This is a genomic window from Longibacter salinarum (genome assembly GCF_002554795.1).
Classification (GTDB): Bacteria; Bacteroidota; Rhodothermia; order Rhodothermales; family Salinibacteraceae; genus Longibacter; species Longibacter salinarum.
Window position 1 is genome coordinate 57,672 of the sequence record NZ_PDEQ01000011.1, and the last position, 48,953, is coordinate 106,624.

Annotated in this window: 34 protein-coding genes (1 of these 34 only partly in view); 7 read left to right on the forward strand and 27 right to left on the reverse strand. The window is 60.9% G+C overall.

Annotated elements, in window-relative coordinates:
• From CRI94_RS16555 to CRI94_RS16615, 13 genes are all read right to left on the reverse strand, one after another.
• A protein-coding gene (locus CRI94_RS16555; RefSeq protein WP_098078750.1) for a NuoI/complex I 23 kDa subunit family protein crosses the window boundary here: on the reverse strand, positions 1–570 show its 5' portion. Its footprint begins 150 nt before the window's first position; the window shows 570 of its 720 coding nt (coding positions 1–570); it begins with the start codon at positions 568–570; the stop codon falls past the left edge of the window.
• 346 nt (positions 571–916) lie between these two features.
• Positions 917–1,321, reverse strand: coding sequence for a hypothetical protein (locus CRI94_RS16560; RefSeq protein WP_143815462.1), 405 nt, complete (start codon positions 1,319–1,321; stop codon positions 917–919).
• A 242-nt stretch (positions 1,322–1,563) separates the two neighbouring features.
• The gene (locus tag CRI94_RS16565; RefSeq protein ID WP_098078757.1) at positions 1,564–3,966 is read right to left on the reverse strand and encodes an ABC transporter permease; all 2,403 of its coding nucleotides are present in this window, start codon (positions 3,964–3,966) and stop codon (positions 1,564–1,566) included.
• Between the two features lie 151 nt (positions 3,967–4,117).
• A complete protein-coding gene (locus CRI94_RS16570) occupies positions 4,118–6,523 on the reverse strand; it encodes an ABC transporter permease (RefSeq protein WP_098078763.1) in 2,406 nt (801 codons plus the stop codon).
• Between the two features lie 36 nt (positions 6,524–6,559).
• A complete protein-coding gene (locus tag CRI94_RS16575; RefSeq protein ID WP_098078767.1) occupies positions 6,560–6,826 on the reverse strand; it encodes a hypothetical protein in 267 nt (88 codons plus the stop codon).
• Positions 6,827–6,872: 46 nt separating this feature from the next.
• Positions 6,873–9,269 carry an ABC transporter permease gene (locus CRI94_RS16580; RefSeq protein ID WP_098078773.1) on the reverse strand — a complete coding sequence of 799 codons (2,397 nt, stop codon included), beginning with the start codon at positions 9,267–9,269 and terminating at the stop codon, positions 6,873–6,875.
• A 68-nt stretch (positions 9,270–9,337) separates the two neighbouring features.
• Complete coding sequence (locus tag CRI94_RS16585) at positions 9,338–10,036, reverse strand: ABC transporter ATP-binding protein (RefSeq protein WP_098078777.1); 699 nt, start codon at positions 10,034–10,036, stop codon at positions 9,338–9,340.
• Positions 10,037–10,107: 71 nt separating this feature from the next.
• Positions 10,108–12,486 (reverse strand): ABC transporter permease, encoded by a 2,379-nt coding sequence (locus tag CRI94_RS16590; protein WP_098078781.1) that lies wholly within the window; start codon positions 12,484–12,486, stop codon positions 10,108–10,110.
• Positions 12,487–12,548: 62 nt separating this feature from the next.
• Positions 12,549–14,927, reverse strand: coding sequence for an ABC transporter permease (locus tag CRI94_RS16595; protein ID WP_098078785.1), 2,379 nt, complete (start codon positions 14,925–14,927; stop codon positions 12,549–12,551).
• Positions 14,928–14,981: 54 nt separating this feature from the next.
• The gene (locus tag CRI94_RS16600; protein WP_098078789.1) at positions 14,982–15,743 is read right to left on the reverse strand and encodes a PDZ domain-containing protein; all 762 of its coding nucleotides are present in this window, start codon (positions 15,741–15,743) and stop codon (positions 14,982–14,984) included.
• Positions 15,744–16,537: 794 nt separating this feature from the next.
• Positions 16,538–17,233 carry an SDR family oxidoreductase gene (locus CRI94_RS16605; RefSeq protein WP_098078792.1) on the reverse strand — a complete coding sequence of 232 codons (696 nt, stop codon included), beginning with the start codon at positions 17,231–17,233 and terminating at the stop codon, positions 16,538–16,540.
• A gap of 107 nt (positions 17,234–17,340) precedes the next feature.
• On the reverse strand, positions 17,341–17,964 hold the full coding sequence (folE, locus tag CRI94_RS16610; protein WP_342751898.1) for a GTP cyclohydrolase I FolE: 624 nt from the start codon (positions 17,962–17,964) through the stop codon (positions 17,341–17,343).
• Between the two features lie 87 nt (positions 17,965–18,051).
• Positions 18,052–18,477, reverse strand: coding sequence for a 6-pyruvoyl trahydropterin synthase family protein (locus CRI94_RS16615; protein ID WP_098078801.1), 426 nt, complete (start codon positions 18,475–18,477; stop codon positions 18,052–18,054).
• A 277-nt stretch (positions 18,478–18,754) separates the two neighbouring features.
• Here CRI94_RS16615 and CRI94_RS16620 point away from each other — a divergent pair, with 277 nt between their 5' ends.
• Positions 18,755–21,415, forward strand: a complete 2,661-nt coding sequence (locus CRI94_RS16620; RefSeq protein WP_098078805.1) for a DUF748 domain-containing protein — start codon at positions 18,755–18,757, stop codon at positions 21,413–21,415.
• 307 nt (positions 21,416–21,722) lie between these two features.
• Here CRI94_RS16620 and CRI94_RS16625 read toward each other — a convergent pair whose 3' ends face one another.
• Positions 21,723–22,805 (reverse strand): serine hydrolase domain-containing protein, encoded by a 1,083-nt coding sequence (locus tag CRI94_RS16625; RefSeq protein WP_098078809.1) that lies wholly within the window; start codon positions 22,803–22,805, stop codon positions 21,723–21,725.
• 286 nt (positions 22,806–23,091) lie between these two features.
• Between CRI94_RS16625 and ggt the strand changes: the two genes are divergently transcribed.
• The 4 genes from ggt (at position 23,092) to CRI94_RS16640 (ending at position 30,559) form a co-directional block, all read left to right on the forward strand.
• Entirely contained in the window at positions 23,092–24,897 is a 1,806-nt protein-coding gene (gene ggt, locus CRI94_RS16630) for a gamma-glutamyltransferase (protein WP_098078813.1), read from the forward strand.
• A gap of 591 nt (positions 24,898–25,488) precedes the next feature.
• Positions 25,489–25,626 carry a hypothetical protein gene (locus tag CRI94_RS17795; RefSeq protein ID WP_179862375.1) on the forward strand — a complete coding sequence of 46 codons (138 nt, stop codon included), beginning with the start codon at positions 25,489–25,491 and terminating at the stop codon, positions 25,624–25,626.
• An 88-nt stretch (positions 25,627–25,714) separates the two neighbouring features.
• On the forward strand, positions 25,715–28,912 hold the full coding sequence (locus CRI94_RS16635; RefSeq protein WP_098078817.1) for a twin-arginine translocation signal domain-containing protein: 3,198 nt from the start codon (positions 25,715–25,717) through the stop codon (positions 28,910–28,912).
• A gap of 276 nt (positions 28,913–29,188) precedes the next feature.
• Positions 29,189–30,559, forward strand: a complete 1,371-nt coding sequence (locus tag CRI94_RS16640; protein ID WP_098078821.1) for a CRTAC1 family protein — start codon at positions 29,189–29,191, stop codon at positions 30,557–30,559.
• An 89-nt stretch (positions 30,560–30,648) separates the two neighbouring features.
• Here the strand turns inward: CRI94_RS16640 and CRI94_RS16645 are convergent, their stop codons facing one another.
• From CRI94_RS16645 to rfbF, 12 genes are all read right to left on the reverse strand, one after another.
• On the reverse strand, positions 30,649–31,416 hold the full coding sequence (locus CRI94_RS16645; protein WP_098078877.1) for a class I SAM-dependent methyltransferase: 768 nt from the start codon (positions 31,414–31,416) through the stop codon (positions 30,649–30,651).
• A gap of 5 nt (positions 31,417–31,421) precedes the next feature.
• Positions 31,422–32,018 (reverse strand): dephospho-CoA kinase, encoded by a 597-nt coding sequence (gene coaE, locus CRI94_RS16650; protein ID WP_098078880.1) that lies wholly within the window; start codon positions 32,016–32,018, stop codon positions 31,422–31,424.
• A 159-nt stretch (positions 32,019–32,177) separates the two neighbouring features.
• Positions 32,178–32,522, reverse strand: coding sequence for a histidine triad nucleotide-binding protein (locus CRI94_RS16655; RefSeq protein ID WP_098078883.1), 345 nt, complete (start codon positions 32,520–32,522; stop codon positions 32,178–32,180).
• A gap of 639 nt (positions 32,523–33,161) precedes the next feature.
• Positions 33,162–35,624: a methyltransferase domain-containing protein gene (locus CRI94_RS16660; RefSeq protein ID WP_098078825.1), complete on the reverse strand. Its 2,463-nt coding sequence runs from the start codon at positions 35,622–35,624 to the stop codon at positions 33,162–33,164.
• Positions 35,625–35,653: 29 nt separating this feature from the next.
• Positions 35,654–36,454: an FkbM family methyltransferase gene (locus CRI94_RS16665; RefSeq protein WP_098078829.1), complete on the reverse strand. Its 801-nt coding sequence runs from the start codon at positions 36,452–36,454 to the stop codon at positions 35,654–35,656.
• A complete protein-coding gene (locus CRI94_RS16670; RefSeq protein ID WP_098078832.1) occupies positions 36,451–38,676 on the reverse strand; it encodes a hypothetical protein in 2,226 nt (741 codons plus the stop codon). The genes CRI94_RS16665 and CRI94_RS16670 overlap by 4 nt, the downstream gene beginning before the upstream one ends.
• A complete protein-coding gene (locus CRI94_RS16675) occupies positions 38,669–39,466 on the reverse strand; it encodes a PIG-L deacetylase family protein (protein WP_179862376.1) in 798 nt (265 codons plus the stop codon). Before CRI94_RS16675 ends, CRI94_RS16670 begins: the two co-directional genes overlap by 8 nt.
• A 111-nt stretch (positions 39,467–39,577) precedes the next feature.
• On the reverse strand, positions 39,578–40,948 hold the full coding sequence (locus CRI94_RS16680; RefSeq protein WP_098078843.1) for a glycosyltransferase family 4 protein: 1,371 nt from the start codon (positions 40,946–40,948) through the stop codon (positions 39,578–39,580).
• A complete protein-coding gene (locus tag CRI94_RS16685; RefSeq protein WP_098078846.1) occupies positions 40,945–42,279 on the reverse strand; it encodes a class I SAM-dependent methyltransferase in 1,335 nt (444 codons plus the stop codon). Before CRI94_RS16685 ends, CRI94_RS16680 begins: the two co-directional genes overlap by 4 nt.
• 55 nt (positions 42,280–42,334) lie before the next feature.
• The gene (locus tag CRI94_RS16690; protein WP_179862377.1) at positions 42,335–43,444 is read right to left on the reverse strand and encodes a glycosyltransferase family 2 protein; all 1,110 of its coding nucleotides are present in this window, start codon (positions 43,442–43,444) and stop codon (positions 42,335–42,337) included.
• A complete protein-coding gene (locus CRI94_RS16695) occupies positions 43,444–44,487 on the reverse strand; it encodes an NAD-dependent epimerase/dehydratase family protein (RefSeq protein ID WP_098078854.1) in 1,044 nt (347 codons plus the stop codon). The genes CRI94_RS16690 and CRI94_RS16695 overlap by 1 nt, the downstream gene beginning before the upstream one ends.
• Positions 44,488–44,551: 64 nt before the next feature.
• The gene (rfbF, locus tag CRI94_RS16700) at positions 44,552–45,397 is read right to left on the reverse strand and encodes a glucose-1-phosphate cytidylyltransferase (protein ID WP_098078857.1); all 846 of its coding nucleotides are present in this window, start codon (positions 45,395–45,397) and stop codon (positions 44,552–44,554) included.
• A 347-nt stretch (positions 45,398–45,744) separates the two neighbouring features.
• Here rfbF and CRI94_RS16705 point away from each other — a divergent pair, with 347 nt between their 5' ends.
• Positions 45,745–46,185, forward strand: coding sequence for an archease (locus tag CRI94_RS16705; protein WP_143815463.1), 441 nt, complete (start codon positions 45,745–45,747; stop codon positions 46,183–46,185).
• A 127-nt stretch (positions 46,186–46,312) separates the two neighbouring features.
• Entirely contained in the window at positions 46,313–47,758 is a 1,446-nt protein-coding gene (locus CRI94_RS16710) for an RtcB family protein (protein ID WP_098078864.1), read from the forward strand.
• A gap of 979 nt (positions 47,759–48,737) precedes the next feature.
• Here CRI94_RS16710 and CRI94_RS17840 read toward each other — a convergent pair.
• On the reverse strand, positions 48,738–48,953 hold a 216-nt coding region (locus CRI94_RS17840; RefSeq protein WP_218919417.1), incomplete at its 5' end, for a hypothetical protein.

Sequence of the window (48,953 nt, forward strand, 5' to 3'; positions counted from 1 at the left end):
CTTCACGCTGTGGAGGTTGTTGTCGTGCTTGAACTCCCACTGCTGGCCGAACTGGCGGTTCTTGTACTGGTCGAGGTACTCCAGCCGGTCCTGCATCTGCTCCTTCGGCTTCAGCAGACGCTCGAGCCCGAAGATCGCTTCGTCGCGACTCTGGAACGTCATGTCGTATTCTTTCGACATGATGATGGCCTCTTCCGGGCAGACCTCCTCGCAGAAACCACAGTAGATGCAGCGGAGCATGTTGATTTCAAACCACTCCGGTTCGCGCTCCTTGACATTATCGACCTCGTGCGACTGCATCGAGATCGCGAGCGGCGGGCAAGCGCGAGCACATAGGTTGCACGAGACACAGCGCGGGCGGCCATTCTCTTCGACGAGAACCGGACGTCCGCGGTAGCTGTCCGGCGGATACCACTGCTCCTCCGGATATTGCAGCGTGTACGTCGGCTCGTCGGTGATTTTGCTGAGCGAGAAGCCGAGGCCTTTGAACAGTTCCGGGAAATACAGATTCTCCCAGAAGTTCAGCTCGCGCTCGTTATCCTTTTTGGTGTTTACCGGCGTGCCAGGCATGGGGCGTTGCGTTGGTGATCGAGTCCCGGAAGGGGAGAGGTGTCCGATAGGAAACCATTACACGCACCAATAAGCGCAATGGATTCCTGAGGGTCAACTACCTGTCTCGATTGCACCCGGACTTCGAAGTTTCGGTTCACGGTTCAGGGTCCACGGTTCACGGTTCAGGGTTCACGGTTCAGGGTTCACGGTTCAGGGTTCAGGGCGCCCGGATAACACTTCAACACGTCGACACAGGAAAAACGCCCGGAGCTCTTAGGGTGGTAGAGCGTCCGGGCGTGGGCCGGGCCGTTGACTAAACGTCATGAGTCGCCTTGAGGTCGGGTTGAGTGACGTGGGGGCGCGGTTATCTGCCGGAAATGAACGCGTCGGCCGTGTACTCGGAGAGGCTCTCGAATGCCCGCGCCTCGGCCTGCTCGTCCCGGGCCTCATTGGCGGCCGCCCGCTCGGCTTCGATCGCAAACATGGCGGCCCGCTGCGTCGTCTGGGCCTGCTCGAGGGGATTCCACTGCGGACCGGTGGTTGCGGAGATGCCCATGAGAAGGATGAAGAGGGCGCCGACGAGCCAAAGCCGGTCGAGAAACGCCGAGCGACTCTCGCGCTCAGCCCGAAGACGGTCCCAGCGGGCTCGGCGAACGGCATGATCGACGGGCGTCCAGTTGGGCCGGGCAAATGTGTCGTTGGATGGGGCAAGCCCATTCAGAAACGACTTCTTTCTTGTAGTGCGATGGTGCTGCATTGAGGGAGTCATGACGGAAGCGCGTCTGCATCGTATGCCTGTTTACTTCAATTTCTAAGACGTATGAAGGCGCGTTGAAGGTTACAGCCAATCTCACTTTTCTCGCCTACGTCCGCCCTTTTTTATTTCAATGCACGTGCCGCGCTACGAACCCCCGTAGCGCCCGCTGGAATCGCGGTTCTTTTGGCATCCGAACCGAGCATGTGGGCGATGTCGCACAGGTTCTGTGCTAAAACGCGCACGGGCACGTCTCCTCAGTCTGTTCGGAGTGCCTTCGTCGGGTCAAGCCGAGCGGCCCGGAATGCCTGAACGCTCACCGTGACAACAGCCGTAACCATGGCGCCGAGTCCGGCGATGAGGAAAACGCTTGCGCCGAGGGAAATGTGTGATGCGAAGGTGTCGAGCCACCGAGACATTAGAACGTACGCGACGGGCATCGCCACGACAACGGCCAGCGCCACAAGCCGAACGAACTCTTTCGTCAGCAGCCCGACCACCTGCGCAGCCGTTGCGCCGAGCGCTTTTCGAATGCCGATCTCTTTCGTTCGTTGACGCGCCGTGAAGGCTGCCAGACCGAAGAGCCCCAGACACGCGATCAGGATGGCGAGCGCGCTGAAGAGCGCGAACAGAATACCGAGTCGTTGTTCTGCCCGATATGAGCTGGCAAAGCGCTGATCCGCGAAGGCGTACTCGAAGGGCCACGCAGCATGGACATTCTCCCACGTCCCTCGGAGGTCCGCCAGCGCGGCCTCGGTCTGAGCCGCATCGACCCGAACGTACAGCGTGCTGTAGTCGTCGGGCTCGATGTAGAAAATCATCGGTTCCACCTGTTCGCGTAGCGTGGCGAAATGCACGTCGTCCACAACGCCGATGAGGGGGGCCGGCGAGAACGGCCAGTCACCCCAGGCCCGAATTGTTCGCCCGACGGCCTCCTCCGCCGACAATACATCGGGGGCTTGCCGCTGCATGAGACGCAACGCCGTCCGGTTCACTACGTACGCCGTCGAGTCCGCTGCCCGTTCGCGCGAAAAGGTTCGTCCCGCCACAACGGGCACGCCGAGCGTTTCGAAGAAATCGTGTCCGACACTGATCGTTCGGATGCCGAGAAGCGAATCGTCTGGCACACCAGTGCCCGCAAAGCCGTATCCGTTCCCGTCGAGAAGCTCGCTCGGAAAATCGACCGAGCCAACGGACACGCCCAGAATGTGTGGGGATCGAAGCGCTTGGTCGCGGAAGGACGCATAGGCTGACATCGCGTCGTCGCTCTGCATCGGCACGGTGACGACCTGCTCTGCATTGAATCCGGGGGAGGCGGTTCGAAGATGATCAAGTTGCAGGTAGGCCGCTGTCGTCCCGATGATGAGGATGGTAGACACGGCGAACTGAAACACGACCAGTCCTTGCCGCAGTCGGTGCGCCGCTCCCGTTGGCTCCGTCGATCCCCGCAGCGCCGTCGCCGGCTGAAAGCGCGACAGATACAGGGCTGGATAACTCCCCGCCAGAAGCCCCGCTGCCATCGTAATGACCAGCAGGAGTGCCAGCGCGCCCGGAGCTAGCAACATCCCCGTGGTCAGCGGGAGCCCAATGGCCTTGCTAACCAGCGGGGTCACGGCTGCTGCAACAGCAAGCGCAATCACCAATGCAACGAACGCCAGCAACATCGACTCCGCGAAAAACTGTCCGATCAGCTGCCCGCGATATGCACCGATCGTCTTCCGCACGCCGACCTCGGCGGCTCGCTCCGTGGCCCGCGCCGTCGCCAGGTTCATAAAGTTGACGCAGGCGAGTAGAAGTACGAACAGGCCGATCACGCCGAACACGTAGAGAACGGCAATGGAGCCATTTGCCTCGATCTCCATGTTGTGGTTGGAGTGCAGATGGATCGCCGTCAGAGGCTGGAGCGACAGCGTTGAACCGTTCCAGTCGGCACCGGCATGACGTTCGATCAGGTCGGGCAACTCCGATTCCAACGCCGATCGACTCATCCCGTCCGGCAACTGGAGATACGTGTAAATCCCGTTTGCGCCCCAGGCATCGGCCCGCACCTCGCTGTAGTTCATCCACGCGTCCAGGGTCGACCAGGATACCAGCACGTCGTAGTGAAAGTGAGAGGCAGCGGGCGCGGCCTCCACGATCCCGACTACCTCGACTTCCTCCTCGCCGTTCACGCGGAGCGTTTGCCCGATCGCCTCCGCCGTGCCAAAGAATCGCTTCGCCGCCGCCGGTGTGACGAGCGCGGTCTCGGGCCGCTCAAGCGCGGACGCCCGGTCCCCACGAAGCAGATCGAACGAAAACACATCGAGGAAGGCAGAATTCGCCACAAAGATGCGCTCACGCGTAAACCGCTGCTCATCATGATCGAGGATGGCCGTGACCGGGTCGATGCGAACGACCTGCACGTCCGGGTAGTCCGTTTCGAACGCTTTCACAAGCGGCCAACTCGTCGCCGGCACACTGAAGTCGCCCCAGTCGCTCACGATGCGGTATGTCCGCTCACTGTTTTCGTGGAAATCGTCGTAGCTCAGCTCATAGCGAACAAACACCGCGATCAAGAGGCACACGGCGATCCCGACCGCCAGGCCGATAACGTTGATAGCTGCGTATCCGGCGTTGCGTCGGATGGAACGGGCCGCGGTCTTCAGATAATTGTTCAGCATAACTCCGAGGGGTTTTCGTTATCGCGTTGGGACGTTTAGACGTTGGAACGTTAAGGCATCATGACTCCTCCCCATGTCTACACCTTCATACTTTCATACCTTCACACCTTCATACGTCAATACGTCCACACTTCCAAACCTCCACACCTTATCACTCCCGCCGAAGGACGGCCACCGGATCGCGATGGGCACTTCGAACCGCCTGCGCTCCGACGGTCGCCAGCGTCAGGAGAAGGATGAGGCCGGCCGCGAGGACGAACGGCAGCGCACTCAAATCCACGTGGTATGCGAAATCCTGAAGCCAGCGTCGGACGAGCAGGTAGGCAATTGGGGTAGCCACCACGAACGCCACCGCCACGACCTTCACGAACTCGCTCGACAGAAGACCGACGATGGAGGTAGCGGACGCCCCGAGCACGCGACGGATGCCGATCTCTCTGCGACGATGCTGTGTGATCAGGACGACGAGAGCAAAGAGCCCGAACATAGCAATCCCGACGGCGAGAGCGGTCGTCCAGCCCACGATCTTAGCGAATCGGCGCTCTTGTCGGTATTGCTGATCCACCGCGTCATCCAGAAATGTGTAAGCAAAGGGCTGACCGGCGGAAGTGGTCTCCCACGCCTCTTCGATCGCGGTCATGGCACGTTGTACGTTTCCCGAGGCGATGCGCACGGCAATCTTGGGCGCGGTACTGCCGGGTACGCCGATGTTGACCGCACTTCGGAAAATCAGATCCGGGTTCGCCGTGAGCACGACAGGCTCGACCGTTTCGTGCAACGATGCATAGTGAAAGTTATCGGTGACGCCCACGATTTCGTGATCACTCATCCCCGGCAGACGGCGTCCCACGGCGTCCGTCCACCCCATCGCATCGACGAGCGCTTCGTTGACCACAATGCCCCGGCTCGTGTCGGACGGCATGTCTCGGTTGAAACTGCGGCCCTCCGTGATGTCGATCCCCATCGTCTCGATGTAATCGTACGAGACGAGATTAGCCCGATACGTGTAAAACCCGCCGCGGTCGTCCTCGAGTTCAGCCGTGATCCAGGGCTGTCCCGGCGTGTAGGAGGAGGCCGCGACATCGACGATGCCCGGGACACCGCTCAACTCCCCGCGCATACGATCCAGCGTCGCCATCCCCTCGTCGAAGGATCCGGTCGTCGGGATCGTCACGATCTGCTCGGTCTGATACCCGAGCGGAGCCGACTCCACGTACCCGATCTGCTGGTTCATCACGAAGAGGGTCACAAGTAGAACGGTGGAACAGACGAACTGCGTCCCGACGAGCACGCGTTGAAGTCGGCTTCGAGGCCGGATGGGGAGACGCCCTTTCAATACATCGGTTGGATGCAGGCCCGAGAGTACGGCGGCGGGGTACCCGCCCGCGACGCCACCAACGAGAATCATGAGTCCAGCCATGAGCAGCAGGATGGAGCCGCTAAGATCGAACGCCAGATCTCGCCCGGCGAGGGTCTCGAACACAGGGAGGCCCACCCACGCCAGGCCAAGACTGAGTGCAAGGGCGGCACCGGTGACGAGAAACGCCTCGCCCCAGAACTGCTGCATCAGCTGCCGACGGTCGGCCCCGACCACCTTGCGCACGCCGACCTCGCGTGCCCGCTCCGCCGACCGCCCGACGGCAAGCGTCACAAAGTTGATGCACGCAATGCCAAGAATGAGCAACCCGAGGGCGGCCAGAACAATCGAGTAGAGCGGCCGACTGGTTGGCTCCAGACCGGCGGGCAGCGACGTATCGAGGTGGATGCTTGTGATCGGCTGCAGACCGACGGTGTACTGACTTGCAGCGGCCTCCTCGGGGCCAATCGCGTCCACGACCATCTCCGGTAGCTTGGCGCGGAGGGCGTCCGGATCGGCATTGTCCCGGAGGAGCACATAGGTTTCCACGAACACTCGAAACCAGGCCGTGCGGGATCGCTCTCCGAAGTTTGCGTCCCGAAGTGGCGTCAGGATGTTGAACTGGATGCTCGACTCGACGGGAGGTTCGGCCGCTATGCCGGTCACTGTGAACGTCTCGAAACCGTCGCCACCCCGTATTTGCAGGGTCCGCCCAAGCGGATCCGCATCGCCGAAATAGGTTTTCGCGACCCTGTCCGTCAGAACCACACCATCTGGCGAATCGAGCGCCGTTGCCGGGTCGCCCTTCAAAAATGGAAAGTCAAAAACATCGAAGAAGCCTCGATCCACCGCGTGGATTTGCTCCCGGAAGCCGGTGTCGTCGCGCTGAACGACATCTTCGCGCACGAAGATGCGAACGGCTTTCTCCACCTCCGGATACCGGGCCTCGAGCGTCGGCCCGAGCGGTAGGGGTGTGATCGTGTTGGTGAACTGTCTGTCCTCATACGTCTCGTCGACCCAGACCCGGTAGATCCGATCGGATGCGTCGTGGAAGCTGTCGTATGTCCACTCACTTTGGACGTACAGGCCAATCAGCAGGCACGCGGCCATGCCCACGGCAATGCCGACGGTGTTCAGTAGCGTGTACCCGGCGTGTCGTCGAAGGGCTCGCAGTGCTGTTTTGAAGTAGTTTCTGAGCATGGGAATCGTTGGATTGGTCGGGGGAGAAGCCGTCGTTCATTCGTCCTGCACCGATTCTCGCCGCCGAAACGTGATCGGCACGGTGTCACCTGCCTGCGCGCCGACCTGCACCAGCGTCCAGATGCGGTCGTAGTTGCCGATGAACATTCGAAGCTGCTCGACGCGGTCGTCCCCGTTCGCTCCGGGATCAAATCGAATCGTCTCGACGCGGTACCGAGAGCGCTTACGTCCGCCGACCGTCACGTCAACATCCACGGTTTCCCCCTCGGCAGGCATGGGTACGGGAATCGAGATGTTTTCCATGACGATATCGGCGTTGAGAAGTCAACCGGTCGCCTTCCTGCTCCTGCTACTCGGTCCGAAGCACCGCAGCGGGGTCGGTAGAGGAGGCACGGACGGTCTGCGTCGCGACAATAGCCAGCGCGACGGCGCCGAGTCCCAGCGCGCAGCCGCCCAGGAGCCATGGACTCACCGGCACATGATACGCAAAGGTCTGCATCCACGTCCGATTCAGGTACCAGGCCACCGGCAGCGCCACGGCGCTCGTCCCGGCGAGCAGCAAGACGTAGCGGCGCGTCAGCAGCCAGACGAGCATTGCCCGCGTCGCGCCCAGCGCCTTGCGGACGCCCACCTCCTTACGCCGGCGCTCAACCATGTGCACCGCCGTTCCAAACAGCCCCAGACTGCTAATCAGCATCGCAAAGAGCGACACCAGCCCGACGATCGATGACGCATCGCGCATCGCCCGGTGCATCGGATTGTCGTAGACGAGCTCCGCCAGCGGGGTCACCGTCGACGCATGCAGCGGCTTCAGATCCGTCCAGATTGCCTCCACCTGCGACGCCGCCTCCTCCATTCTCCCCGGGCGCGCTTTTACGATGGCCTGCCGGAAGCGCGACGGGCCGGTGTACAGCACAATCGGCTCAATCGGGTCGGTCATGAAGTCGAAGTGGTAGTCTTCCACCACGCCGGCCACCTCGCGGCGGGCGTCGGCAAAACTCACCATGGCGCCGACGGCCTCTGCCGGGTTCGTGAAGCCCAGCCGCGACGCCGCGACTTCATTGATCAGAATCGCGGAGCTGGAGTCCGGATCCTGCTCCCGCGAGAAGGACCGGCCTGCGGCGACCTCGATGCCCAGCACCTCCGTAAATGCCGCGTCAATAGCGTACACGTAGCTGTCCAGCGGCACCGCGTCACCGTGCTTCAGGTCCGCCCCGGTGAGCGATCCGGAAACCGGGTACGCGGATGTCAGCGTGACCGCCTCGACAGCGGAGGCCTGCGCCAGTTCGGAGCGGAGTGTTTCGATGGACCGCCCGTCGATGTCAACGACGAGGCGATCTGCCGTTTTAAAGCCGTAATCCTTGGCCGTCATGTAGTCGACCTGCCAGGCCAGCAGCGCGGCGACACTCACAAACACGATGGCCAACGCGAACTGAACACCCGCAAGCCCCGTCCGCAGCCGCGACGAGGATCCCATGCTGTTCCCAGGTGACGACGACAGAATCTCAGCCGGCTGCACACGTGACAGACGGAGTGCTGGATACAAGCCGGCCACCAGCCCGGTTATCACAGTAAACCCGGCGAAGATGGCTATGAGCGTCGGATCCAGCAGGGTTGACCGCGACACCTCGATGCCCATCATCTGCATGGGACCGAGGTGGTTGAACGCCGGCAGTAGCCAGGCCAGCAACACGTAGCCAAGCCCCAGCGCAAGAATGGCAATCATCACCGCCTCTGCCAGCAGCTGCGTCACGATCTGCCCGCGCCTCGCGCCGGTGGTCTTGCGTACACCGATTTCTTGCGACCTGCTCATCGCCCGCGCCACCGAAAGGCTGACGTAGTTGAATCCCGCCGCCAGCATCACGAGCAGAGCCAGACCGGCCAGTATGTACACGATGGTGCCAGACAGGCTGTAGCTGGCAATCTCGTTCGAAAGCTGCGGCCCCAGCGCGATGTCGCCCAGCTTTTGAACGAAGAAGTCGATGCGCACCTCGCGCCCGTCGTAGCGCTGGTCCGAGATTTCCGATAGCAGCGATTCTATCCCCGCCAACGACGCGGCATCATCGATCCGGGCGTAGACGGCAAACGTCCACGTATTTCTCCAATCCTCTGCCTGCGAGCCCCGCTCCAGGTCGCGCAATGTCGCAAACGAGGCCAGCATGTCGAACGTGAGATGCGTCTCCCCCGGGGGCTCCGCTACGATACCGGCCACCGTGAACGTAGAGTGGTTTTCGAGCGTGACGTGTTGTCCGATCGCCGACGCCCCGCCAAACAGCTTCTCGGCAAGCTCTTCCTTTAACAAAATCTGGCCCGGCTGCTGCAATACTTTACGCGGGTCGCCCCCTTCCTTCATTTCGAAACCAAATACGTCGAAGAAGGACGGCTCGGCGTAGAGCCCGTTCGTGGTGACCCCGTTCTCGCCGGTGAAGGCCAGCGTTCGGATCTGCCCGATCCGCGTGGTTTGCTCCACAGCCGGGATCTGTTCGTCCATGGCCTCCGCGAGCGGCGCCGGCGCAGCAGCCCTTAGCGAGCTCGTGCCGCCCTCCGCACGCACCTCTTGCGACAGCACGCGCACGATGCGGTCGCGCTCCGGATGAAACCGGTCGTACTGCACCTGATCCCAGATCAATGCCATCACCAACAGGCAGACCGAGAGACCCGCAGCCAGCCCAAAAATGTTGATCGAGGAAAAGAGCGCATGACTCCGAATCGAGCGCCAGGCCGTCTTTAGATAACTGAACCACATGGTATTGAAAAGCGGGTTACATGTACGGTTTTTGGCGAAGGCGACGTGCGTCTGGGTCAACTGGACCGTTACGCAGCGGCCGTTTCCGCATTGAGGCGTAGGTCTTCATCCACGGCACCATCGACCAGGCGGACAATCCGATCGCCGTATCGGGCTTGCTTCTCCGAGTGCGTCACCTGCACGATCGTGACCCCATCGTTCTCGTTCAGGTCGCGTAGGGTCTGCATGATATCCTCGCCCTGCTGTGACTGCAGGTTGCCCGTGGGCTCGTCTGCGAGAATGACCCGCGGCTCGATAATCAGCGCGCGAGCCACGCCGACGAGCTGCTGCTGACCGCCCGAGAGCTGGTTCGGAAAGAGCTTCTGCTTGGCGACGAGGGAGAACCGGTCGAGCATCTCCGCCACCTTGCTCTTGCGCTCCGAGCGGCCCAGTCCCTTGTAGAGGAGCGGCGTCTCAAGATTCTCGTAGACCGTCAGATCGTCGATGAGGTGGTAGGCCTGGAAGACGAACCCGATCTGTGTTCGGTGGAGCTCCGTTCGCTGCTTGTTCGACATCGACGCGGTCGACTCGCCGCGGAAGAGATAGTCTCCGTCAGACGGTTCGTCGAGCAGACCCATGATGTGCAGAAGCGTCGACTTGCCTGCACCGGACGGCCCCATGATCGTGACGAACTCGCCCTCATTGATCTCGAGGGAAACGCGCCGGAGCACGAAGGCTCGCTTGAAGCCGTTGCGGTACGACTTGGTGATGTTCTGGAGCTTGATCATGGGCAATAAATGGTTCTTCAATAAATGGATGGATGTGCGCTCAGCACCAGGCCGACCGCGGGGCCGGCGTGTCATTCGTCACGGAGCGTCGTGGCCGGATCCAGGCGGGCCGCCCGAATCGCCTGTCCGCCAAGGGCCAGCGCACCGACGCTGAGAGCGAGAAGGGCCGTCACGGTGAAGGGGGCCGCGCCAATCGATGCGCGGTACGCGAACTCCTCGAGCCATCGCTGCATCAGGAGGTAGGCGATCGGCGTGCCCACGACCAGGGCAACACCCACCAGAACAGCGTACTCGCGCGTCATGAGGCCGATGACGTTCGAAAGGGACGCGCCGAGGGCCTTTCGAATGCCGATCTCCTTCGTGCGCTGCTGCACGGCGTGAGCGGCCAGACCGTAGAGACCCAGACACGCGATCACGATGGCGATCAGAGCGAACGCGGAAAAGAGCCAGCTCAGCCGCTGCTCCGACCGGTACATCGCATCAAACTTCTCGTCGAGAAAGGTGACCTCGATTTCTGAAGAGGGGGCGATATCGGCAAGCGCCGTGCGAATGTGCTCAACGCTGCCCGGAATGTCGTCGGATGCGAGGCGGACCGCCAGATCACCGTTTACGACGTTCCCCCACGGCGTATGCATCATGAGAATGAACGGCTTAATCGGCTCTTGCAGCGACGATTGGTGGAAGTCTCGAACGACCCCGATGACTTTCAATGACCGGTCACTGAGAGAGAACGGTTTTCCAACCGCCTCTGACGGAGTCCAGCCCATCTCTTTCACGCTGCGCTCATTCAACATGACCGTCTGCGTCCGATCCGAACGGCGCTCTGCGTCGAAGGCCCGCCCGGCGATCACCTCCATTCCGAGCGTCTGGATGTAGTAAGCATCCACAACTCCAATCTTGAACAAGGTCTGCCCAACATCTTCTGACCGGTTGTTCTGAGATGAGAGATCGGATGGCTCGAAGCTAAAACCAAACATAGAGCTTCCGGGGACGCCCGAGGCGAGCGTCACGTGCTCGACGGACTCATACTGTGCAACACGTTCTCGTACGACGTCGCGACTCTTCCAGGCATTCTCCGGAAGCGACACGACGGCAACCTGTTCGCCGTTGAAGCCGAGGTTCTTGGTCTGCACGTAGTCGAGTTGCGTGTAAATGACGGCCGTGCTCGCAATCAAGATGACGGAGACCGCGAACTGCAGTGTGATGAGGCCCCGATGGAGCCAGCCACCACCGTGCGACGTTGTTTGGCTGTGTCGACGGAATACGGCGGCCGGGCGAAAGCGCGCCATGGCGACACCCGGATACACACCGGCGGCCAACCCCACTACGACGCCGAAACTGAGCATGAATCCAGCAATGGAAAGCCAGTGCGCGCGGATCGACAGGTCCGTCGACATAACCTGATTGAAGGCCGGCAGCACCACGGTCGCGAGTGCCAAAGCAAGCAACGACGCCCCGAGGGCCAGAAGCACCGATTCGCCGAGGAAGCGCCTCGCCAGCGTTCCCCGGCTCGCGCCGAGCGTCTTGTGTACGGCAATTTCTCGCGCTCGGCGCTGGGCCTGAAGGGTTGCCAGGTTGACGTAGTTGATCCCCGCGAGGAAAAGCATGAGAAGCGAAGCCACACTGAAGATATAAAGGTATCTCCACTGCCCCCGAAAGCCGTCCGCCTCAAAGAGATCGGAAAGGTAATACGACGATAGGTCGACTGCTATGTACGTCCATCTTCCTTTTCTTTCTTGCAATACATCTATTGCATGAGGGAGAAAGGACTCCGCCGACTCAGGACGCTGAAGAAGGACAAACGTTTTGTACGCCAAAGCCCCCCATCTTTCCTTCATCGACCCTTTCTCAGGAATGGGTCGAAGAGCATCGAACTGGATTGAGGACGCACGGGGGACATTGTCGACCACAGCACGCACCGTAAATGGACCGGACTCATCCGCATCCCCAAGGTGCACGGACGCACCGATCACCTTCTCCTCTCCGAACAACCGATCAGCCATTGCTGTGGTTAATGCGATACTCTTGGGCTCCGTTAAGGCCCGTTTCAGATCACCGCTCACAACGGGAAACGAGAACACCTCTGCGAACGACGGTTCAGCCTGTACGACCTGGACCGGTGCCGTCGCCTTCTCGCCCGGCCGCTTCATCGGACGCGACTGATCGCGAATACGAACGACCTCCTCCACACGCGGCAACTTCTCGCGAAGCATCTCTCCCATCGGATACGACATTGAAGGCATCCGCCCGAGGAGATCGTTTTCGACCCCGAGGACTTTGATCCGATCGCTGTTTTCGTGGAACGCGTCGTACCGCAACTCCTCGGCCGTGTAGAGCCCGATCAGCAAACACGTGGCAAGAGCGACCGTCAGCCCAACGAGATTGATTCCCGTGTAGACCGGACGGCGACGCAGTTGGCGCAACAGAACGTGGAGGACGCTGAACTTCATGGATACGTGTTAGCTACTGAAAGTCGGTTGAGACGCGGAGGTCGATGGGATGGGTCCGCGTGTCATTCGTCCCGAAGCGTCGTGGCGGGATCCAGGCGGGCTGCCCGAATCGCCTGTCCGCCGAGGGCCAGCGCACCGACGGTGAGAGCGAGCAAGGCCGTCACGGTGAAGGGGGCCGCGCCGATCGTTGCGCGGTACGCGAACTCCTCGAGCCATCGCTGCATCAAGAGGTAGGCGATCGGCGTGCCGAGGACCAGCGCGACGCCCACCAGAACGGCGTACTCGCGCGTCACGAGGCCGATAATGTTGGAAAGGGACGCCCCGAGGGCTTTGCGAATGCCGATCTCCTTCGTTCGCTGCTGCACGGCGTGGGCGGCCAGACCGTAAAGGCCGAGACACGCAATCACGATGGCGATCAGAGCGAACGCGGAAAAGAGCCAGCTCAGCCGCTGCTCCGATCGGTACATCGCATCGAATTTATCGTCGAGAAAGGTGACCTCGATTTCTGAAAAGGGGGCGATATCGGCAAGCGCCGTGCGAATGTGCTCAACGCCGCCTGGGATGTCGCTGGAGGCCAACTGGACGGCCAGATCGCCGTCTCCGCGACTCCACTTCGGTGTGTGCATCATGAGAACGATCGGCTCGATAGGCTCATGCAACGACGATTGGTGAAAGTCGCGCACGACGCCGACGACCGTGTTCGACCGATCATCGATCGAAAACGGTTTTCCGATCGCCTCTTCGGGCGTCCACCCCATCTCTTTCGCTCCGCGCTCATTCAACATGACCGTCTGCGTACGGTCGGAACGGCGCTCTGCGTCGAAGGCCCGCCCGGCGATCACATCCATTCCGAGCGTCGGGATGTACTGCGCGTCCACGATGCCGAACATGAACGTCACCGACTCCACATCTTCCGATCGGTTGTGCTGAGCGGAAAACTCGGACGGTTCATGTCCAAATCTCATACGAAACGCCCCGGGAAGCCCCACGGCGAGCGTCATTCGCTCCACCGAGGGATGCTCCGAAATGCGATCGCGCACGACATCCCGGCTCTTCCACGCGTCTTCTGGGAGCGACACCACCGCGACCTGTTCGCCGTTGAAGCCGAGGTTCTTGGTCTGAACGTAATCGAGCTGCGTGTAAATGACGGCCGTGCTCGCGATCAAGATGACGGAAATAGCAAACTGCAGCGTGATGAGCCCCCGGTGCAGCCAGCCACCACCGTGCGTCGTCGTTCGGCTGTGTCGACGGAATACGGCGGCCGGGCGAAAGCGCGCCATGGCGACGCCGGGATACACACCGGCGGCCAACCCCACTACGACGCCGAAACTGAGCATGAATCCAGCAATGGAAAGCCAGTGCGCGCGGATCGACAGGTCCGTCGACATAACCTGATTGAAGGCCGGCAGCACCGCAGCCGCCAGTGCCAGCGCGAGAACCGAGGCCCCGACCGCGAGAAGCACCGACTCGCCGAGGAAGCGCCGCGCCAGCGTACTCTGGCTCGCTCCGAGCGTCTTGTGTACGGCAATTTCTCGCGCCCGGCGTTGGGCCTGAAGGGTTGCCAGATTGACGTAGTTGATCCCCGCGAGCAGAAGCACGAGCAGCGAGGCTACACCGAAGATGTACAGGTATTTCCACTGACCTCGGAAGCCGTCGGCTTGATAGAGACCGGAAAGGTAAAACGAAGACAGGTCCACGGCTGTGTACTCCCAACTTCGCTCGCCCTCACTTAAGATCTCCGACGCGTGACGTAGAAATGATTCCGTCGGCTCCGGACGATCGAGCAAAAGGAAGGTTTGATACATCAGAGCCCCCCAGCCATCTTTTTGCGCTCCCTTCTCCGGAATGGGGCGGAGGGCGTCGAACTGAATCGATGACGTTTCGGGGGTATCGTCGACCACGGCACGCACCGTATGCGGATCAGCGTTGTCCGCGGCCGAAAGGTAGACGGCTGTCCCGAGAGCCTTTTCTTCCCCAAACAATCGCTCGGCCATAGACGCACTGAGAGCGATGCTCCCCGGCTCGGTCAAAGCACGTTCGAGGTCGCCGCTCACGACCGAAAACGAAAACACTTGAGCAAAGGACGGTTCGGCCTGGAGAACGTTTACGGGGTTGGTCCCCTTTTCCCCGGCTCGCTTCAGCGGCATCGTCTCCTCCCGAATACGAACGACCTCTTCGACGCGCGGGGAGTTCTCGCGAAGCGTCTCCCCCATCGGATAGGACGTCGCCGTCACGCGACCGAAGAAGTCGCTATCGATTCCGAGAACTTTGATGCGATCGCTGTTTGCGTGGAAGGCGTCGTACCGCAACTCCTCGGCCGTGTAGAGCCCGATCAGTAGGCACGTGGCGAGCGCGACCGTCAGCCCGACGAGGTTGATCCCCGTGTACACCGGACGGCGACGAAGCTGGCGAAAAAGGACGTGTAGAGATCCCAGTTTCATGGGTACGGATTGACTTCGAAGAAACCTGAGCGCGGACGTCGGATGATGACGGCGTTACGCGGACCCACCGCTCTTCGGAGCAAGCGAGATTGTTCGCTCCGGACCGTCTAGATGTGTTTGTACGTGCAGATCGATCGCTCCTCCGGAGGGCGTCTCCCGCAGTGCGGCACGGAGGTCGAGTGGACTGGCCCGACGCACGTCCCCGACGGCAGCGACATACATCCCGGCCTTCAAACCTGCCGCGTCGGCCGATGAGCCGGAAACGACACTTGCAATCTGCAGATGAGGGACGGTAGTTGTTGCAGAGCCGATTCCGTTCAGGTCTGCCCCCGCGACGCGCAGTCCGATGGACGGGAACGTCACCGCGTAGTAGGGCGCTGGCGCCCAGATCCAGTCGACGGTCAGTTCATCAACCGTCTCGCGCACAGCGACCTCGGCCCGCAGTGTGCCGTTGTTGAAGATTTGCCAGCCTCCTCCCTTTCGGACGACGTGGCTCCCATCTACCGGTCGGCCATCCACGTGGAGCGACACCGTTCGCCCGCGGATCGCTACGCCGACATCACCCTCGACGTACACGAGGCGGCTTGCCTCCGCTTCATCGACAATACCGAACGACAAGCCGGGCATGCTCTCGCCTGCGGCGATGTCTTCGAGCGCCTCGGGCTGCGGTGGCTCCGGCGGCATGGGGTCGGCAATGGCATGGATCGCCGACGAGGCCGTCGTCACCGCGAGCGTCGCAACAGGCGCGACCTCTGACACGATGGTCCCGAAGACGATAGCGAGAAGACTCAGCAGGTAGGAGATAAACGTGTACATGGGCGGCCTGGAGCGTCGACGTTTACGTTGTCGGTCTGGAAATCACCACACTACATTGTCGTTCTGGATGTAACCAGACTACGCTGTTGTAGTGGATGTAACCAGACTACAACGCGTGTACCACGTCGAGTCGCCACCGGATACTGCCGTTCTCGCACTCTGAAGGCCGGTCTCGAAAATGGTCGGTGTGCGGATCCGCACAGACCGTGTGCGGCAGCGCTCACGACATCGGCCGGAGTCGAGGAAATCGGTTGCCAACCGGGAACGACGAAAAACGCAGACTACGCCCGACGAGCACACCTATTCCGCACCAGACAGGTACGAGCGGGAGAAAGGGAGACAGGGAGAGAGGGGGGCTGGGAGAACGGGGGCGCGGGAGAGCCGAACTCTGATAACCTGTTTGGCGGATGGGGTGCGAAAACGTAAACGCAGCCGTTCATGTTGATCGTCGGCCTGACGGTTCCTCTTTCGCAATGCCGTAATAGATACGGCGTCTGATATGATCAGGCTTCGTGTTACAAGTGGCGCGAAGACCGACTGTTGGGGGGCTTGGCACAAGGGTGCCCGTCAAACAGCTTCTGCGGGTTCCGGCAACGCGGGTAACATCTCGGGACCATCCAGACCCGTCGTTTCTGGTTCACTTCGATGCTCGGCCCTGCTTCTGTTATTAAAGGGATCAAGCGTCGCACGGCCGTGCGACGCTGTTTTTGTAAACTGTCTCGGTGGAGATTCCCTTTAGGTTACCCGGCAGCCCGCCGAACCTTGAACCGTGAACTCTGAACCCTGAACTTACATCACACATCCCCTTCCTGAGGGCGCAGCAGAATTTCTTCCACGACCGTACGCGGCGAGAGGTGGTAGGCGTCGTACACCGCATCGGCGACATCTTCCGGCGCCATGAACCGGTCGTCCGGCAACTCCGTGCCGTCCCAGCTCGGCGTGCGTGTGGCCCCGGGCATCACCGTCGTGACGCGCAGGCCGTCGTCCTTCGTCTCCTCCCGCACGACGCGGGCGAGGCCGAGGAGTCCGTGCTTGGCCGCGCAGTAGGCGACGCTCCCGGGATAGGCCGTGATCGATGCGATCGAGCCCATGAAGAAGAGGTGTCCCTGCCCGGCCTTTCGCATCGGAGCCAGAAATTGCTTGGTCACGACATAGGGCGCGTTCAGGTTCACGTCGACCTGCGCGCGGAACGCATCCGAGGTGGTGTCGTCGATCGGTGCCGGCGTAAAGGCGCCGGCGTTGTTCACGAGTACGTCGGGCGCGCCCCATTCATCCATGACGGTGCGCGCGGCTTCCTCGACCGCCTCATCGTCCGTCACGTCGCATGGACACACCATCGCTTCCGCGCCCTGCGACCGGCAGGTCTCGGCAACAGCCTCGAGTTTCGATTCGGTCCGCGACCACAGAGCGATCCGGGTCCCCTCCTCCGCAAATCGTTCCGCAATCGCTTTTCCAATTCCCTGACTCGCGCCCGTGACGACAACAACCATGCTGAGAATGCTAAATTTGAAGTTCGAAATTCGAAATGTGCAAAAGCGAGAGTGCGAATGAATCTCAACATTTCGCACTTCGCAATCCGCCCTTCGACTTAGTCCTTCTAGTCCGTTGCCCGGATGAGGCGCATGAACTCGGCGCGGGTGCGATGCTCCTCGAATTCGCCGCTCATCGAGCTCGTCGTCGTCATCGAGTTCTGCTTCTCCGCTCCCCGCATCATCATGCAAAGGTGGCGAGCCTCGATCACGACCGCCGTGCCGAGAGGCTGTAGCACGTCATCAATTGCATCGCGGATCTGCATCGTCAGGCGCTCCTGCACCTGCAGGCGTCGGGCAAACACCTCGACCGTTCGCGGGATCTTGCTTAAGCCGACGATCCGGCCATTCGGAATGTAGGCTACGTGCGCCTTACCGTAAAACGGAAGCATGTGATGCTCGCAAAGCGAGTACAGCTCGATGTCCTTCACGAGGATCATCTCATCATACGCCTCCTCGAAGAGCGCCCCCTCGAGAATCGCGCGGGCATCCTGCGAGTATCCGTGGGTCAGGAACTGATACGCCTTGGCGACACGCTCAGGCGTTTTCTGCAGCCCCTCACGTTCCGGGTCCTCTCCCAACTGGGACAGCACCTCCTGAACGTTCTCGGCGATCGATGTGGTTGCTTGCTCGTCGTACAGGTCGCGTCGCTCGTACAGACGCGGCGGACCACCATGTGGAGTCCCATTCATACGAAGCTCGTTCGAAAGGATCTTTTTCTCAGACATGACATCAATGGGGGAAAAGAGGACAGCCAGCGGAGGCGAGAGCGGAATAAATCACCGAGGCTCTTGGTCTCCGTAGTATTCAACGTAATTGCGCTCCGTCTCGTATAAGCGAACACAGTGAAGGCGCCCAGACGGAAGTTTGCCTTCAAGCTGGTTCCAGATAGCGATCGCAAAATTTTCCGTCGACGGAATGACGCCGTCAAGAAAGTCGACGTCGAGGTTCAGGTTCTTGTGGTCCACCTGATCAACGACTTCCTCGTGGAGCAGGCTTTTCAGGTCGCTGAGGTCGATCACGTACCCGGTGTCCGGATCGGGTTCGCCGGCGACCGTGACCTTCAATACGTAATTGTGGCCGTGCCAGTTGGGATGGTTGCACGGGCCAAACGTTTCCCGATTCCACTCGTCCGACTTTTCCGGGTTGTGGAGCCGGTGCGCAGCATTAAAATGGACTTTCCGTGTGACGTACACCGTAGACATGGACAGGCGCTCACAGCGCTCGATCACTTCAACAATTCGCGACGTTCTTCGTGCAGCGTTGTACAGACCATAAACGGGACTGCATGTTCGCTCACCCCACGACTCTTTTACAGTTTCCAGACTGCTTCCTACACCGTACGTACGGATCGGCACATTGCATACCGCATATTCTATGTCGATATTTGTGACGAAATCTTAAGACCAGAGCCCCTGCTCTCAGCGCAAGCGCCTGCCCCGGCGGTTTCATCCATCTTCTCTTTCCAGTCCTGCATCAATCATGGCTGACGACGCATCTTCGGCATCATCGGACTCACGCACGTCCGACCCGTCCTCATCGTCTTCTTCCAACGTCCTCCGGTGGACTCTCTACGTCATCAGCGGGTTTGTGGGGCTCGTCCTGCTTGCAGCCGTGGTCCTTCCGCAGATCTTCCCGCCGGAGCGACTCAAACGCATTGTCGTGCCACAGGTTGAGAACGCGGTCCAGCGCGATGTCACGATCGGGTCGATCGGTCTCCGCGTATTGCCTTTCCCAACCGTACGTATTACAGACTTTACGATCGCAAACGACTCGACGTTCGCAGCACGTGGGGTGTTCACAGACGAACCTGCCATTCAGGGCGATGCACTGAACGTCGACCTCGCCCTCTGGCCCCTGTTCACGGCAACGATCGAACCCACGTCGATCGAACTGGTGCGCCCCGTCGTCCGCTATCAGATTGCAGAGGACGGAGCGACCAACTTTGACACCTTTGCAGCAACGGACAGTGCCGAGGTCGATACATCAGAGAGTGCGATGCCCGTCTCGGTCTCGGACTTCCGGCTTACCGAAGCACGCGTTCTGTACGACGACCGCAGTACGGGCCAATGGGCGAAACTGGGCTTCACCGCTCAACTCCGGGCCGTTCCGGGAGAGAACCCACAGGCGATCGATAGCCGCGGCACGATCGAGGACCTGACGCTGGCCTACGTGTCTGAACCGGACGCGGACACGACGGCGCTGCAGAATGCTACTGTCGACTATGATGCGCTCGCGAACACGACAGCCGGCACCATCGACATTCGCAACCTGAAGGTGTCCACCCCACCAATCGGGCTCGCCATGACCGGCTCAATCAGGGAAATGAGCGCCGATCGTCCGGTCGTGGATCTTGCAATCGAAACAACGGACGCTGACCTCGCGCAACTCGCCGCCATCGTTCCCGGCGGCGTGGGCGAAGGCGTCGCTCCGCGCGGCACACTCAATCTGAACGTGGCGATGCAGGGCCCGCTCCCGGATAGCACGGGCTCGACCGAGGGCCTTTCCCTGACGGGCGACGGGTCGCTCTCCGGCGTTGGCGTGGACGTTGACGGCACCACCATGCTCGCCGACCTCGGGGCTGCGCTCTCGATCTCGCTGGAGTCGATCGCAGTGAACAACATCGAGGGGCGCCTGCTGGGCAAACCGCTGTCTGGACAAGTCACCGTCAGCGAACCGCTCGCCGACGCGCCGCAGCTGAACGGACAACTCGCCGGCGCGGCGGACCTGGCGGAGCTGTCCTCGCTCGCAGCCGAGGAAGGCGGCGAGACGGTCGACATCGCCGGTGCCGTGGACTACGACATCCGCTTCTCCGGTCCAGCCACCGATACCGACGCGATCCGCGTGCGCGGCCCGATCACGCTGGCGAACGTGCGGGTCCCGAACGAGTCGCTGCGCGAGCCGCTTGAAATTGACGATGCCACGATTCAACTCACCGGGACCGGACTCCAGGCCGACCGCTTCCAGATGCGTTCCGGCGAAACCACCATGCAGCTGGGCTTCACCGTGCAGGACCTGCTCCCGGTCTCACGTGGCCTTGCAGAAACCAACCCGGCGGTCCGGATCGCCTTCAACTTCTCATCCGACGAGATCGACCTCGTCGAGCTGATGCCGGAAGAAGACGGATCCGCGCCAACCTATGCCGACCTGTTCACCGCGCAGCTTGCCGGAACGCGCGTGGATGGACGTCCGGCCGAAGAGGTCGCCCAGGAGGTGTACGGAGACGTCGAACTCCCCGCCTACCGCGTGAACGGCGACGTGCGAATCGGCACGCTGCTCAATGACCCACAGCGGTTCGACAACCTGACATTCGATGTCAACCTCCGGAACCGTCGTCTCGAGGTCCCGAACCTTTCCGCGAAAACGTACGGCGGAACGCTGGCCGGATCGATCGTGCTGGATCAGAGCGCGGCCGCAACCTCGGCTTATGTCCGCCCCGCGTCGCAAGAATCTGTTTTGATGGCATCGGCCCGTGGTGGCATCGCCCCTCGTCGAGTCGAGCGCCTACCGATGCCGGCAACACCCACCGCGCTGTCATACAACTTCGAGTTGACCGGAGCAAAGGCCAGTGCGTTCCTGCGCGATTGGACGACGCTGGGCGAGTTCGTGAATGGCACGATGGACTTCTCGATCGACGGCTCCTCTCCACTGACGAGCGGTCTGCTGCCGGTCGCACAAGCGCTCACCGCCGGCGGACGCTCACTCGTGGCAGACGGCGGATTTTCCTCGGACTTCGCCCTTCCCGCGAAGCTCGTGGATAAACTGGGCGTCAGCAAACCCTCGTTCTCCAACTTCAAACAGTTCGGTGGCCCTTTCACGATCGAAGACGGCGAACTCAAAATCGGCGAATGGGACATGCAAAATAATCAGGTCCAGACCTCGCTGAGCGGCGCGTTCGGTCTCGGCGGCACAGTGGACCTGGACATGACGGCAGAAATGCCCCTCTCGATGGTTCGTGGCTCGAAGCTTTCCGGCCAGACCGGCGGCATCCTGGATCGCCTGAGCGGAAAGGACGGCACCGTCCCGGTCGGCATCTCCGTTGGTGGCACCATCAGCGAACCGACGTTTACCATCGACACGAGCGCGCTGCAGGATTCTCTGAAAGAACTCCTCCCCCGCGGGCTGCGCCGGTTGATTGATTAATGATTGTCGATTGTGAATGGTGGGTTGTGGATTGGATTTTTTACGGTCGTGAAGGACGGATCCGAAGCTGTCTCCACGTTTCACAACCTGTTTGGCGGATAGATCTCGAAACGCAAAGACGGTTGCTCATGCTTATCAAAAGCCTGACGGTGATCTTCTCGCGATGACGCAGTAGACACGGTGCGCGAGATCAACCGAACCCGGTAGTTGGAACATAGCGAGTCCGTACCACTGGATCGCCGAAGGCTGTCCGCCAGACAGGTTCTCAACCCTCAGTTCTCAATTCCGAATCCCTAATCCCCAATCCTTAATCTTCACCCCCCAACCACTCATTAATCTGGCCGCAGAAGCGCATTAGACGTCCGCTCTGGTCTCCGACATCTGCCTGGGACGACAGCGATGACGTCATCACCATGACGAGGTCCCGTGACGGTACAATGAAGAGCATTTGCCCGCCGTATCCCCACGCGAAAAACGTGGGCTCACCACCGAAGACTTCGAACCACCAGAAGTAGCCGTACCGAAACCCGCGGTAGGTGCGCAGGACACGGACGTTCCAGCTTGCTCCAATCCAGTCGGGCGGGATGACCTGTCGGCGTTGTCCGTTGTCACTTTTCACCCATCCGCCGCGGTGATAGAGCTGCCCGAAGCTCAGGAGTCCGCGTGGCGTGAGTGCAAGGTTGTTGCCTCCGAAACGATAGCCGAGCGGGTCCTCCTGCCACGCCCGGATCTGGACGCCGAGGGGGTCGAAGAGCTGTTCCTGTGCGTACGCCCGAAGGTCGCGCCCCGTCGCCTTCTCCAGGATGACCGCCACGAGGTGCGAGCTTCCTGTACTGTAGATCATCCGCCCGCCCGGCGTGCTCACCAGTGGACGTTCGAGTGCATCGCGCACCCAGTTGTTCGTGCTCACCCACGAGCCGTAATTCCCAAAGCTGGTGGATTCGAGCCCCGCCCGCATTGTCATCAGGTCGCCCAGCGTGATTGAGCGCCGGACGCTGTCCTCAGGCGCCGTACCATCCAGGATGTCCGGAAAAAAGGGACCGATCGGCTGCTCCGGACCCTCCAGGTACCCGTCGCGAATTGCGAGTCCGACGAGCGCAGAGAGTATCGTTTTGCTGGCTGACTTGACGTTGACGGCCTCTCTTGCGCTCTGCCCCGGCGCATACCACTCCACGACGAGCGTGTCGCCGTGCGCCATGAGCAGACTGGACAGCGGCTGCAGATTCTGCGCGCGAGCGACGATCGAATCCAGGACGGGCACGGGCCACGCGGCGGCATCGTCCTCCACAGGCAGCCACGGTCGGTCCTGACCCGGCGACGACTGTGCAACGAGCGGAGCGGGCTGCGTAAGAGCAACGAGCAACAGCAATACAAAGGTGAAGAGTCGCATAGGCGCCGTCTGACACGGAGGGTCGATCGAGAAAAAGAAATGCAAGTCTGCTTGCCGGCTTGCGAGGTCGTAACCCCGCCGGTCTGGATATCGAAAGGGTCAGGCTGTACGTTTTTAAGCGCACCAGCGCAACGACTGATAGCCCAAACTCCACCTCGAGGTTCGGGCCAGGATATAGGCGAAGCGTTCGTATCAAGTAATGCCTTGGGCGACAACGCCTCATTTGGTCGTAGATATCGCGCTTTCGCCCGGATCCGCCGATTTCTATCATCTGTCCCCCTCCCTCATGCGCCCCCTCTTCTCCCGTCGGCGAAGCATATACGTCGGCGTCGCCCTAACCGTCGTACTCGCTGCTCTCCTGGCTCTCGCGGGCTGGACGCATGATGCCACCTCTATCACGGGGACTCCTGATCGGATTCCGTCCGCCTCGTCGACACCTGAGTTTGCCGACAACGGCATGGTCGTGTCCGCCCGACGCGAGGCCTCCGAAGCCGGCGTCGAGATGCTGCGGAAGGGTGGAAACGCCGTGGATGCCGCTGTCGCCACCGGCTTCGCGCTCGCTGTCGTCTACCCGTCCTCCGGCAACATCGGCGGAGGCGGCTTCATGGTGATCCGCATGGCCGACGGCACGGTCACCACCATCGATCACCGGGAAACGGCGCCGGCCGGAGCGACGCAGGAGGTTTTTCTGGATGAAGAAGGGAATGCGGCTCCGCGCCGGAGTCGCGTAGGTGCTCTTGCCTCTGGCGTCCCCGGCACGGTCCACGGACTGCTCAGCGCACTGAAGAAGTACGGCACGTTGTCGCGTGAGGAAGTCATGGGTCCGGCAATCCGCATGGCCGAAGAGGGCATTCCGCTTCCGTACGGCGTCGCCCAGCGGTTCAACAACTATCGGGACGACTTCTCGGCGTTTGAGTCCACGCGGACGTACTTCACCAAAGCGGACTCCGCCAAGCGGTACCGGGCTGGCGAACGGTGGCGGCAGCCGGATCTGGCCGAGACGCTCACGCGCATCCGGGATCACGGAATCGACGGGTTCTACGACGGAAGAACGGCGCAGCAGATCGTCGATCAGATGGACAAACTTGGCGGCCTGATCGACCGGGAGGACCTGCGCAACTACACGTCGGTCGAGCGTGAGCCGGTGTCGATGAACTACCGCGGCTACACGCTGCACGCGATGGGACCGCCGTCGTCGGGCGGCGTAGCGCTGGCGCAACTCCTGCATGCCGCGGAAGCGAAGGACCTGAAGGCAATGGGCTACCAGTCGAGCTCGACCGTGCACTACCTCGGCGAGGCCATGAAGCGCACGTTCGCGGACCGGGCGAAGTGGCTCGGCGACCCCGACTTCGTTGACATCCCGACGGAAGAGTTGACAGACTCCGCGTACGTTGCCAAGCGCATGGCGACATTTGACCCCGATCGGATCACCCCGACGGATTCTGTGTCCGCCGGCCAGCCCGCTGTGGCCGACGAGTCGATGGAAACGAACCATTACTCGGTGGTGGACGATAATGGGATGGCCGTGAGCGTGACGACGACACTGAATTCGAGTTACGGATCGAAGGTGGTCGTCGACGGCGCCGGTTTCTTTCTCAACAATGAGATGAACGACTTCGTGCTGAAACCGGGTGTCCCCAACCAGTTCGGCCTCAGCGGCTCCGAGCGCAACCTCGTCGCTCCGGGCCGACGCATGGTGTCGTCGATGACGCCAACGATCGTCGAGGACGCACATGGCCGACTTCATCTCGTTATTGGCGCACCGGGCGGCTCGACCATTATCACGACCGTCTTCCAGGTCATCACGAACGTGATCGACTACGGGATGGACATCGAACAGGCCGTCACCGCCGGACGCATCCATCACCAGTGGCGCCCCGAGACGCTACACCACGAACGGTACACACTTCCCGCCGATGTCGTCGAAAACCTGGAGACGCGCGGATGGGTCGTGAAGGAGGGAATTTTCGGGTACGACACCTGGGGGCGAGCCCACGGCATCCGTGCCCGATATCCCTCCGACAGGAAGGGGGAGCAGGAATACTTTGGCGGCGCGGATCCGCGTCGTTCGGGAGCAGCCGTCGGCTACTGACACGGCAACGGGTTTCCTCACAACGTCATCGGAGAGGCGGGAATGATCTCCGAACGCCGCTGGGGACCCGGATGTGCGTTTCTTCCTTGACCGAGCTGGCAGCCGAGCAGATTGCGTTTCGCAAACGGGGAATCCGGGGCCGCGGGAAGGGAAGAAAGGCCAGAGGCGGTCCTACTCTTCAGGGCCTGGTCAACACGTTGCGCTGGCATCTGGGCGATTGGCGCACAGGCTGTGTTTCCCCACCGCCCAGCGGCTCGCCAACGAAGAGGTGCCAGAAGTCTCCTGAAAAAGCTCTTGCCGCAGGACAACCCGCAGACGATTCAGGTCTACGAGCCGTTGCGTTCGTACGTGCAGTAGGCGTTCGAAAACGCCCTGGAGCACCTCGGATGAAAGCGGCGATCATCGCGGAAACGCGGAGGTGATTGGATGTTGTCCGGATCGTGCTCGTAATTACGGATGGTGTCCGAGTCGTAAATCCCACACAAAAAAGTGGCCTGATCTATATTCTGAGCCGACCCATTCGGGAAATCTCGCGACGACTCCGACGCCTTCCGGATGATCAGATGTTGTAACGATGATTCGCGAAAGGGCATGAAGTGCCCGTCTGACCTACTCACGTTTTACGCTGAGATCCTGGCCCTCGTTGGAATCGCCCTGCTCGCCGATTTCGTCCCGTTCGAGCTGGTGCCGCCCCACGACACGCACACGCGGCTGCGCCGGACGGCATGAAAGATATCGACGTCCATGACGAAGGCGGACGCGCGTGCTCGCCTCTCTTTTCCGCCCTCTTTCCTCTTTCTGTCCTCGGCCCGCTGCCATGCCCGACGAATCGACGTCCAATGAATCGATGCCTGACGAACCGATGCCTGACGAGTCGCTCGCCGAGCGGCTCCTCTCGCTCTTCGATGGCACCATCGACCGCCGCGACTTCCTGAAGCGCAGCGCCGGTCTTGCCGGAAGCGCCGCACTGGCAGCCACGCTACCGGGATGTGTTTCCGGCTGCGAAGGAGAGCCCCCGAAAATTGAAGGCCCGCTGCCCTACGCCGTCTGGGAGCAAATGCAGCAGGCCCTCCGCACCTCGCCTGATCATCTCCCCGCCCAGGCCGACCGCCTTGTTGAAGAAGGCGACCCGGAGGCGATCTTCCAGTTCGTTCGTGACCGCATCGCCACCTATCCGCCCCCCACGTCGTATTGGGGGACGAACGACCTCGTGAACGGCGTCCGCTGGGGGACGCGAGCCACGCTACGCGGCGGGGCGGGCACGCCTCGCGAAAAAGCTGACCTGTTGGCCAATCTGTATCAGCGCGCCGGTCTGGAGGCTGAGGTCGTCACGTCGCCGGATTCACGTGCCGACAGCGAGCGGGATGCCTTCTACCACCCCGTCGAAACTCCTTTCGCGCCCCAAATCGATCCGGAAACGGTGACGCACTGGCGCAAGGAGCTAGGCCTTCCCGAAACTGCCGCGAGCGACGCCATCCCGCGTATCGACGAAGACGGCCAAGAAAGTGCCGCACTGGCAAAACGCCTTCTCGATGTGCTTCCCGAAGACGCCAAGGAAGCCGATGCGTTCAGCGCTCGCTGGCAACAGGCCGTGGGCGTGCGCTTGAGCGACGAAAACGAATCGGAGCTCTACGCCAACCCCTCGCGCCCGAATGCCTCCCTCGGTGCCCCGCCGGTGGACAACGATCAGCTCACGCCCGCCGATGAAGCCAACGATCCGCTCGCGGTAGAAGTCACCCTCGAAGCCGCCGTCTCGTCTGCCCCAGAGGAGCGCTTCGAACTCGTCAGCGGGCAGTGGACGGCTGATGAGGTGGCCGGGCGGCAACTTCTCGTTCGCATGGCACCGACGATGGAACTGGAGGAGTTGCTTGAGGCGCGTCTAAACGACGTGCGCATCTTTGCCCCGATTCTGGCGATGCAGGCGCCGAACCTATCGGAAACAGAAGCCGCCAAGCTATCCGAGCACGGTGACGCCGTGACGATTGACGGCGACCGCCTCGAATCCCACGACGATGGCACGCTTACCTACAACGGACGCACATTGCAGGGCTCCGGCGACGGCACCGACCCCGCGACCGTCGAAACCATCGAAATGCAGGCCGTGGCGGAGGGCTTTCCACACGTGACACTTCAGGTGCGCCCCCTCGACGAAGACGGCGAGGTCGTCAACGGACTGCCGGCCTCTGCTTTTGCAGTGAAAGACGAGGGCGAAGCGGTCGGCTTCACGCTTAGCGCCAACCGCGACGCGCCGATCGTGCGCATCCTTGCCGACCAGTCGACGAGCATGCCGGAGCCCTTCCGGGGCGAGAGCATGGAACAGCTTGTAGGCACCGTGCGAGAAGAGGTGCTCGAGGAATACCCCAACGCGGATGTGCGTTTCAGGGAAACCAACTCCGATCAGTGGACCGCGCTCAAGGACGCGGCCCGCGGCGACGCCAACCTCATCGTCTACGTCCACGACGGAGAACCCACCGACGGCCTCAACGACGAAATCCGTCGCGTACTCGAAAGCGGGCCGCCGGCCGTCATCCTGGATGTGACCGACCGTCTGGCCACGCAGCGTGCCGACGGAGCAGAAAATCCCTTCGACAAAATGGCCGACACCACCGGCGGGGCGGCGTTCTCCGTCAGCGGTGGCGAGCGCGAGGCTGCGCGCAACGTCATCCTCGACTACCTGGACGAGTTTGAGGTGACGGACCCGTACCGGTTAGCCTACCGCGCGCCTACCAAGTCGGGAGGCGAGCGCACCGTGCGGCTTCGCCTCAACGATGGTGGCAACACCGAAAGTACGGCATCCTACACGGCTGAAGCCGCCGAACCACCCGTGCAGCTCAGCAGCCTCCACCTGACGGTGCAGGTTGGGGACACCGAGGTACAACGCACCCTCGCCGGGTGGGACGAACAGGGCGAGACGGGGCCCACCGACGCAGACCTGCGCGCCGTGCGCGGGGCGCTCTTCGGCACGCACCTGCTCTCGTTCGAGGCCGCCGCGCCCTCCACTGCCATCGTCGTCGACGACTTCCTGTCCGCCAAGATCACGCATAAGCCCGTTGACCTGGCGGCCCGCGAAGGAGCTGGCGTTCAACGCATCAAAAAGAAGCTCCGCCAGGGCACGCGATTCCTTCCAAGCGAACCGCTGCTCTTGCACGCCCCGCTGCCCACCCCGGCCGACGGCAACGCTCGCACCTACGAGACGGGCCTGCGCGCTGTCCTCTTCAGCACGCACTTCACCTTCGGCGAGGACTACGTGAGCACCCGCGCCGACGTGCTACCCACTGCGGGCTTCACCACTGCCGCCCCGGATCCTCGCGTCGCGTTCCGCCGCACGCTACGCCAGACTGCCCGCCTCGCTGTCACCGAACACGCCCTCTTTTCCGATACCACGCGATCGCGCCTGGCGGACCGGCCGCTCCGAACGCTCAACACATACACCCCCTACTACTACGATGCGGCCAACATGTCCGACGAACAGAAGATGCCGTGGCAGCACGCCGCGCGCAACGCCTGGACGCAGCGGGATCAGTATTTCCTCGGTCCCGAAGATGGCGAAGGCCCGCCCGCCTTCTGGAGCGTGACGCAAGATACCGGCGCGCTCCTGGGCCTGCTCGCCGACGGCAGCGGCGGAGGGAGTCGACGCGAGCGCATCGAAGAATCCATCGACGCTCTCTCGCAAACGTTCGCGGTCCTCAACCTGTGGGTTGGCGGCGCAGTATCCGCCGGCGCAATCAATCCCATCGGCGGGGTCGCGCTCGGGGCCGTGGCCCTGCACGGGCAGGTGCTGGCGCGCATGTACGGCGGGGCGGCGATGGCCGTCGCCCTGATGGACGCCTCCGAGTTGGACCGCTATGCACGGCGCGCGGTGCTGTTCGCCGCCTGCGAGACCAGCAAGATGCTCATCCTGGGTAGCTTTAGCGGTGGCTTTAAGGTTGCCGAGCGTGCTGCAGAAGCCGTTGGAAATATGGACGACATGCTTGGGGCCACCGGCGCCCCCAATCCGTTCTCGTGCCCGGGTTGAGCCACACGGTCCGGTAGCGCAGCGCCTGCACCCTATCAAACGATTGATCCCCCCGAACTCCTCCTGATCACACGTGCGCCTCGCCTGGCCTCGTCTTCTCCCGACGCGTTCATGTACGAACGAAAGGACTTCTTTACAAACCAGTTCGCGATTGCCGTAATGTTACGTCCGGGCATGAACCTGTTCGTGGGCGGGCTCTTGGATTCATCCCCGTGCCGGAGTGTCTTTGTGTAATCCGGTGAGGCCCCACGAGCTTCTGCTCAGCACCATCGCGCCATGTTTCGCGACGCCACGTCCCTCATCAACAAGAATCCCGTTCAGCGAAACTACGGCGTCGCTGTCGGACAACTCCGACATCAAGGGGAGTTCGAGCTTCTTGTCGCGGGATATACGGGGCGCAATCTCGTCTTCGCCTGGGATGGAACTCGGTTTACGGAGCTGGAAACCACGTCGATCGCAGATTCCGAACGGCAGGCGATTGGAATTGCCTCAGCCGACGTGAATGGGGACGGGACGGAGGAAGTCTACGTGCTAAACACGGATACTTTCGCCGGGCGCAAGCGCTTTGCCGATCGACTCTTTGCCGGCAATGGCTCCGATGCATGGACAAATTTGTTCGACGACCCGGAGAACGAACGTTCCCGCAACCTCACGGCCGGTCGCTCCGTCGCAGTCGTCGACCGCACAGGCAATGGTCGGTACGGCTTCTTTGTCGCGAACTACGGCGGTCCGATGCGCCTGTACGAAGTGAATGACCGTCACGTCGTTGATGTCGCCGAAGAAGCCGGCGTCGCTTTATCGACCGGTGGACGCGGCGTGATCGCAGCACCCATCCTGACGCCGCAGATGGATATTTTCTGCGTGAACGAGAACGGCCCAAACTTTCTCTTCGAAAATCAGGGAGACGGGACGTTCAAGGAAACCGCTGCCCGACGTGGGGTCGCCGACCGATACGAGCACGGCCGCGGCGTGGATGCAATCGATCACGGCGAAGGCGGCCCCTTCGGCGTCGTATACGGCAACTGGCAGGGACGGCATCGCCTCTTCGCTCAGCAGAGCGGAGGTTCATTTCTGGATGTCACTCCGGACGCAATGGCCTCTCCCTCCCGCGTACGAACCGTGATTGCTGCCGACTTCGACAACGACGGTTACCAGGAGGTCTTCTTTAACAATATCGGCGAACCGAATCGCCTCTTCGCACAGCGGGATGGGTCCTGGGTCCAGATCGACGCGGGAGATGCCACCGAACCGCAAGGGCTGGGCACGGGTGCTGCTGTGGCCGACTTTGACGGCGATGGCCGGCTGGAACTGTTCGTCGCCCATGGCGAGACGGGAGCGCAGCCCCTCTCACTCTACCACAGCCGCGGCGCATCGGATAACCACCACTACATTCGTATTGCGCCACTTACAAAGCACGGCGCACCGGCGCGCGGAGCCGTCGTTACCTGTACCGCTAGCGGTCGCACGCAGCGGCGCAACGTAGACGCCGGCAGCGGCTACCTGTGCCAGATGGAGCCCGTTGCCCACTTTGGCCTCGGCACAACGGACACAGCCGAAGAAGTCGAAGTGCGCTGGCCCGACGGTACGACCCACCGCCTTGAGGAACCCGAAGTCGACCAGCTGCACAGCATCCCCTATCCGAACTAAACAGCTTCGCTGGTTACTGAACAGCTTTGCTGGTTGCTGAACAGTCTAGCTACGAAAGGACTGTCATTAAAAGCCGTCGGCTCGGTGCCCTACGTCCGACCGATGCGCAGCGGGGCCGGCCAGCGGAGCGTCCGAACGCGGTCGGCCTCCCCCCAGGCACGGCGTAGGTCCTCCTCAATCTCGGCGATCGGATCCGCCTCCCGCTCTGCACGATAGCGTTGCGACGCCGACCATGTCCGTAGGTAGCCGACGGTTTCGGCGAGCGTCCAGTCCATGCGCAACTCCACCTCCGGGGCCTCGATCTCGTCGAACGGAAACGGAAGCGACTGATAGCCCGTCTCGATGTGTCGGCGTTCAGGTGGCCAGTACGGACCGACCACATCCTCGTAGTAGCGGCGGAGCACGGGGTTAATCGCACTCGCCTCCGCGTCCCCTTCCGGTACGTGGAAGAGCGAATACGTCCACACTGCAATCACGCCACCCGGACGCAGAACGCGGCGTGCTTCCGGATAAAACCGATCGAGGTCGAACCAGTGCAGCGCCTGGGCGACCGTCACGAGATCCACCGTGTTGTCCGCGATGGAGACGTTTGCCGCCGGCGCCACATGATACTCGACGCGGGCGTGAGGAAGGGCGTGTTTGATTTGCTCTGCACTGGCGTCGGTGGCAATCACACGCTTCGCCCGGCGAGCAAGCGCTATGGCCGCCTGCCCATTTCCCGTCCCGCAATCCCACACGAGATCGAGCGCACGGCATGGAGCCGTAATCGCATCGAACAGGGCGTCCGGATACGTCGGGCGGAATCGCGCGTAGTCGGCGGCATGGCCGGAGAAATGGTCGTCGAAGGCGTCAGACACGGTCGTCACGGGCCGGTAATCGTGCGGTAGAGATCGATACTTTTCTGCCGGAGATCATCGAGGGAGCCATCGTTCTCCACGACGTAGTCCGCCCGTCGCCGCAGTTCATCCTGGGAGAGCTGGTGGCTCATTCGAGCGCGCACCTCGTCTGGCGTCGTGTCGTCTCGATCGACCACCCGCGCAATGCGCTCCTCGTCGGGAGCCACCACGACGGCGACGGCGTCCAGGTGCTTATCACCACCGGACTCGAAGATCAGCGCGGCCTCATGCACAAGCACCTCCACGCCCTCGTCCCGTGCTCGCTCGGCCGTTTTCGCGAACGCCTCGTGGACGCGAGGGTGAACGATCGCGTTGATCTTCTCCACGTTCTCTGGAGAATTGAACACCACATCGGCCAGGTACGCGCGATTCAGCGATCCATCCTCCTGATAGCTGTCGTCGCCAAATGCGTTCGTGATGTCGTCGCGGATCCCGTCGTGCTCCGTCATCAGGCGCCGGGCCTCCAGATCGGCGTAAAACACGCGGGCTCCCTGTTCGGCGAGAAAACCACAGACGGTCGTCTTTCCACTTCCAATGCCACCGGTTACGCCGAGTGTTGTCATGCGAGGAAAAATGTTGAACTGGATACGGATGATATAGACGAAACGTGCCGGCTCCATCCCCGCTATGACGGCGGACGGACCGGCACGATGGCGTGTGGCGCGTGGGTCGAACAGGTTTATCCTCGCCCGACGAACATCACAGCAGGAAAACGGCGGGGATCACCCGGGAGGCCAATCCATCCGACGTCCGCCCAGGAGGTGTAGATGCAGGTGATAGACGGTCTGACCTCCATCGTCGCCGCAATTGATGACGGTCCGATAACCATCCCGTAGACCTTCGTCTCGGGCGATATTGCGGGCGGCGATGAAGAGATGACCGACGATCTCACGGTCTTCCTCCTGTAGGTCGTCGAGGCTCGGGATGGGCTTTCGCGGCACGATCAAGATGTGCGTGGGTGCCTGCGGATTGATATCCCGAAAAGCAACGCAGTGGTCATCGTCGTAGACGATATCTGCGTCTACTTCGCCATCGATAATTTTCTGAAACAGCGTTGGTTCCGACATGGCGTCGTGGAATAAGGAGACGGTCGGACGGTTCATTCGGCAATATAGGAGGCGTCAAAGCGGAAGAGCAAGACCATGCAGCCCCGAAGAACGAGTCATCAAGTATACAGATTTTACCCCGATTCGTACCGACGGGCCAGATGGGACGCATTCTGTGCCACTAATACTGAATCCAAATGATCGTGTCCAGATGTCGGGCCTCGGATGTGAGGTCGATTCGATCGAAAAAGGGGCAAGAGACGCAGGAATCAACATTTTCTGGTACCCTCAAGCCTACGAAACGCTTCCAATGACGATCGTGACCCCCGACATTGTCAATTTGGGTTAGGCATGAATCGAAACCTATTTCGACAAAACGGCGCATGGTCATATCGTTTTCCCCGACGTCGTACCCGAGGGGGGGATGATCCCTGCCTAAACCGAAGCGTTCCTCTTCCAACCTCCCGGTCTTGTTCTCGAACGTCCCGTTTGCAAAACGTACAGGCACACTCTCCCTGAATGTCCTTCGTATTGAAGGCTGAATTGCACGTCCGTCAGCGTACCGACCGAGATGTGCTGGATACAATCCTCGTCGAATTGGACAGCCCCGCACGTCGCGGGTTGCTCAGGAGGACCTACTGCCTGCAAATCGCGAGGACGTCAGGTGGCAGTCACCAGATGTGGAGAAAGATCGAGCGCATCCAGCATGTCGCTCACCTCGTCCCGGTAGAGACCGTTCATGAGCACGACCAGATCGGGCTGTAGTTCGACCAGAGCCTCGGGCGCCACAATCGGTTGCCCCGTGCCGGCAACGAAGCGTCCCTGCTTCGATGGGTTGATATCGACAATGGCCGGGACCGCCCGAGCCGCCGGGACCGCATTCAAAAACGTCACGCCTTTGGACCCCGCGCCCCACAGGACAACCGTCTCGCCTTTCTGGGCGGCCTGTGACAGCGTTTTACTCCAGCGGTCGTGCTTCTCATGGTAGCGTTTGGAAAAGCCGTCCACCCGGTTGCGGAGTACCCGTTCGTGTCCAGCAACATCGGTATCCGGTTGCTCGGGAGGCAATCCGGAAACCGCGGGTCGCAAGTCCACGCTCAGGTACTGACCTCCGAACGACTCCTCCATGCGGAGTACATCGAAGCCGGTTTGCCGCGCCAGCTCTCGGATCGACTGCGGCGTGTAATACGACACGTGCTCGTAGATGAGGTCCCAGATCGCTCCCTTCCGGAGCATGAAGTCCGCATTCGGCACCTCCAGATAAACGACCGTATCGGAGTGCCAACGGGAGGCCTGGCGGATCGTCCGCATGAATAACAGTGGCTCCGAAATATGCTCCAGCACGTGGCGGCAGGTGATCAGTCGGGCCTCGATCTCGGCGTACGCGCTTCTGTATTCGTCCGGGATAATGGTGATGCCGCGACCGACGGCGGGGTCCACGTTCTCGGAATCATAGCTCGGATCGAAGCCCACGCCTCGGTTATTTCCGGCCTCGCACATCAGCGTTAGAAACTCGCCGTTTCCGCAACCGATGTCTGTCACCGTTTCACCACGAACATCGTACGTGCGAACGAGACGACGGGCGAGCTCAGAAGCAAAGGCCTGAAACCGAGGCGAATGGTGCAGCGAGTTCTCGTACGTCTGCGAATAGGCAATCCGCGTGGAATCGAACGCAGCGTTGAACAGGTGACCAGACGCGGGAGAAAACACGAGGTCGATGTCATCCCGCTCGGCGACCATAGCGTCCTCTCGGCTGTCGTACAGTACATTACACAGGACCGGCACCTCCCGGATCGACAAAACGGGTGTTGTGTCTCTTGTCTTCGTAATCGGACACACCGAACCGTCGTGCGCGTCGACCACCGGCATCCCTGCAGGCTCGGATTGCTGTCGTAGCGTACGTGCAGACGGGTCTTCATCTACATGCCAGATATCCGTCTCCACGCCAAGGTCGGTAAGCTGTTGTTCGATTTCGGAGCGATAAATCGGGTTCATGATGAGCACGACGTCCGGATCTAGCATTGGCACCTCGTCCGGCGACAGTACCCGATGGGCGGTACCCGGCAAAAAGTGGTCGTGCTTGTACGGGTTCACGTCCACCACGCCCGCGACTTCATCCGTCAGACCGAGCGTTGTGAGAAACGCAACGGCCTTCGATCCACCTCCCCAGATGAGGACGCGCTGCCCCTCCCGGCTCACCTCTTTCAAAAGCGTCTGCCAGCTGCGAATGCGCGGCTTCACCTTCCGAGCGAACCGTGCAACGTCAGACGCAATCTCCGCGGGCGACTCCTCGAGTGGATGCGATGCTCCAACCCGCTCCTCCTGAAGGCGCGGGTAGGCTTCGATCATCAGATACTGATCGTCGTAGTCGGTCCACAGATCCGTCACCGTGAAACCGGCACGACGAAAGAGACGGGCGAGCGACCCCGGGCTGAAGTAGGAGCAATGTTCGTGGTAGATGTCCCAGAAGGCCACGTCTCGCAGAACCCGCCGCATCTCCGGCACCTGAAAGAAGACCGGCACGTGGCTTTGATCGCCGATGCCGTTGCGAACCATCCGGACAAAGCCCTCCACATCCGGAATGTGCTCGAGCGTCATCTTGCAGCACACCGCGTCGGCATCGACATTGTCACATGCCTCCGAGTAAAAGTCGCGCACGAACGTAATGCGCTCTGCCGCGGGATGCTGATTGCGCTCCGGTCGATACGCGGGGTCGAATCCGATTCCGGTATTGTCGCCCATCTCGCACAGAAGCGTCAGAAACTCCCCTTTTCCACACCCGATTTCCAGAATATGCTTGTTGCGCAGGTCGAACCGGTCGATCACGTCCTGCGCAAGGCGACGATGAAAAGCATTGAACGTCCCAGAGAATCCCTGCGTCTCTTCATATTTCTCCGTGTACTGAATGCTCTCCGCGTCGAACGCCCGGTTCGTGATGAACCCACTGTCTTTGCAGAGGACGAGTTCGATGTCACCGGTTGGAAACGTGCGTGCCTCATCCTCCGAATCGACGAGGAGAACGCTGTTTACCGGTACATCATGCACCGAAAAAAACGGATCTTCGTCGGATGCCTGAAATGGTGACTTCGGCACATCCGCAGAAAGAGAGGGAGAAGATGACATAGCAGAAGAGATAGACATGAACGCAGGCCTCACGACCGACCGGCAGGATGAGCGAGAAGATGTTCGACGCACCACGCGTTGTTTCGATAGCTTTGCGGGAGCAGTTCAACCCGATACTCGGCCGCGACCAATCGATCCTGGATTGCCTGCTGTCGAGCCCTGAGGGTGTCTTCTTCGGCGGCGTCGACCTCACAAATGAGAATCGGCCGGCGTGTGCGCAGAATCGACGACATGCTGTCGAGAACAACGAGTTCGGCTCCCTCCACGTCGATCTTGATCACATCCGGTGCAGGAAGCCGACCCGCCTCCACCTCTTCATCGAGGCACACAGCACGAACAGTGATCTCACCTTTCGCATCGGGCGGAGGCTGGAGTTCCTCGCGGGCGAGCGTGGCGCCCCCCGGATGTTCGGCCAGCGTCAAGGTGATCGTCCCGGATTCTTCAGCGACAGCGCCTTCCACGACCTGAATGTGATCGAACGTGTTCAGCGACGCATTCCGGCGAATCAGGCGGGCATTTTCGGGCACCGGCTCGAACGAGTACACACGACCGCTCGACCCGACGGCACGGGCGGCAATCAGAGAGAAAAACCCCACATTGGCTCCGATGTCGTATGCCACGGCCCCTGGCCTGAGTACGTCCATCAGAGCACGTTGCACGGGCATCTCAGCCGTTCCGTCTTGATACACCCGACTCCGACTGGAATCCATGCGAAGCCCCTCGCCGGGCCCATCGGCAATCGTAAATGTGGATCCGTTCCAGATCCGCGTCACGGTGTCGGATACGTCCCGCAGCCGTTTCCAGACCGTACTCATCGTCGTTTGTCTCATGCCGATTGTCCGAATTGAAGGGATTCCTCGTGGACAGCGTCCTCGCGACCCGAACACACGAAGCGACGGAACGCGCTGCCGGTGTCATTGCCGTACTCCCAGTTCACCACCAACCCCACTCGGCGGATCTGCATTGGGTTTATGCCCGGATACACGTCCGACCACGCCCGGTAGAGCACAGGCTCACCGTTCAGCCGAACGACGTAATGATCACCGTTGCTATCGACGCGCAGGCAATACGGGACGCCGGCCTCAAGGCGGTCGCCGACATTGGTCCACACGGCGCGATAAAGGTCATCGGTGCCATCGAGCCGGAAGAAGGAGGAAATCGATCGTCCGATTTTCCACGGGTCGAGGTACGTACTCACGATCAGATAGCGATCGTCGTCCTCCCAGAAAACGACTCCTGCGCGGCCCCGATGGTGCGCATCCCCCTCGTCGCCGGGCGGCATCACGTCGATCTCGATGCTCGCACATGTCGGATCGCCCCACGGAATCGTGTAGAGCGTGCGCTCGGGATTCGGCTCATCGAGGGTCGCCCGCACGACGGCTCCCTGGTCCGGCACAGCATCGATCAGACCGCCTCCCTCTGTCCGCGTCCATCGAATGTCGGCACCCGGCACCATCCGCCCTTCCAACTCCTCGGTATCATCGGTCGAAAAATCATCCGTAATCGTCGTTGCTACCGGCGGCGGTGTCCATGCGATGTCGCCCAGAAGCGCGTCCGGTAAAGGCACCTGTCGCGGATGCACCTCCAGGTTGGTCAGCAGCACGGGCACGCCGCCCATCGTCTGGCCGTTGCCGGGGCCGGTTGGCGTATCTTTTCGACACAGAATACCAACCCCCGACGCCGATCCATCGGTCGAGTCGTAGGTGGGCCCGTCGAACAGCAGGCGCCCGTTCCACGCGGCCTGAAACGATGTCCCGTCATCGAGCACCTGAAGTGCACCCGGTACGCCATCTCCAGTAAGATCGTCTGTTGCGATCTGCTTCCATTTCCCGTGCGCGACCGTGTAAAGGTACGCCTTGTCGGAACCGATCAGCACACACCGAAACGTGTATGGATCGCTCATGCGAAACGTCAGCCCAGTCGTCCACGGAGCCGACAACCGGTCGATCGTGACGTGCATCAGCCCAGGTGGCTCCGGTACCTGTTGCCAGAGCTGCGCGCTCGGAACCAGTGGCTTGATCCCGCGATCGGTCCGCATGAAGCCGCCGCGGTCGAGTGCCCAGGAGGTCCCCCGCTCCGGCGCGGTCCGTTCCGCTTGTCCGGTGCCCGTGAGATCGTCCGCGAGCAGGATATTTTCGTCGGATGCGAACCAGTCATCCGCGACATGAACGGACGAGACGCGCGTATCGACGCGGAACCCAATCTCTCCGAGAATGCTCTGCGTGAGGGCCGGTGCAACCCGAGATGCAGACGCGACGGTATCGATGGCGACAGGTCGCGCCGATGGAGCAGCGGCGAGCCCCTTCACGTCCGGGAGCGAGGCCACGTAGTACACCGCACCGTGCGGCCGGAGCCGACAAACGAGGTACAGCGGCACATTCTGGACAGCGTGCACGACGGGAAGCCAGCGTTCGTCAACACGCGCGAGAAGGGTGCCGTTTTGCAAATCCCCTGCCCGCATCAGAAAGCCATTCTGTATCCGATCCGGGTGAAGGTCATCGTCCGCGGGCCACCATCCCGTCGCCATGTTCTCTTTCAGGGGAGGCCAGTCGATCTTGTGGGGCACATCCGCTCGAAATGCGCGCTCGAGTCGTCCCGGTATCCAGGCCCACGGAATGGCAGACGTCTCCCTCTGACCGGCGGTCCAGCGACGAACGGTGCCCCGAATCCGACGCTTCCACCAACCGGTCCGCGTAAACGTATGACAATAGCTCTCGGGCCAGGTCTGCGAGCTGTTATGCCCGTTCACCATGCACACGGCCAGCGTTCGACCCCTCTGCCGCGTCATTGCGTCGTACGCCAATGCCTCCCGGTTCCAACCCGGGATGTCGGGACACGCAACGCGAAGGTGCCCGCGATCGATGCTGAGATGATCGCCCGCGTCTTTCCCCCAGCGACGCATCCCTTCGGGCGTCCGGCTTCCAACAACCGCTCCCGGCGCACGATCGTCGTCAAAGGAGTCAACAAATCGTGGACGCACCCGATGATCGCGAGTCTGCGTTGAGACCGAAACGTCGCGCTCGGAATCTGTCGATGTGAGGAGGTCAGACATGACACTCGGTCGTCTGTGGAGAGGCAATGTCGCTCTGACTTAACGGGGATCGGTGGTCGCTGCCGGGCTCGTAGGTCCACGAGGCGAAGAGCTCCACATCATGAAAAAAGCAATCGAGGAAGTCCCCACCTGCGATGTCCTGCAACACCGGCCAGTCGGGATCGCCGTTGAGGGATGAAACCTGCGATTGATGGCAAAACAGGGCCGCACGCTTACGATCGATCAGGTTGCCAATGAACACCGCACTCGTTAGCCGTCGCATGGTCGGTAGGCCGAGGATCGCTGTATTCGGTTCGAACCAGGTCCGCAAGCCTGTTCGCTTCGGCCGGATACGCAGGCGCACCCACGGCCACCGCGCCCAGAACCAGATCGGGTACTCGTGCACGCGAACAGGGCGTCCGCACCGTCGCAATGCAGCGATTACGATGTCAAACGTCACCTCGTGATCGGACGGTCCGTCGTTCGCAAGTGGCAGAAAAATGTCGTTCGGCTGCCGATCGATGAGTAGCGCCGTCACCGCCTCGATGGCTGCGTCGAACGAGTCCGACAGCGCACCATCCGCATATCGTAGAAAGTGAACGGCTTCGGAATCGCAGCCAAGGTCCTCTGCCGCTGCGAGGGCTTCCTTTTCGCGTATGGCAACGAGACGATCGGCTCCAAACAGGCGACCGTGCGAGCGATGCCCATCCGTCATAAATACGAGGTCGACGGGAATCCCGTGACAGCGCTTTTGGAGAATCGTCCCTCCGCATCCGAGTGATTCATCCTCTGGATGCGGAGCAAAGACCATGGTACGCCGATCAAGATCGGCCTCCGTGAGTCGGTGCGCCCTCCGATGAAGCCGCGAGCGCAGACCTTGTATCCGGGGGATGTCGACAGGAGGTACGTTCATTAAGCCATGCTAAGAATCGAATGACGAGACCTGAACGCGGGTCTCATCGTTCATGAACGATGGAATTTGAGCATCGGATGCTCCCGAGAAGGCCACTTCGTACGCTTCCAGCAATCTCTGCACGACCCGATCCCAATCAAAGCATTCCCGAACCCGTAATCGTCCAGCTTCGCCCATCGCGCACCGCAGGGAAGGGCTCTGATACAATTCAAGGATGGCATCCGCGAGCTGGCGTGAGTTATCCGGTGCGACGATGCGCCCCGTTTGATTGTTGATGATGATCTCCGTGAGCCCACCAGTCCGCGCCGCGACCACAGGTAGACCGGCCGCCATCGCCTCCACGACTGGCATGCCAAACGCTTCGCTCAACGAGGGGGCGACGAGCACGTCCGACTTCTGGTAATACGACGTAATCTCTTCGTGCGGAATCCGGCCGACGAAGTCCACGGTGTCCGGCAATTTCAACCGCACCACTCGTTCAAGATGCTCTCGGTACATACAACGACGCCGACGCTCGGAAGCGTAGAATCGATGGAGTGACCGCACGATCGGGTCATCGCTCACGCCGACGAGGTACTCATACGGAACCGGGTAATGCCCACCTACGATGGTAAGTTTGATGTTCGGCACCACGTCCTGAAGACGGATCATCGCCCGCAGCAAGACGTGGACGCCCTTTTCGGGCGAAACGCGACTCACGAAGAGCAAGCGGAAGACATCCTCCCTACTTGGATCCTTGCTATCCGAATGACGGGTGGACGGGGCACACGTGAAAGCCTGTGTATCGACGCCGTTATACACTGTCGTGATGCGACGGTCGTACTCGGGGTGCGCGTCCCGAACCCCGCTCGAAACGTGGTCACTGCACCCGATGACGAGGTCCGTGCGTTTTAGTCGGCCCGCGATGGTAGCATGGTCCACCTGGTTCAGCCAGTCGCAGTGCATGTGGAGCACCGTACGCACGTCCGGGTTGAGCATCCGGATAATCGGGATGAACTGGGAGAAATTGTGGACGTGCACGATGTCGCAATTGCGCCGACGCAGATCCCATGCGATCCACAAGATGTACCCCAGGTAGCTCGTCATTCTTGCAAATGACGGAAGCCTCGTCGAGTCGCCGCCGAGCGGATGACGAACCCGACGGAGCACACGATCTACCGTCTCCGTCGCCCGCATCCACGTCTTCGGAATGTAGACGTACTCGGCGCCGTCGTGGTCGACCGACCGGAGGCGATGGTCCGACTTTCCAGGCGAATACACGACGACACGATTCGCTGGCGTCAGGCGCTCCACGACTTCGGAGGTCCAGATGCCTAGCGATCCACGCCGCCTCAATGGATGCAGTTCATGCCACGGCTGCGCCACGAAGGCAATGTTCATAGCGATCTCGTGGATGTCGTCGAAACGGACGAGCCGGAAGGCGTGGCACCCGGAAGATCCTGAGTGCTTGGACCCTCAACAATGTGCGGATCCGGGATTGGGATGATGAACTGCCCTCCCTTCCCGCGATATGCGCTCTGCTGAGTCATAATCTCCTCCGCGAAGTTCCACGCGAGGATCAGGGCGTATTCTGGCGCATCCGCTGCAAGCTTCTCCGGCGGATAAATCGGCAGGTGGTTTCCGCTCATGTAGCATCCCTGCTTCGCGGTGCTCAGGTCGACGATGTAATCGAGAAGGCCGTCGTCGATGTCGCAATAGCTCAGGAGCGTATTCGCTTTCGCAGCGGCCCCGTACCCGACTATTCGTTGTCCCTCCGCACGAAGCGAGGTCAGAATGTCCAGCAGTTCTGTCCGGATTGATTCGACCCGGTCAGCGAACGCTTCGTAGAACGCCACGGTGTTTACCCCGCGCGCCTGCTCCATCTCAAGAAGCTCCGTGACGGATGTGTCCACCTTTTCTTCCCGCTCGACGCGGAGACGAAGTGAGCCGCCGTGGATGGGTACCCGCTCGACGTGGTTCAAGTACAGGCCATGCCGGGTAAACAGGCGATCGAGAGCCGTAACGGAGAAATAGCAGAGATGCTGGTGGTAGATCGTGTCGAACTCGCAGTGATCGACCAGATCCACGACATACGGGACCTCGATCACGGCTCGACCATCGGGCTTCAACAACATCGACATCCCGTGGACAAACCCATTCAGGTCTTCCACGTGCGCCAGTACATTGTTCGCCAATACCAGATCGGCGCGAATGCCGTCCGAAACCAGCGACCGCGCGAGGTCCTGTGAGAAAAAGTCGCAGCGCGTAGGGATCCCGCGCTCGATGGCCTTTGCGGCCGGCCCGAACGCCGGGTCGATCCCGAGCACGGAAATGCCATCTTCGACGAAGTGACGGAGCATGTAGCCATCGTTGCTCGCGAGTTCGAGCACGAAGCTGTCGTCGTCTAGCTCCATCTCCTGAATCAGACGCTTTGCACTCCTCTCAAAATGAGCCATCAGCGACGGCGACACCGACGAATAGTACGGGTAGTCGGCGGAGAAGAGAACACGCGGATCGACGGTCTCATGGATTTGCGCAAGCCCGCAGTCTGGGCACACCATGAGCGTGAGCGGAGCCATCGGTTCCGGCTCGTGCAGCGTGTCATCCGTGAGCAGGCGATCCGCTAGCGGCGTCATGCCGAGGTCGAGCACCTGTTCGACGGCTGCTGACTCGCAGGAGCGGCAGGCCGCCTCCGTGGTGTAGAGGGACGTGGAGGAAAACGAATCAGTCATGGGACCGTGCGGGGGTTAATGGAACGGTGGAAAAAACGGATGACGTCGCTCCTCGCTATAAGGGAACGCGCACGTCGGAATCGGCGGGCCGTTGACGGACGGTCCACCCTTCTGCTCGACCCGATGTGACGGTTGAGCCGTCAGGAGCCGGCGCGGTGGATCCCTGTTGGTCGACATCCTCCATCCCCCCAACCGAAGGCTGAGTACAGACCTGGCTTTGGAACGGCCTGCCGACGAAATTCTTGGCCTCCTTCTTCAAACTCGAGAGCCAGTCCGTCCCCCAGACGCCCACAACAAGCAGGCATTGAACGGCCTTATCGAGGGGCATCCCCGAGCGCCACGCCCGCAGCACAGCCAGCACGGACTCGCGTAGCAATCGCGACTTGGGATAAACCCGTTGCTTCGTGCTATTTCGCGTATCGAACCACGCCTGTCGCTCCTGCATCTCCGTCCGGATCGACCGTTCGTCGTGATCGCGCGCGACGAGGAGGCACTCTGGAATCTCTGCAAACCGACCTACCATCGCGAGTTCGGCAAGCAGAACCTGGTCCGACTCCACATACGACCCGATCCGATGCGTGCCGTTGAGAACGGACCGGCGGATGAGTCCAAAAACGGGGTAGCATCCATGCCCACCCCGAATCAAGTGACCGTACAGCCGCTCGGACGGTGATTCTTCCAGCAGGAGAGGACTCATGCGGCGAATCGTCCGTTGACTGCCATCTGCCCTGATGACGCGTGTCCGAGGCGCGCAGAGAACGACCGAGGAATCTGCATCGAGAACCTCCACGCACTTTTCGAGATAGGTCGGCTCGAGAAAATCATCGTGAGCGGCCCATTTGAAGTAGGCGCCTCTCGCCAGCGCCAGTGTCCGGTTGAAGTTCGGCGCCGCTCCAAGATTCCGTCGATTACACCGGTAGTGAACGCGAGGATCTTTGGACGCGAAGCGCCTGCAGATCGCCCCGGTGTCGTCCGTCGAGGCATTATCCGAAATAATCAGCTCAAAGTTTTCGTACGTCTGCGATAGAATCGACTCAATCGCCTCTCGGACATACGTTTCGCCGTTATATACCGGAAGACCAATGCTTACGTAAGGGACATCCATCTCTTTAATCATGTCGTTGGAGGCACATCCGCGGTTGCCGCGTGAATCCGTGTCGGACATCAGGCGATCGCTCGGGCCTGTGCCGTCCATCTCAACGTTTCGTCAAGTAAGCCCTGCTTTTGCAGCTGCTGAATATGGGCCAGCCGCTTGTATCGTGGACCCTCGAAATCCTCCAGCTTAACTTCCTGGGCCGTGAAGGTGTCGTACAACTCGCGCGCTCCCTTCTCGAGCGTCCACTGCGGCTCAAACTCGGGTAGCACGCGGCGTATCTTCTCACAGTTGACTCGATACGTTCGCTCGTCGGGCCCAGCGTCTTCCGCAAAGCCGATCTCCGTATTCGGAACGGTGTCTCGGATAACCTCGGCGATCTCGCGGATCTGAAAGTTTTCGTCTGTCCGCCCCACGTTGAAAGCCTCGTCGTGGATGAGATCACGATCCGCATCGAGGGCGGCGATGAAGGCAAGCGAAATGTCGCCGATATGGGCGATCGGGCGCCAGGGCGTACCGTCGCTCTTCAGAAAAACCTCCCCAGTCGCCATCGCCCAGGCCGTGAGATTATTGACGACCAGATCGAATCGCAGACGTGGCGATACGCCGTACGCCGTCGCGTTGCGCAGGTAGGTCGGAGAAAAGTCGTCGTCCGCCAGCCTGGACAATTTCTTCTCGACGTTGACCTTCGATTCCCCGTACGGCGTGACGGGATTGAAATCGGCGGTTTCGTCGATAAAATCGTCTCCTGCAGCACCGTACGTACTACACGAAGATGAAAACAGGAATCGCTCGACGCCCTGCGACTTCGCTAGTTTGGCTAGCCGGATCGTCGCCTGTTCATTGATCTGATAGGTCAGATCGGGGTCGAGATCACCGAGCGGATCGTTTGACAATCCGGCCAGGTGGATCACTGCATCGATGTTGCGGAAATCCTCAGGCTGGGCATCTCGAATGTCTTTTTGGATGGAACGGACAGACCTGGGATCGTGGCCGAAATTGGATCGACGATAGAGATCGGAGTCCATGCCGATCACTGTGTGGCCCCGTTCCAGAAGCATGGGAACGAGACAGGTACCGATGTAGCCGAGGTGGCCCGTGACGAGGATACGCATGACGTGCGTTCAGGGAGAGAGTCGAAAAAGGGTGGTGAATCGAGTGCTGTCGGAGAGCGCTCCGCTACGAGGTATAGCTATTTTCCAGGGATTGCCCGAACGTCAAGAGGCCCGTTGATACGATCTCCTTGTCGTCGGACCAGATCTTCCACGGCGCATCTCCACTCTGCCAGTAGTTTTCCAGGATGTGCTTCTCACGGAGGGTATCCATGCACTGCCAGAACGCAGTGTGCCGATACGCCATCAGCTCCCCATCTCTCGCGAGCCCCTCCAGGGGTTCATGCTCCCAGACGGTCTCGTCGCCGTCGATGTAGTCAAAAACGCCCGGCTCCAGAACAAAAAAGGCGCCGTTGATCCAGCCTTCGCCCAGCTGCGGCTTTTCCGTAAAACGGTGAATCCGGCCGCTCTCATGATCCATTTCGATGTGTCCATAACGGGCCGGCGGCCGCACGATCGTCATCGTCGCCAGCTTGTTATGGGATCGATGAAAATCCAGAAGCGCATCGATGTCGATGTCCGCGACTCCGTCTCCCCAGGTTAGCATGAACGTGTCATCTCCCAGAAACGGCGCCAGACGTTTGATCCGCCCCCCGGTCTGGGTCGAAATCCCTGTATCGACGAGATCCACGGTCCAGGACGGCCGCTTCGCTCCACGCGTATCCACCGTTCCGCGTCCGATATCGACGGTAAGATTTCCACTCAAGGAGCAGTAGTCCACCATATACTTTTTGATCACTTCTCCCTTATACCCGAGAGCGATCACAAAGTCAGTGTGATCGTAGTGCGCATAGATCTTCATGATGTGCCAGAGGATGGGATGCCCGCCGATCTCTACCATCGGCTTCGGTTTGACTTCCGTCTCTTCTGCAATGCGGGAGCCCCTTCCCCCGGCGAGAACAGCAACTTTCATGACTATCGGTTCAGAAAGATTGAAGGTGTGCGAATGACCTCGTTTCGCTCTGATCCGACATCTGCGGACCGCATGATCAAGACGAGTCGCAACTATGGTACGAAACCACCCACATGTCTAAGGGCATGGTTATGGCGTCTCACCCATGATCCTGTAGAGCGTCGTGGCGCGCCTATTCGATAGAGCGGGGTCCTAGAAAGTCTTACTCTCCTGTAAGCAATTATTCATCTGGCGTAGGGTACGTGGATTGCACCGCGATTCTTGTCGCCAAAACGCGAGACGGGAACGACCGCTTTTACGTAAAGGTAGCTCTTTTCCGCGCTCTCGTCGACGGTTTCCCCAGTGCCATGGCTCGTGCTACACCTCACTGGCTTCACGAAATTGATCATACAGCCGACGTGGGAATTAACGTCACGGCCCCGGACCGTAACACGCTCTACGAGCGAGCGGCCCTCGGGACATTTGGCGTGCTTACGGATCTTACGACGGTAGAGGAGCGGATGTCGAAGAAAGTTACGGTCGAGGCGTCAGATCCAGAGAGACTCATGGTTCGATGGCTCTCCGAGCTCAATTTTCTCCACACCACCAAGCATCTCCTTTTCTCCCGATTCGATGTGGAGGTGTCTGGGCCGGACGACGCCCTCACCCTGCGAGCAGCCTGCCACGGTGAGCCGATTGATCGGGACCGACATCCCGTCTACACCGAGATCAAAGCTGTCACGTACCATGACATGAAGATCCAGCACCACGACAACATCTGGGAGGTGCAGGTCATCTTTGATCTGTGACGCTCAGGCAACCTCCGGCCCATTCCAGGCGCACGATCATCCACTGCCCGGCACTGATCTGACAACACCTGCCGTCGCGTCAGCGTACTCTCCATCCGCTACTTCTCGACCCGCACCGCGTGACGACATGGCCGACTACGACATCGAGAAAATCGACGACTTTCGGTGGCGCCTTCCGAAAACCGGTGGGATGCGCGTTCCGGCGATCCTGTACGCGACGGAGGATATGCTGCCGGATATTCTCTCCGACGATGCGCCCCAGCAGGCGAAAAATGTCGCGCATCTTCCCGGCATCGTGAAAGCCTCCCTGGCCATGCCCGACATCCACTGGGGCTACGGATTCCCGATTGGCGGTGTGGCTGCGTTCGACCCGGACGATGGCGTGATCTCCCCCGGCGGCGTCGGCTACGACATCAACTGCGGCGTCCGACTGATGGCGTCGAAGCTGACGGTAGACGACCTGGACCGTCGCAGCCGCGAACGCCTCGTCGACCACCTCTTCCGGCGCGTGCCGACCGGCGTCGGGTCCTCCGGCGCGATGCGCGTCGACGACGCCGAGCTGCAGCGGGTCCTCCAGCGCGGCGCCGAATGGGCGGTCAACGACGGGAAGGGGTCGCAGGCCGACCTCGACGTCATCGAAGAACACGGACGCGTGGGCGGTGCCGACCCCGATGCCGTGTCGGGTCGAGCGCGTGAACGCGGCCTCGATCAGATCGGCACGCTCGGCTCCGGCAACCACTTTCTGGAGGTCGGATACGTCTCCGAAATCCTGGACGAGCGCGCCGCCCGCGTCATGGGGCTCAACAAAGGCACCGTCACGGCCATCATCCACTCCGGCTCGCGCGGCTTCGGCTACCAGGTCTGCGACGACGCGCTCTCGGACATGGACAAGGCGATGAAAAAGTACGGGATCGAGCTCCCCGACCGGCAGCTGGCCTGCACGCCGATCCCCTCACCGGAAGGACAAAAATATCTCGCCGGCATGCGCTGCGCCATCAACTATGCGTTCGCCAACCGACAAGTCATGGCGCACAACACGCGACTCGCATTCGAAGACGCCCTCGACCTGTCGCCGCGAGAGCATGGCCTCTTTACCGTCTACGAGGTCGCGCACAACATCGCCAAGTTCGAGAAGCACACCGTCAACGGTAGCAAACAGGAGGTCTGCGTCCACCGGAAAGGGGCTACGCGAGCCCTTCCCGCCGGTCATCCGCTCGTTCCGGGGCGCTACCAGAAAGTCGGGCAGCCGGTCCTCATCCCGGGCGACATGGGACGCTATTCGTACGTCCTCGTCGGAACCGACCGGGCTATGGAGGAAACGTTTGGAAGCACCTGCCACGGCGCAGGCCGCCAGATGAGCCGACGGAAGGCCCGGAAAACAGCGGGCCACCGAAACATCACAGCCGAGCTCGCGAACGAGGGCATCGTCGTCCGGGGCCAGAGCGACCGCACGGTGCGTGAGGAGATTCCGGAAGCGTATAAGGATGTCACCGACGTGGTCAAAGCGGTCGAGGGCGCCGGGATCTCAAAGGCCGTCGCCCAACTGCGCCCGCTGGGAGTGATTAAGGGGTAGGAGGAGGGGTTCAGAGTTCAGGGTTCAGGGTTCAGGGTTCAAAGTTGGTCGGTGGCCGCTTTGGTCGTGGCGACATCAGGGATATGCAAATCTAAGCTAGAGTCACTGTTGCCGATTCCGTGATGGGCGGTGATGTTACGCACCAGGAATGTTGCTTTTTGCCTTCATTTCCACAGTGACCCGTACGAAAGAGGCGAGGCTCGAATGTCATGCCTCCGATTCTCATCGTAGCATTACCGCTTGACGGCATCAGAATCTGTTTGGCAAGTAGCTCGGCAGTCTGGGTCTACTCAAAGAAGGTAGCCTCGTGGGAGACACAGTGGGCGAGATCCACGAAGTCACAGCGCTGGGAGCGTAGCGACCGAGTGCCCTTGGGGTGGACCTGGACAATGCGCCAAACAAGTTCTCAACGGTATACTATCTCTGGGGTAGGCCAGGAGCGTTTCGTCACACGTCTAAGCCACGGAGCGCCATACGGATGACTTGATGCTTCTGCAGAAAAGGTTGTCTGACATTCACCCTCGTGCTGTGAGATATCAGGCAGCCAGTAGTTTCACCTCCGGCGATCCGAGATCTTTATCACCGAAGGCTTTCAACCTGTTCATGTCCGGTACCTAGACGCCACTCCACAGAGTTGATGTGGCCGGTTACCCCCGTATCCGAGCCGTACCGCCAATCCCACCGAACTCTGAACTGTGAACGCTAGGTACCGGACAGTTTGGTTCCACCACGGAATGGTTCCGTGCGACTTCGAGAAACGGACCGCGTCAGCCCCACACGTCTCGGAAACGAGGCGTTATCGTCGAGAAATGACGCACTCTCACACTCCCATACCCACATACTCCCGTCCATGTCGGCGCAGCCGCGCCGGGGAATGTGGACGTGACGTGGGTACCAGTGAAAGTGTCCGGTAGCTAACTCTGAACGTTGAACTCTAGCTACCGGACAGTTTCAGATTTGATACAAAACGGCTGTTGCATCACCGGCGACGCACACGAAGGTTGAGGGTGGACACCCACTCACTTCTCCGTGTGGACCGATGAGCAACAGCCGACGCCTTCAAGATAGCATCGAGCGAGCCATTTGCCAACAGCTTCCTCCACTGCGTAAGACCCGGAGGCGGAACCTGACCCGCTTTTGTGCGGGCCTTTACGAGGCCGAGCATGTGCACCTGCCCAAGATCGCCGACCGGTGC

Bases quoted from the DNA above. Each gene is read 5' to 3' on its own strand.
- CRI94_RS16635 (WP_098078817.1), top strand. From the start codon at position 25,715: ATGCCCGACGAATCGACGTCCAATGAATCGATGCCTGACGAACCGATG.
- CRI94_RS16605 (WP_098078792.1), bottom strand. From the start codon at position 17,233: ATGGTTGTTGTCGTCACGGGCGCGAGTCAGGGAATTGGAAAAGCGATT.
- ggt (WP_098078813.1), top strand. From the start codon at position 23,092: ATGCGCCCCCTCTTCTCCCGTCGGCGAAGCATATACGTCGGCGTCGCC.
- CRI94_RS16615 (WP_098078801.1), bottom strand. From the start codon at position 18,477: ATGTCTACGGTGTACGTCACACGGAAAGTCCATTTTAATGCTGCGCAC.
- CRI94_RS16690 (WP_179862377.1), bottom strand. From the start codon at position 43,444: ATGTCCGACACGGATTCACGCGGCAACCGCGGATGTGCCTCCAACGAC.
- CRI94_RS16710 (WP_098078864.1), top strand. From the start codon at position 46,313: ATGGCCGACTACGACATCGAGAAAATCGACGACTTTCGGTGGCGCCTT.
- CRI94_RS16565 (WP_098078757.1), bottom strand. From the start codon at position 3,966: ATGCTGAACAATTATCTGAAGACCGCGGCCCGTTCCATCCGACGCAAC.
- CRI94_RS16705 (WP_143815463.1), top strand. From the start codon at position 45,745: ATGGCTCGTGCTACACCTCACTGGCTTCACGAAATTGATCATACAGCC.
- CRI94_RS16620 (WP_098078805.1), top strand. From the start codon at position 18,755: ATGGCTGACGACGCATCTTCGGCATCATCGGACTCACGCACGTCCGAC.
- CRI94_RS16575 (WP_098078767.1), bottom strand. From the start codon at position 6,826: ATGGAAAACATCTCGATTCCCGTACCCATGCCTGCCGAGGGGGAAACC.
- CRI94_RS16600 (WP_098078789.1), bottom strand. From the start codon at position 15,743: ATGTACACGTTTATCTCCTACCTGCTGAGTCTTCTCGCTATCGTCTTC.
- CRI94_RS16685 (WP_098078846.1), bottom strand. From the start codon at position 42,279: ATGACTGATTCGTTTTCCTCCACGTCCCTCTACACCACGGAGGCGGCC.
- CRI94_RS16625 (WP_098078809.1), bottom strand. From the start codon at position 22,805: ATGCGACTCTTCACCTTTGTATTGCTGTTGCTCGTTGCTCTTACGCAG.
- CRI94_RS16590 (WP_098078781.1), bottom strand. From the start codon at position 12,486: ATGAAGTTCAGCGTCCTCCACGTTCTGTTGCGCCAACTGCGTCGCCGT.
- CRI94_RS16580 (WP_098078773.1), bottom strand. From the start codon at position 9,269: ATGTGGTTCAGTTATCTAAAGACGGCCTGGCGCTCGATTCGGAGTCAT.
- folE (WP_342751898.1), bottom strand. From the start codon at position 17,964: ATGAATGGGACTCCACATGGTGGTCCGCCGCGTCTGTACGAGCGACGC.
- CRI94_RS16680 (WP_098078843.1), bottom strand. From the start codon at position 40,948: ATGAACATTGCCTTCGTGGCGCAGCCGTGGCATGAACTGCATCCATTG.
- CRI94_RS16655 (WP_098078883.1), bottom strand. From the start codon at position 32,522: ATGTCGGAACCAACGCTGTTTCAGAAAATTATCGATGGCGAAGTAGAC.
- CRI94_RS16665 (WP_098078829.1), bottom strand. From the start codon at position 36,454: ATGAGACAAACGACGATGAGTACGGTCTGGAAACGGCTGCGGGACGTA.
- CRI94_RS16560 (WP_143815462.1), bottom strand. From the start codon at position 1,321: ATGACTCCCTCAATGCAGCACCATCGCACTACAAGAAAGAAGTCGTTT.
- CRI94_RS16570 (WP_098078763.1), bottom strand. From the start codon at position 6,523: ATGCTCAGAAACTACTTCAAAACAGCACTGCGAGCCCTTCGACGACAC.
- CRI94_RS16640 (WP_098078821.1), top strand. From the start codon at position 29,189: ATGTTTCGCGACGCCACGTCCCTCATCAACAAGAATCCCGTTCAGCGA.
- rfbF (WP_098078857.1), bottom strand. From the start codon at position 45,397: ATGAAAGTTGCTGTTCTCGCCGGGGGAAGGGGCTCCCGCATTGCAGAA.
- coaE (WP_098078880.1), bottom strand. From the start codon at position 32,018: ATGACAACACTCGGCGTAACCGGTGGCATTGGAAGTGGAAAGACGACC.
- CRI94_RS16675 (WP_179862376.1), bottom strand. From the start codon at position 39,466: ATGGTCTTTGCTCCGCATCCAGAGGATGAATCACTCGGATGCGGAGGG.
- CRI94_RS16585 (WP_098078777.1), bottom strand. From the start codon at position 10,036: ATGATCAAGCTCCAGAACATCACCAAGTCGTACCGCAACGGCTTCAAG.
- CRI94_RS16660 (WP_098078825.1), bottom strand. From the start codon at position 35,624: ATGTCATCTTCTCCCTCTCTTTCTGCGGATGTGCCGAAGTCACCATTT.
- CRI94_RS16595 (WP_098078785.1), bottom strand. From the start codon at position 14,927: ATGAAACTGGGATCTCTACACGTCCTTTTTCGCCAGCTTCGTCGCCGT.
- CRI94_RS16670 (WP_098078832.1), bottom strand. From the start codon at position 38,676: ATGTCTGACCTCCTCACATCGACAGATTCCGAGCGCGACGTTTCGGTC.
- CRI94_RS16695 (WP_098078854.1), bottom strand. From the start codon at position 44,487: ATGCGTATCCTCGTCACGGGCCACCTCGGCTACATCGGTACCTGTCTC.
- CRI94_RS17795 (WP_179862375.1), top strand. From the start codon at position 25,489: ATGAAGTGCCCGTCTGACCTACTCACGTTTTACGCTGAGATCCTGGCC.